The 55359-nt window shown below is 69.5% G+C and carries 61 protein-coding genes (1 of these 61 only partly in view); 26 read left to right on the forward strand and 35 right to left on the reverse strand.

Annotated elements, in window-relative coordinates:
- Window positions 1–194 precede the first annotated feature (194 nt).
- Window positions 195–878 carry a 3-keto-5-aminohexanoate cleavage protein gene (locus LX88_RS37265; RefSeq protein WP_258952463.1) on the reverse strand — a complete coding sequence of 228 codons (684 nt, stop codon included), beginning with the start codon at window positions 876–878 and terminating at the stop codon, window positions 195–197.
- 61 nt (window positions 879–939) lie between these two features.
- Between LX88_RS37265 and LX88_RS37270 the strand changes: the two genes are divergently transcribed.
- Together LX88_RS37270 and LX88_RS37275 are read left to right on the forward strand one after the other, a co-directional pair.
- Window positions 940–1065, forward strand: a complete 126-nt coding sequence (locus LX88_RS37270) for a hypothetical protein (protein ID WP_256239403.1) — start codon at window positions 940–942, stop codon at window positions 1063–1065.
- Between the two features lie 72 nt (window positions 1066–1137).
- The gene (locus LX88_RS37275) at window positions 1138–1362 is read left to right on the forward strand and encodes a hypothetical protein (protein WP_258952464.1); all 225 of its coding nucleotides are present in this window, start codon (window positions 1138–1140) and stop codon (window positions 1360–1362) included.
- Here the strand turns inward: LX88_RS37275 and LX88_RS37280 are convergent.
- A complete protein-coding gene (locus tag LX88_RS37280; RefSeq protein WP_258952465.1) occupies window positions 1359–1793 on the reverse strand; it encodes a GNAT family N-acetyltransferase in 435 nt (144 codons plus the stop codon). The two genes, LX88_RS37275 and LX88_RS37280, sit on opposite strands and share 4 nt — an antisense overlap.
- Before the next feature lie 38 nt (window positions 1794–1831).
- On the opposite strand from LX88_RS37280, the gene LX88_RS37285 reads away from it, so the two are divergent.
- Window positions 1832–2248 carry an SWIM zinc finger family protein gene (locus tag LX88_RS37285; protein WP_258952466.1) on the forward strand — a complete coding sequence of 139 codons (417 nt, stop codon included), beginning with the start codon at window positions 1832–1834 and terminating at the stop codon, window positions 2246–2248.
- On the opposite strand, the gene LX88_RS37290 is transcribed toward LX88_RS37285, so the two are convergent.
- Genes LX88_RS37290 through LX88_RS37315 form a run of 6 tightly spaced genes read right to left on the reverse strand, consistent with a single transcriptional unit; the run spans window position 2237 to window position 7207 of the window.
- Entirely contained in the window at window positions 2237–2764 is a 528-nt protein-coding gene (locus tag LX88_RS37290) for a hypothetical protein (protein WP_258952467.1), read from the reverse strand. The genes LX88_RS37285 and LX88_RS37290 overlap by 12 nt on opposite strands.
- A 58-nt stretch (window positions 2765–2822) precedes the next feature.
- On the reverse strand, window positions 2823–3323 hold the full coding sequence (locus tag LX88_RS37295) for a GNAT family N-acetyltransferase (RefSeq protein ID WP_258952468.1): 501 nt from the start codon (window positions 3321–3323) through the stop codon (window positions 2823–2825).
- Window positions 3316–5439: an NAD-dependent DNA ligase LigA gene (gene ligA, locus LX88_RS37300; protein WP_258952469.1), complete on the reverse strand. Its 2124-nt coding sequence runs from the start codon at window positions 5437–5439 to the stop codon at window positions 3316–3318. The genes LX88_RS37295 and ligA overlap by 8 nt, the downstream gene beginning before the upstream one ends.
- A gap of 33 nt (window positions 5440–5472) precedes the next feature.
- Entirely contained in the window at window positions 5473–6126 is a 654-nt protein-coding gene (locus tag LX88_RS37305) for a hypothetical protein (RefSeq protein ID WP_258952470.1), read from the reverse strand.
- A gap of 5 nt (window positions 6127–6131) precedes the next feature.
- Window positions 6132–6689, reverse strand: coding sequence for a YdeI/OmpD-associated family protein (locus tag LX88_RS37310; RefSeq protein WP_258952471.1), 558 nt, complete (start codon window positions 6687–6689; stop codon window positions 6132–6134).
- Window positions 6686–7207 carry an LppU/SCO3897 family protein gene (locus LX88_RS37315; RefSeq protein ID WP_258952472.1) on the reverse strand — a complete coding sequence of 174 codons (522 nt, stop codon included), beginning with the start codon at window positions 7205–7207 and terminating at the stop codon, window positions 6686–6688. Before LX88_RS37315 ends, LX88_RS37310 begins: the two co-directional genes overlap by 4 nt.
- A gap of 64 nt (window positions 7208–7271) precedes the next feature.
- Here LX88_RS37315 and LX88_RS37320 point away from each other — a divergent pair, with 64 nt between their 5' ends.
- On the forward strand, window positions 7272–7751 hold the full coding sequence (locus tag LX88_RS37320) for a GNAT family N-acetyltransferase (RefSeq protein ID WP_258952473.1): 480 nt from the start codon (window positions 7272–7274) through the stop codon (window positions 7749–7751).
- Here LX88_RS37320 and LX88_RS37325 read toward each other — a convergent pair.
- The 3 genes from LX88_RS37325 to LX88_RS37335 all read right to left on the reverse strand — a co-directional run bounded on the left by LX88_RS37325 (window position 7738) and on the right by LX88_RS37335 (window position 11920).
- Window positions 7738–8886, reverse strand: a complete 1149-nt coding sequence (locus LX88_RS37325) for a hypothetical protein (RefSeq protein WP_258952474.1) — start codon at window positions 8884–8886, stop codon at window positions 7738–7740. The genes LX88_RS37320 and LX88_RS37325 overlap by 14 nt on opposite strands.
- A gap of 38 nt (window positions 8887–8924) precedes the next feature.
- Window positions 8925–10778, reverse strand: a complete 1854-nt coding sequence (locus LX88_RS37330) for a glycoside hydrolase family 9 protein (RefSeq protein ID WP_258952475.1) — start codon at window positions 10776–10778, stop codon at window positions 8925–8927.
- A 92-nt stretch (window positions 10779–10870) separates the two neighbouring features.
- Window positions 10871–11920, reverse strand: coding sequence for a methionine synthase (locus tag LX88_RS37335; RefSeq protein WP_372511501.1), 1050 nt, complete (start codon window positions 11918–11920; stop codon window positions 10871–10873).
- A 396-nt stretch (window positions 11921–12316) separates the two neighbouring features.
- Between LX88_RS37335 and paaI the strand changes: the two genes are divergently transcribed.
- Window positions 12317–12703, forward strand: coding sequence for a hydroxyphenylacetyl-CoA thioesterase PaaI (gene paaI / locus LX88_RS37340; RefSeq protein ID WP_258952477.1), 387 nt, complete (start codon window positions 12317–12319; stop codon window positions 12701–12703).
- Here the strand turns inward: paaI and LX88_RS37345 are convergent.
- Window positions 12642–13040, reverse strand: a complete 399-nt coding sequence (locus LX88_RS37345; RefSeq protein ID WP_258952478.1) for a hypothetical protein — start codon at window positions 13038–13040, stop codon at window positions 12642–12644. The two genes, paaI and LX88_RS37345, sit on opposite strands and share 62 nt — an antisense overlap.
- 38 nt (window positions 13041–13078) lie before the next feature.
- Window positions 13079–14221: a hypothetical protein gene (locus LX88_RS37350; protein ID WP_258952479.1), complete on the reverse strand. Its 1143-nt coding sequence runs from the start codon at window positions 14219–14221 to the stop codon at window positions 13079–13081.
- A 36-nt stretch (window positions 14222–14257) separates the two neighbouring features.
- Between LX88_RS37350 and LX88_RS37355 the strand changes: the two genes are divergently transcribed.
- Complete coding sequence (locus LX88_RS37355) at window positions 14258–14761, forward strand: DUF6584 family protein (RefSeq protein WP_258952480.1); 504 nt, start codon at window positions 14258–14260, stop codon at window positions 14759–14761.
- Window positions 14758–15609, forward strand: a complete 852-nt coding sequence (locus LX88_RS37360) for a serine/threonine dehydratase (RefSeq protein WP_258952481.1) — start codon at window positions 14758–14760, stop codon at window positions 15607–15609. The genes LX88_RS37355 and LX88_RS37360 overlap by 4 nt, the downstream gene beginning before the upstream one ends.
- Before the next feature lie 213 nt (window positions 15610–15822).
- Here LX88_RS37360 and mnmA read toward each other — a convergent pair whose 3' ends face one another.
- The 8 genes from mnmA to LX88_RS37400 all read right to left on the reverse strand — a co-directional run bounded on the left by mnmA (window position 15823) and on the right by LX88_RS37400 (window position 23316).
- Window positions 15823–16905 (reverse strand): tRNA 2-thiouridine(34) synthase MnmA, encoded by a 1083-nt coding sequence (gene mnmA, locus LX88_RS37365; RefSeq protein ID WP_258952482.1) that lies wholly within the window; start codon window positions 16903–16905, stop codon window positions 15823–15825.
- On the reverse strand, window positions 16902–18071 hold the full coding sequence (locus LX88_RS37370) for a cysteine desulfurase family protein (RefSeq protein WP_258952483.1): 1170 nt from the start codon (window positions 18069–18071) through the stop codon (window positions 16902–16904). The genes mnmA and LX88_RS37370 overlap by 4 nt, the downstream gene beginning before the upstream one ends.
- Complete coding sequence (locus tag LX88_RS37375) at window positions 18071–19414, reverse strand: MFS transporter (RefSeq protein WP_258952484.1); 1344 nt, start codon at window positions 19412–19414, stop codon at window positions 18071–18073. The genes LX88_RS37370 and LX88_RS37375 overlap by 1 nt, the downstream gene beginning before the upstream one ends.
- Complete coding sequence (locus tag LX88_RS37380; protein WP_258952485.1) at window positions 19371–20243, reverse strand: lysophospholipid acyltransferase family protein; 873 nt, start codon at window positions 20241–20243, stop codon at window positions 19371–19373. Before LX88_RS37380 ends, LX88_RS37375 begins: the two co-directional genes overlap by 44 nt.
- Window positions 20240–21013 (reverse strand): GNAT family N-acetyltransferase, encoded by a 774-nt coding sequence (locus LX88_RS37385; RefSeq protein WP_258952486.1) that lies wholly within the window; start codon window positions 21011–21013, stop codon window positions 20240–20242. The genes LX88_RS37380 and LX88_RS37385 overlap by 4 nt, the downstream gene beginning before the upstream one ends.
- 191 nt (window positions 21014–21204) lie before the next feature.
- Window positions 21205–21492, reverse strand: coding sequence for a hypothetical protein (locus LX88_RS37390; RefSeq protein ID WP_258952487.1), 288 nt, complete (start codon window positions 21490–21492; stop codon window positions 21205–21207).
- Between the two features lie 75 nt (window positions 21493–21567).
- A complete protein-coding gene (locus tag LX88_RS37395) occupies window positions 21568–22521 on the reverse strand; it encodes an electron transfer flavoprotein subunit alpha/FixB family protein (RefSeq protein ID WP_258952488.1) in 954 nt (317 codons plus the stop codon).
- A 12-nt stretch (window positions 22522–22533) separates the two neighbouring features.
- Window positions 22534–23316 (reverse strand): electron transfer flavoprotein subunit beta/FixA family protein, encoded by a 783-nt coding sequence (locus LX88_RS37400; protein ID WP_258952489.1) that lies wholly within the window; start codon window positions 23314–23316, stop codon window positions 22534–22536.
- A 215-nt stretch (window positions 23317–23531) separates the two neighbouring features.
- On the opposite strand from LX88_RS37400, the gene LX88_RS37405 reads away from it, so the two are divergent.
- Both LX88_RS37405 and LX88_RS37410 read left to right on the forward strand, forming a co-directional pair.
- Window positions 23532–24374 carry a DegV family protein gene (locus LX88_RS37405; protein ID WP_258952490.1) on the forward strand — a complete coding sequence of 281 codons (843 nt, stop codon included), beginning with the start codon at window positions 23532–23534 and terminating at the stop codon, window positions 24372–24374.
- Window positions 24375–24438: 64 nt separating this feature from the next.
- Window positions 24439–24588, forward strand: a complete 150-nt coding sequence (locus LX88_RS37410) for a hypothetical protein (protein ID WP_258952491.1) — start codon at window positions 24439–24441, stop codon at window positions 24586–24588.
- Here LX88_RS37410 and LX88_RS37415 read toward each other — a convergent pair.
- From LX88_RS37415 to LX88_RS37430, 4 genes are all read right to left on the reverse strand, one after another.
- Window positions 24585–25391, reverse strand: a complete 807-nt coding sequence (locus tag LX88_RS37415) for an isocitrate lyase/PEP mutase family protein (RefSeq protein ID WP_258952492.1) — start codon at window positions 25389–25391, stop codon at window positions 24585–24587. The two genes, LX88_RS37410 and LX88_RS37415, sit on opposite strands and share 4 nt — an antisense overlap.
- Before the next feature lie 113 nt (window positions 25392–25504).
- A complete protein-coding gene (locus LX88_RS37420) occupies window positions 25505–26338 on the reverse strand; it encodes a ribonuclease E domain-containing protein (protein ID WP_258952493.1) in 834 nt (277 codons plus the stop codon).
- A 10-nt stretch (window positions 26339–26348) separates the two neighbouring features.
- Window positions 26349–26903 carry an OmpA family protein gene (locus LX88_RS37425; protein WP_258952494.1) on the reverse strand — a complete coding sequence of 185 codons (555 nt, stop codon included), beginning with the start codon at window positions 26901–26903 and terminating at the stop codon, window positions 26349–26351.
- The gene (locus tag LX88_RS37430) at window positions 26900–27850 is read right to left on the reverse strand and encodes a coiled-coil domain-containing protein (RefSeq protein WP_258952495.1); all 951 of its coding nucleotides are present in this window, start codon (window positions 27848–27850) and stop codon (window positions 26900–26902) included. Before LX88_RS37430 ends, LX88_RS37425 begins: the two co-directional genes overlap by 4 nt.
- A gap of 315 nt (window positions 27851–28165) precedes the next feature.
- On the opposite strand from LX88_RS37430, the gene LX88_RS37435 reads away from it, so the two are divergent.
- Window positions 28166–29008, forward strand: coding sequence for a DegV family protein (locus LX88_RS37435; RefSeq protein WP_258952496.1), 843 nt, complete (start codon window positions 28166–28168; stop codon window positions 29006–29008).
- Here LX88_RS37435 and LX88_RS37440 read toward each other — a convergent pair whose 3' ends face one another.
- The gene (locus LX88_RS37440) at window positions 29009–29659 is read right to left on the reverse strand and encodes a TetR/AcrR family transcriptional regulator (RefSeq protein WP_258952497.1); all 651 of its coding nucleotides are present in this window, start codon (window positions 29657–29659) and stop codon (window positions 29009–29011) included.
- A 120-nt stretch (window positions 29660–29779) separates the two neighbouring features.
- Between LX88_RS37440 and LX88_RS37445 the strand changes: the two genes are divergently transcribed.
- Genes LX88_RS37445 through LX88_RS37465 form a run of 5 tightly spaced genes read left to right on the forward strand, consistent with a single transcriptional unit; the run spans window position 29780 to window position 34409 of the window.
- Entirely contained in the window at window positions 29780–30133 is a 354-nt protein-coding gene (locus LX88_RS37445; protein WP_258952498.1) for a hypothetical protein, read from the forward strand.
- Between the two features lie 10 nt (window positions 30134–30143).
- The gene (locus tag LX88_RS37450; RefSeq protein ID WP_258952499.1) at window positions 30144–30872 is read left to right on the forward strand and encodes a class I SAM-dependent methyltransferase; all 729 of its coding nucleotides are present in this window, start codon (window positions 30144–30146) and stop codon (window positions 30870–30872) included.
- On the forward strand, window positions 30869–32332 hold the full coding sequence (locus LX88_RS37455; protein WP_258952500.1) for a 1,4-alpha-glucan branching protein domain-containing protein: 1464 nt from the start codon (window positions 30869–30871) through the stop codon (window positions 32330–32332). Before LX88_RS37450 ends, LX88_RS37455 begins: the two co-directional genes overlap by 4 nt.
- 4 nt (window positions 32333–32336) lie before the next feature.
- Entirely contained in the window at window positions 32337–33584 is a 1248-nt protein-coding gene (locus tag LX88_RS37460; RefSeq protein ID WP_258952501.1) for a glycosyltransferase family 4 protein, read from the forward strand.
- A 48-nt stretch (window positions 33585–33632) separates the two neighbouring features.
- Window positions 33633–34409, forward strand: a complete 777-nt coding sequence (locus LX88_RS37465; protein WP_258952502.1) for an SGNH/GDSL hydrolase family protein — start codon at window positions 33633–33635, stop codon at window positions 34407–34409.
- Here LX88_RS37465 and LX88_RS37470 read toward each other — a convergent pair.
- Together LX88_RS37470 and LX88_RS37475 are read right to left on the reverse strand one after the other, a co-directional pair.
- Complete coding sequence (locus LX88_RS37470) at window positions 34357–34857, reverse strand: GIY-YIG nuclease family protein (RefSeq protein WP_258952503.1); 501 nt, start codon at window positions 34855–34857, stop codon at window positions 34357–34359. The two genes, LX88_RS37465 and LX88_RS37470, sit on opposite strands and share 53 nt — an antisense overlap.
- Entirely contained in the window at window positions 34854–35603 is a 750-nt protein-coding gene (locus LX88_RS37475) for an acyltransferase (protein ID WP_258952504.1), read from the reverse strand. The genes LX88_RS37470 and LX88_RS37475 overlap by 4 nt, the downstream gene beginning before the upstream one ends.
- Before the next feature lie 78 nt (window positions 35604–35681).
- Here LX88_RS37475 and LX88_RS37480 point away from each other — a divergent pair, with 78 nt between their 5' ends.
- The 6 genes from LX88_RS37480 to LX88_RS37505 all read left to right on the forward strand — a co-directional run bounded on the left by LX88_RS37480 (window position 35682) and on the right by LX88_RS37505 (window position 43025).
- Entirely contained in the window at window positions 35682–35951 is a 270-nt protein-coding gene (locus LX88_RS37480) for a hypothetical protein (protein ID WP_258952505.1), read from the forward strand.
- A gap of 4 nt (window positions 35952–35955) precedes the next feature.
- On the forward strand, window positions 35956–36207 hold the full coding sequence (locus LX88_RS37485) for a hypothetical protein (protein WP_258952506.1): 252 nt from the start codon (window positions 35956–35958) through the stop codon (window positions 36205–36207).
- A gap of 12 nt (window positions 36208–36219) precedes the next feature.
- A complete protein-coding gene (locus tag LX88_RS37490) occupies window positions 36220–37074 on the forward strand; it encodes a nucleoside hydrolase (RefSeq protein ID WP_258952507.1) in 855 nt (284 codons plus the stop codon).
- A 58-nt stretch (window positions 37075–37132) separates the two neighbouring features.
- Window positions 37133–40390: a GH92 family glycosyl hydrolase gene (locus LX88_RS37495; RefSeq protein ID WP_258952508.1), complete on the forward strand. Its 3258-nt coding sequence runs from the start codon at window positions 37133–37135 to the stop codon at window positions 40388–40390.
- A 64-nt stretch (window positions 40391–40454) separates the two neighbouring features.
- Window positions 40455–42293, forward strand: a complete 1839-nt coding sequence (locus LX88_RS37500) for a hypothetical protein (RefSeq protein ID WP_258952509.1) — start codon at window positions 40455–40457, stop codon at window positions 42291–42293.
- Window positions 42294–42317: 24 nt separating this feature from the next.
- Complete coding sequence (locus LX88_RS37505) at window positions 42318–43025, forward strand: nucleotidyltransferase domain-containing protein (RefSeq protein ID WP_258952510.1); 708 nt, start codon at window positions 42318–42320, stop codon at window positions 43023–43025.
- Here LX88_RS37505 and LX88_RS37510 read toward each other — a convergent pair.
- Window positions 42979–43368 (reverse strand): DUF4267 domain-containing protein, encoded by a 390-nt coding sequence (locus tag LX88_RS37510; protein ID WP_258952511.1) that lies wholly within the window; start codon window positions 43366–43368, stop codon window positions 42979–42981. The genes LX88_RS37505 and LX88_RS37510 overlap by 47 nt on opposite strands.
- A gap of 90 nt (window positions 43369–43458) precedes the next feature.
- On the opposite strand from LX88_RS37510, the gene LX88_RS37515 reads away from it, so the two are divergent.
- Entirely contained in the window at window positions 43459–44046 is a 588-nt protein-coding gene (locus LX88_RS37515) for a TetR/AcrR family transcriptional regulator (RefSeq protein ID WP_258952512.1), read from the forward strand.
- Here LX88_RS37515 and LX88_RS37520 read toward each other — a convergent pair.
- The 4 genes from LX88_RS37520 to LX88_RS37535 form a co-directional block, all read right to left on the reverse strand.
- Window positions 44005–45165, reverse strand: a complete 1161-nt coding sequence (locus tag LX88_RS37520) for a THUMP-like domain-containing protein (protein ID WP_258952513.1) — start codon at window positions 45163–45165, stop codon at window positions 44005–44007. The genes LX88_RS37515 and LX88_RS37520 overlap by 42 nt on opposite strands.
- Window position 45166: 1 nt before the next feature.
- Complete coding sequence (locus LX88_RS37525) at window positions 45167–46123, reverse strand: methyltransferase domain-containing protein (RefSeq protein WP_258952514.1); 957 nt, start codon at window positions 46121–46123, stop codon at window positions 45167–45169.
- Entirely contained in the window at window positions 46113–46892 is a 780-nt protein-coding gene (locus tag LX88_RS37530; protein WP_093592942.1) for an enoyl-CoA hydratase/isomerase family protein, read from the reverse strand. Before LX88_RS37530 ends, LX88_RS37525 begins: the two co-directional genes overlap by 11 nt.
- Window positions 46893–47065: 173 nt before the next feature.
- On the reverse strand, window positions 47066–47908 hold the full coding sequence (locus LX88_RS37535) for an ABC transporter ATP-binding protein (protein WP_090066541.1): 843 nt from the start codon (window positions 47906–47908) through the stop codon (window positions 47066–47068).
- A gap of 89 nt (window positions 47909–47997) precedes the next feature.
- Here LX88_RS37535 and glgX point away from each other — a divergent pair, with 89 nt between their 5' ends.
- The 4 genes from glgX to LX88_RS37555 all read left to right on the forward strand — a co-directional run bounded on the left by glgX (window position 47998) and on the right by LX88_RS37555 (window position 52486).
- The gene (gene glgX, locus LX88_RS37540; RefSeq protein ID WP_258952515.1) at window positions 47998–50112 is read left to right on the forward strand and encodes a glycogen debranching protein GlgX; all 2115 of its coding nucleotides are present in this window, start codon (window positions 47998–48000) and stop codon (window positions 50110–50112) included.
- Between the two features lie 240 nt (window positions 50113–50352).
- Window positions 50353–50940 (forward strand): cysteine dioxygenase, encoded by a 588-nt coding sequence (locus tag LX88_RS37545; protein ID WP_258952516.1) that lies wholly within the window; start codon window positions 50353–50355, stop codon window positions 50938–50940.
- A complete protein-coding gene (locus LX88_RS37550) occupies window positions 50937–51326 on the forward strand; it encodes a rhodanese-like domain-containing protein (RefSeq protein WP_258952517.1) in 390 nt (129 codons plus the stop codon). Before LX88_RS37545 ends, LX88_RS37550 begins: the two co-directional genes overlap by 4 nt.
- Window positions 51327–51373: 47 nt before the next feature.
- Window positions 51374–52486, forward strand: coding sequence for a patatin-like phospholipase domain-containing protein (locus LX88_RS37555; protein WP_258952518.1), 1113 nt, complete (start codon window positions 51374–51376; stop codon window positions 52484–52486).
- Window positions 52487–52564: 78 nt separating this feature from the next.
- On the opposite strand, the gene LX88_RS37560 is transcribed toward LX88_RS37555, so the two are convergent.
- Together LX88_RS37560 and glgP are read right to left on the reverse strand one after the other, a co-directional pair.
- A complete protein-coding gene (locus LX88_RS37560) occupies window positions 52565–53101 on the reverse strand; it encodes a hypothetical protein (RefSeq protein ID WP_258952519.1) in 537 nt (178 codons plus the stop codon).
- A 302-nt stretch (window positions 53102–53403) separates the two neighbouring features.
- Window positions 53404–55359, reverse strand: the 3' portion of a protein-coding gene (gene glgP / locus LX88_RS37565) for an alpha-glucan family phosphorylase (RefSeq protein ID WP_258952520.1). The gene runs 633 nt beyond the window's last position; only the last 1956 of its 2589 coding nucleotides appear in the window; the start codon falls outside the window, past its right edge — the gene reads right to left on this strand; the stop codon is at window positions 53404–53406.

Genomic DNA, 55359 nt, shown 5'->3' on the forward strand with positions numbered 1-55359 from the left:
CACCCACGGCCGTTCCTGTGGACCAAGACCGCCGAAGAGATCCTCGAGTCACTCGCACGCTTTTGCAGGCGAATTTCCGGCGCAGGACACTAGTGCGGTGACCACCAACCTTCACGGGGTCTTCCGGTGCTCGGCAGGGCGCCTCGCGGCAGTCTGAACAGCGAAATACCCGGTAAAGGTTCGTGGCCACCGCACTAGCTGGGAGCCCTCGACCGCTGACGCCGACGGGCCAGCGCGACCAGTTCGGCGTTGTTCTTCGCCTGACGGCCGTCGGGCAGGTGCAGCGTGTCCTCCAGCCCCATGCGCACGTGGTGCTCGAGGAGCGCGGCGTAGTCGAGGACGGTCCAGGCGTCTGCGTCCCTGCCGTGCAGCAGGATCGGCAGGCCGAGCGGTTCCACCTCGGCGAGCAGGCTTTCCGCCGTCTCGCGCGTCGCGGTCACCGTGATCCGGCTGACGCCTTCCGGCAGCTCCGTCAGCAGGCCGGGCGACGCCACGACGAGCTCGACCCGGACGTTGACCCGGTGCAGGGCCTCCGCGAGGTCCCGCCAGCCGGGCCGGCCGACGTGCACGCAGGCGATGTCCGGCCGCCCCGACGCGAGCGGCGCCCAGCTGCCGATCAGCGTGCCCTGGTTGCCGGGAACGTCGGTGGACACGCTGATCTCGATGCCGGGCACGGCGGCGCGGACGGTCGCGATCGTCGTGGCCACCTCGGGCCCGACGAGCGTGAGCGCGCCGATGACGTCGCGCGGATGGATGTGCACCGACGTGACGCCGAGCGCGGCGACGTCAGCCGCGTCCTCGGCGAGGCGCTCTGGGGACAACGGCAGGGCCGGGTGCTCCTCGGCTGTGCGGGAGCCGTTCAGACAGGCTTGCAGCACACCTCATACGGTCCCACACAATCCTCGGCGCGGCGTTGCTCCAAGGGCTAGTTTGGTCTTCATGCGACTGGCCCTGGTGGTGGCACAGGAGAACGGCCTGGCGATCGGTGATCTGGCGCTGGGGGTGGGCGGCTTGCTCGCGGTGGCCGCGGTGGTCGTCGTCATGCTCAAGCGGCGCAAGCCATGACTCGTACTGCGGAATACCGGATCTGACTCCAGAATCTGCCGTGATCGCCCCACCTCTGGAGGTATGAAGATCATGGCCATCACCGTGAACCTCGACATGCTCCTCGACAAGGCCTACGAGAACCTCCCGCTCACCGAGATCCTGGACGCCCCGGTCGACGCGCTGCAGGGCGTGAGCGCCGGCGACGCGGAGAAGCTGAAGGCCGCGTTCAACATCAGGACCGTGCGGGACCTGGGCACCAACAAGTACTTCCGCGCGGCCGTGACGTTGCTGGACCTGGAGACGACGGCTCGCTAGAGCACGATTCGGTAGTGGACGAACGGGGTCTTCTCCGCGACCTGGTCGTAGAGCCCGCGGGCGGTCTCGTTCCACTCGCCGGTGTGCCAGTAGACGCGGCAGCAGGCCTGCTGCCGCGCCCATTCCGCCACCGCCTCGATGAGCGCGCGGCCGGCGCCTCGGCCGCGTGCCTCGGGGGCGGTGAAGAGGTCCTGCAGGTAGCAGACGTCCGGGCCGGACGTGCTGGGGTGCTTGAAGAAGTGCGTGATGCCGGCGAGGGTGCCGTCCACGCGGGCGCATAGGGCGTGGATGTTCTTGTTCGCCTGGAACGCTTCCCACTTCTCGTCGTAGGTCTCCGCGGGCAGTGTGCGTTCGTAGAAGGTGTTGTAGCCCTCGAAGAGCTCCTGCCACCTGGCTCGGTCCGCGGGTTCGAGTGGGCCGATCGCGATCATGTTGATCCTTTCTGCTGTCACCCGGTTGGATGACCCCCGTGTCGACGACCCTCAGCACCGAGCTGCTGCTGCACCGCGCGGGTACCAAGTCGTACTGGCGCGGCCTGACCTACCGCGAAGCCGTGCTGTCCCTGCGGGTGCACAGCCGGCACGTGGCGGCGCGGGTGCGGGGTGGTGACGAGGACGCGTACGCGGTGGAACTGTCGTGGTCGGGGACTCATCTGGTGGGTGCGTGCAGCTGTCCGCACGGGTCCGAGGGCTTCTTCTGCAAGCATTGCGTGGCTGTCGGGCTGGTGTTGCTCGACCGGGGCGAGACGGTGCCGCCGCCGGACGCCGAGGACGTCGAACTCAAGGACGTGCTGAGAACCCTGCCGCCCGAGGTGCTGCGCGAACTGCTGTACGAGCAGGCGGCGGGTGACCCCGAACTGCGGGCGCGGATCATGTCATCGCGCTGAGTGGATGCCGCAGAACTGCGTCTCCGGCGGAACCTTGCACACGGAGCCCGGTGGGCGCGTCGCGGCCGCCAACGTCCAGCCGGCGGGGGTGCGGTCGAAGATCAGGACGTGGCCCATGGCGAACGTGCTGTGCGTGACGCCGACGGGCTTGGCGAAGTGCAGTTCGGTCACCTCCCGGACGTGGACGACGGCGCTGCCGTCCTGAGCCACCACGACCCGCGTCAGCTCGGTACCGACCTTCGCGTGCGAGTAGCCGCCGGGGGTGGACGTGCCGTACCGCGCACGACGATCGGCCAGTCTGGTCTCGTCGATCCGCAACCGGGCCGCGAACGCCTCCGTCGTGGGCACGCCGAAGCCCGGTGCCTGCGGGCGGGTGGTGACCTTGTCCGCCCGGTGTTCGAAGTAGCGCTGGGTCAGGGCCCCCAGCTGCCGTCGGTCATCGGCCGGCAGGTGTGCCGGTGCCGCCGAGGCGGCCGCTGGCAGCACCGGTACGAGCAGCAGAACGACCCATCTCATTCGCGAACCCCCATCCGCGCAGTTGTCCTGTTGGACGCACGGCTGCGAACGGGGTTGCTCAGAGCGGCGTTCCGCACGCGTACGCCATCAGGTTCACGCCCGGCAGCGGCGCCCAGTCGCGCTCCGGCAGCCGCTTGAACCCCAGCCGCTCGTACAACCGGTGCGCCGCCAGCATCTTCTCCGACGACGACAGGACGACGTGGGTCGCGCCCGCCGCACGCGCCTTGTCGAACACCGCCCGCACCAGCGCCTCGCCGACGCCGCGGCCGCGCGCCGCCGCCGACACCGCCAGCATGCGGAACTCCAGCTCGCCGGGCCGTGAGATCTCCGCGTACGGCGTGCCGGGGCGCACCACCGTCACCGAGCCCAGGACCGCGCCCGACTCGTCCTGGGCGACGAGCAGTTCGGCGGCGCGGAAGCGGGACTCGGCGTCCGAGAGGACGCTCGCGTAGTCGTCGTGGGCACCCACGACGCCGTCGGTGACGTAGGCCTCGACCGTGAGGGAGCCGACCGCCGGCAGGTCGGCCTCCGTCGCCGGGCGGATGATCAGGTCAGCCATCTGCGCCTTCTTCCACTGAGCCTTCGTCGCCGGGAAGGGCCACCTCCCTCGCCGCGTCGGGACCCTGCTCCAGCAGGACGCGGAAGCCGGCCTCGTCGAGCACCGGCACCTTCAGCGAGATGGCCTTGTCGTACTTGGATCCTGGCGAGTCGCCGACCACCACGAAAGCGGTTTTCTTGGACACCGAGCCCGCCGCCTTGCCGCCGCGGGCGAGGATCGACTCCTTGGCCGAGTCGCGCGAGTACTCCGTCAGCGAGCCGGTGACCACGATGGACAGGCCTTCGAGGTTGCGCACGATGGACGCGTCGCGCTCGTCCTCCATCCGCACGCCCGCGGCCCGCCAGCGCTCGACGACGCCTTGGCGCCACTCCGTTTCGCGCCACTCGACCACGGCCGTCGCGATGGTCTGGCCGACACCCTCGGCGCCGGCGAGGGCCTCCTCCTCGGCCTCGAGGATCGCGTCCATCGAGCCGAACTGCTGGGCCAGCGCGCGGGCGGCCGTCGGGCCGACGTGGCGGATCGACAGCGCGACCAGCACCCTCCACAGAGGACGCTCCTTCGCCGCCTCCAGGTTGTCGATCAGCTTCAGCGCGTTCGCGGACAGCTCGCCGTTCTTCGTCGTGAAGCGCTCGACCTGCCGCAACGCCTCGGCGTCGAGGTCGAACAGGTCGGCCTCGTTGGTGTAGATCGTGGACTCGGTGATCGCCGCGGCCGCCTCGTAGCCGAGCACCTCGATGTCGAGCGCGGCGCGCGAGGCCAGGTACGCCAGGCGTTCGCGCAGCTGACCGGGGCACGTCTCCGCGTTGGGGCAGCGGATGTCGACGTCGCCCTCCTTCATCGGGCGCAGTCGAGAGTTGCACTCGGGACACCTCGTCGGCATCTCGAACTCGCGCGCGTCGGCCGGGCGCGCGGCCAGCACCGGGCCGAGCACCTCGGGGATCACGTCGCCCGCCTTGCGGATGACGATGCGGTCGCCGATCAGCACGCCCTTGCGCTTGACCTCCGACCCGTTGTGCAGCGTGGCCCGCGCGACCGTCGAGCCGGCCACCTTCACCGGCTCCATCACCGCGAACGGCGTCACCCGGCCGGTGCGGCCCACCTGGACCTGGATGTCGAGCAGGGTGGTGGTGGCCTCCTCCGGCGGGTACTTGTACGCGATGGCCCACCTCGGGGCGCGCGACGTCGTGCCGAGGCGCCGCTGCAGCGACACCTCGTCGACCTTGACCACGAGCCCGTCGATCTCGTGGACCGCGTCGTGCCGGTGCTCGCCCCAGTACTCGACCTTCCTGCGCACATCGGCCGGGTCGGTGAGCACCTCGGTGTGCGAGGAGACCGGCAGGCCCCACGACTTCAGCGCCTCGTAGGCGAGCGACTGGCGGGCGACCTCGAAGCCCTGGGTCTTGCCGATGCCGTGGCAGATCATCCGCAGCTTGCGCGAGGCCGTGACCTTGGGATCCTTCTGCCGCAACGACCCGGCGGCGGTGTTGCGCGGGTTCGCGAACGGCGGCTTGCCCTGCTCGACCAGCGAGGCGTTCAAAGCCAGGAAGTCGTCGACCGCGAAGAAGACCTCGCCGCGCACCTCGACCAGGTCGGGCACCGCGTACTCGGCGGACCCCTTCAGCACCACCGGGACGTCCGCGATCGTGCGGACGTTCAGCGTCACGTCCTCGCCGGTGCGGCCGTCGCCGCGGGTGAGCGCCCGCGTCAGCCGGCCCTTCTCGTAGAGCAGGTTGATCGCGAGGCCGTCGATCTTCAGCTCGCACAGGAAGTGCGTGCCGGAACCGATCTCCTTCCCGATGCGCTCGAACCAGCCCGTCAGCTCGTCCTGCGCGAAGACGTTGTCGAGGCTGAGCATGCGCTCCAGGTGGTCGACCGCCTTGAACTCGGTCGAGAACGTGCCGCCGACGAGCTGCGTCGGCGACTCGGGCGTGGCGAGGCCGGGATGCTCGGCCTCCAGCGCCTCCAGCTGCTTGAGCATCGCGTCGAACTCACCATCGGTGACGATCGGGTCGTCCAGCACGTAGTAGCGGAACTGGTGCGAGCGCACCTCTTCCGCGAGCACGGCATGCCGCTCGCGCACCTCTGCGGGGACGTCTTCAAGGCTCTCGCTGGTCACGTCCCACAGCTTAGTGACCAGGTCCGACAGTTCTCAGCGCTCCGCCTGCCCGGCGAGTTCGCGCACCAGGGAACGCAGCTCCAGCAGGCTGATCGTGCCCTGCGGCTCCAGTTCCGCGGTCTCCACGCGCCGCAGCCGCTCCCCCGCCAGCCGCTCGCCCAGAGTGACGTCCAGGGGCAGGAACGTCATCGTCTGCCGGTGCTGGTCGCTCAGGTCGGCCAGCGCCGGGTGGTAGACCGCGACGTCCACGACGTCACCGTCGACCTGGGCCACCACGCGGTAGTCGCCCAGCCGCATCCGCACCTGGCCGAGGTTCACGACCACCTCGGTCGGGTCCGGCACCGGCGGCACGGAGTCGTGGAACTCCCACACCATGTCCGACGGCGGCGCGGCGTTGATCCACGCGTCGGTGTACGGGCGCAGCCTCGGGTCTTCCTGGCCCGTGATCACCAGCGCGTACATGGCCAGGTGACCCTGCTCGAGGGAGAAGACCAGGTCTGGGTGCAGCCCGCTCACCAGGTCGTTGAGCTCGTCCTCGACGCGGTGCGGCTCGCCGTCGCCGAGCGCCGCGCTGACCACGGGTACCAGCTCGAACCACCGTTCCCAGAAGCGTTGTGCCGCTTCCTCGGCGTTCGGCAGGTGGGTCGGGACGACCTCTTCGGCTTTGCGGCGGCGGAACCACTTCATGATTCTCAAGAGTAGAGCTTGCGTCCGTCCGCCAGCATCTCAACGAACTGAGCGATGCGCTTCTGCCGTGTCTCCGGCCTCTTCGCGTCGTGGATGCGCAGCAGCACGGCGTACCTGTTCTGGCTGTTGAGCGTCTTGAAGAACTCGGCCGCCTTGGGGTTGGCCTTCAACGCCTCGGTGAGGTCGTCCGGCACCTCGATCGTCGCCGGTCCCGCGTAGGCCGCCTCCCAGCGTCCGTCCGCTTTGGCCTTCTCGATCTCGGCGAGCCCGGCGGGCAGCATCTTGCCCGCCGCGATCAGTTCCTCGACCTTGGCGCAGTTGCGCTTGGACCACTTGCTCCGCGCCGTACGCGGCGTCCAGCGCTGCGAGTAGTAGGCCTCGTCGATGGACCGTGTGAGTCCATCGATCCACCCGTGACACAAGGCGACGTCGAGCGCCTCGCCATAGGTGATCGTCTTGATCCCCGAGGCCTTCTTCGCGTACTTGAGCCACAGCTCGGTCTCGTTCGCGCCGTTCTCGTGCAGCCAGGCGTCGAACTCGGCGGGACCTTCGAAGACGATCAACGCACCCTCCTCAGGCAGAGCGTCATGTCCTCATAGGGAACACCGAGTTCGGCCTCTTCGGGGCAACTTTCCGCAGCTATGTCGACCACTTGCACGTTCACCCGCGGCGCAGAGCAGTCGAACTTGGACACGACGGACCTCTGCAGGTCGTCGGTGTCGAGCTCGAAGCAGTCACCGCGCTCGGCGTTGGGCAGCAGGCACAGCGCCGCGTTGTGCCTGGTGTCGCGCAACACCTTGTAGTCACCGCGCGGGCACTTGCCGCTCGTCTCGGTCAGCACGGTCCCGACCTTCAGCGCTGCGCGGTCGCCCCGGCAGTCGACGACCGTGAGGCCCTGGTCGTTCTCGCCGGGACCGCTGAACTTCACGCAACTGCCTTCGTCCGCCTTGGAGTAGTCGGTGAGGAACAGGGACCCCGGCGCCGACTGGGCGGGTTCGTCGGTTCCGCTGAACGCCCACCACACGCCGAGATAGGCCAGCACGGCAAGTACGCACACCATCAAGGTCTGTCTCACGACCACGCTGCGGATTATGGCGGCGGAAACCGGGTGGCGCGCGGCGACGGGTTTGGCCACAGTGCGCCTCATGCTGATCCGGCGGGAGACACCCGCAGACATCGACGCCATCCGCGCCGTCACGAACCTCGCGTTCAAGGACGGCCCGGAAGCTCCGCTGATCGACTGGTTGCGCGCGGACGAGGGCTGGATCCCGGAGTTGTCGCTGGTGGCGGACGGCGTGCTCGGGCACGTCGTGTGCACGCGCGGGTGCGTCGGCGAGGTGCCCGCTCTCGGGCTCGGGCCGATCGCCGTGCATCCCTCTCATCAGCGCGCCGGCATCGGGTCGGCGTTGATGCACGCGGTCCTCGGTGCCGCTGAGGCGCGCGGCGAGCGCGCGGTCATCCTGCTGGGTGACCCCGGCTACTACTCGCGGTTCGGCTTCCGGCTGGCCTCGGCGTTCGGGATCACGCCGCCCGATCCCGCGTGGGGACCGCACTTCCAGGCGCGGCTGTTCGGCGACGTGCCCGCGGGGGCGTTCCGGTACGCGGAGCCGTTCAACCGGCTTTGAGCACTGCGCCTTCGGCCGTGCGCGCGTAGACCGTGCCGTCGGGCTGGGCGGACACGGTGTCGATGAAACGTGCGTCGCCCAACGGTTCCCACGCGGTGGTGAGGCGGTGCGGGCGTCCGCCGATCAGGGTGTGGACGCCGACCGTCCCGTCTGGACGGAGAACCACCTCGGGTGAGGCTTCGAGGGACTGGGCTATTTCACGCCACGTTCCGACGGCACTGGCCATCAGCTTGTCGCCGGACCTGACGTACACGGCCACGGACCCGTCCGGGAAGGCGACGGCGGACGGCTTGCCCTCCGCGAAGCCTGCCGGGCTCAGCGCCTGCCAGCTCGGAATCGATCCGGACTGGCGGGCCCCCTGGGGGGATCCGCCCCCCATCCCAATCATCTCAGGCAGGTCCGACACTTTTGCGACGCTGCCGTCGGCCAGCACGGCGTACAGGTCCACCGCCCCGCCGGGACGAGCCACCGCCTCGGGGTCGCCGGCCACGCCCGTGGCCACGAGCCGCTCGGTGCCGCCCGCCAATGCCCTGACCTCGCCGCGAGCCGTCCGCGCGTACACGGTGCGCCCGGCCACCGAAGGCCGGCCGGCAAAGTCACCAGAGGTGCTCAGCTGCGTTCCATCGGCCCAGACGTCGCCGTCCTGCACCACGTGGACGACACCGCCGACGACCTCGGGACCGCCCTGCCACGCCTGCCTCAGCATCGACCCGGCGCGCGTTTCCGCCTGGTCGTACCGCTCCGGGCAGCAGGACCGCTGCACCGCGTCCGCGAGCAGCCCGGCGGAGAGCTCCGGCCGGTCCACGCGCACCGCGTACTCGAAGAACCGCCGCGCCGCGTAGGACACGTCCATGATCTGCTCGGGTGTCCCCCACCCCATCGACGGCCGCTGCTGGAACACGCCCAGCGAGTCGCGGTCACCGCACGACAGGTTGTTCATGCGCGACTCGACCCACCCGGCCTCGAACCCGGCGAGCATCACCTTGTCGCTCACGCGCAGAGAAAGACCAACGGCGTGCACGGCGCGGATGACGTCCGCGTCGTGCACGCCGGGAACTCGGCACCTCACGTCCAACGGCAACGCATGCGCGGTACCGGACATGAGCAACACGAATACCAGCGCGAGCCTGAGCACAAGTCCGAATTGGACACCCCGGCCCGCGCCGGCGCCACTCAGGAGTGGGCGATCAGCGAGAAGCCGAGCACACCCGTCGCCGTGAAGTCGATGGCCGGCTCGGAGCTCGGCCACGAGCGCAGGTCGTCGGCGAACACGGACTTCGCGGAGTTGAACTCGACCGTGTACGGCTTGGTGCAGCTGACGGAACCCGGCGGCATCTCACCGAGGTCGCCGAACAGCGTTGCGTCGTTCGGTCCGTTGATCACGGCGCCGACCAGCACCTTCGAGCCACCGTTCGTCGAACCGGAGAGGTTCGCGGCCTGGTGGTGCGGGCACTCGGGGAACTTCGTGCCGACGCCGACGATCAGCGAGGTGCCCCAGGCGTTGGTGCCGAGGGCGAAGCCGCGCTGCTGCGTGCCGAAGGTCGCGTACTCCTTCGAGCCGGTGAGCTTCTGGTACAGCGCGGCGGTGGTGATGTAGCCGAACGTGCGCGAGCCGACGTCCCAGGTCTCGACGTTGGCGGCGGTGCGGAACGGCGAAGTCTTGGCCGCGTCCGCGCCCTTCTGCAGCTGGCGCTGGATGTCACCGATGATCTGCTTCTCGGTCACCTCGGCGCCCGGGACGCCCTTCTTCAGCAGCTTCGCGAGGTCGGCGTGGCCGAGCGCGGAGATGTTGTAGACGTTGAGCGTGTCCGGGTCCTGCGTCGCGAGGAACTCCTTGGCCCAGTGCGCGGCCGCGCGGGCGAACTGGCCGTAACGCTTGTCGTGCAACGCCTTGGCGGCCAGCGCGAGCTGCGTCGCGCCGAACTCCATGTCGTCGGTCCACGACTCCTCGGGGTAGTAGGCGTGCGGGAACGCCGTCACGAGCTCGCCGACGTTCTCGGTCTTGGCCAGTGCGAACAGCTGCGCGGCCTTGTCCAGGTACGCACGCGCGGTGCGCGGGTTGCGGTCGGCCTCGATCTGGGCGGCCAGCGCGAACGAGCCGGCCACGCGGCCGACCAGGTTCGGGCTGATCTTCTCGCCGGCGACGTTCGCGCGGAAGACGGGGCGGTGCTTGATGAAGTACTCGCTGTCGCCCGGCTTGACGTTCAGCGCGTCGTCGGCCTCGGGCAGACGCCACACGTCGTGGTCGCCGACGAAGCCGAACTCCTCGGAGCCGGTGCCGATGCCGACCTGCGCGTAGAGCGTGCCGGTCTTCTCGTCGAACGCCTTGTCGAGCCACTTGAGGCCGAACTTGGCCTCGTTGTACAGCGCGGCGTCGTGCTTGTTGCGCAACGCCAGCAGCATCGACGCCGTCGAGTACGACGAGGCGTGCGTGAACTTCACGAAGTCACCGGCGTCGAACCAGCCGCCTTCGAGGTCGATCTTCACACCCGTGGGCTTCAACGGCGCCGCGATCTGGTCGCCGCCCTCGCCCGCGAACACCGGCGCCTCGTAGACGAGCGCCTCGCGGTCGGTGAGGTGCGCGGGCTTGCGGTTCAACCTGCCGGGAACGACGTCGGCGCCGTCGCGCTGCGCCTGGAAGAACTCGACGGTGTTGTGCGCGACCGGCGAGAACAGCTTCTTCAGCGAGTCGACCTTGAACACCGGTGATGTCGTCGTGCCGACCTTGATCCGGTAGGTCCCGGACCTCTTCAACGCGGAGAAGTCGATCGGGTGCACCGCGGGGAACGTGTCGCTCCACGAGCCCGTCGAGGCGCCCGTCCTGCCGGTCAGCACGGTCCGGCCGCGGCTGTCCACCACGGAGAACCTGGTGCCGGCGGCACCTCCGAGCACGTAGGCGTGCTTCTGCTCGGAGGTGCCGAACCCGACCTGATCCAGCCGGATCTGGCCGGTGGGAGCGGCCTGTGCAGGTGCCACGACCACACCTGTGAGCACTGCGGCGACGAGGGCCGCAAGTCTGATGCGCATGCTGGGAACTCCCGGTCCAGGCCTCGGCGTTCGGCCTTCGGTTAAGAAAGTTTCCTAATAGTTCGCAGCAGACTAGCCGCACGTACCGGACATCACCAGCCCTCTGGCGGCTCCGAAAACGCCGAGGACAGGTCACGCGTCAACGAGAGTGCGCGTTTGACCCAAGTGGACGATGCACCCGCCAGCCCGCAGGTCGGAGTCGGCAGCGCCTGCTCGGCGAGGATCGACCGCGGGAAGCCGAGACGGTCCACCAGGGTGAACGCCCGCTGCCCGACGTCCTTGAGCGCGACCGGCACACCGGGGTCGGTGCTCGGCACCAGCCCGAGCGCCAGCGTCGTGCCCGCCTGCCACGTCTCGCCGATCTCGTCGAGCGCCTCCGCACCCTTGATCAACGTCGCGTCGAACGCGATCGCCGTAGCGCCCGCCTCGCGGAGCAACGTCAACGGCGGGTGCGGCGCACAGCAGTGCACCACGACCTCGTGGTCCTTCAACGCATCGATGACGGTGGCCAGCACGTTGCGCGCGTCCGGCCCCGGCACGGCGGCCACGGTCCCGAGCTGGGACGGCGTCGGCAGCAGCCCCTGCAGCACGGCGGGCAGACCCGGTTCGTCGAGCTGCACGACGACCTTCGCCTTGGTACGCCTGGCGACCTCGGCCGCGTGCTGCTTGAGACCTTCGGCGAGCGACGCGGCGAACTCCTTCACCGCACCTGGGTCCGTGAGCACGCGATGGCCGCGCATCAGTTCGATGTTCGACATCAACGTCCACGGCCCGACGGCCTGCACCTTGACCGTCTCCGGCTGCGCCCCCGCACGTTCCAACGCCTCGTCGAACGCGTCCAGGTCACCGCGCAGCAGGTCGACGGCCCGGCGGTGGTCACGGCCGGCGCGCGGGGTCACGCGGTAGCCGGAGGTGACGACCTCGATGGCGAGGTCGACCAGCAGGCCGGCGGTGCGGCCGATCATGTCCGCGCCGACTCCCCGGCCAGGCAGCTCCGGGACGTGCGGCAGCTCAGGCAGCTCTCCGACGACTACGCGCGCCGCCTCGTCGATGTCGGTTCCGGGCAGCGATCCGATTCCAGTTGCTCCACGCACCCCCCGGATTGTTCCACTGTCCGGCAGACAGAAGAGGTCTAGACCCATTGACGCTATGGTCTAGGCCACTTACCGTGATCGAGCAGGCGCTGAACGTGTGGGCGCCTCCCTGCACGTGGTGCAGGACCGCGACGCGCCCCGTGGTCCTGCACCACTCCCACCAGAGGCCGTCGTGACCGTGGCGCCGAAGAGGCTGCAGGTACCCGGGAATTGACCCCCTGCGAGAAAAAAGCCGTTGCGGGAACTTCCGTTCCCGCAACGGCCTTCACACATCCGAAGCAGTTAGCAAGAGCTGCAGCATCCGCAGCCCGGACCCGTGCACCCGCCACAGCAAGAACAACCACCCACGATGACCACCTCCGATGTTGAACGATCACGCATCCGGACAGTAAGTCGATTCGAACACCGCGTGACACCACCGCGAGAGTGATTACGCTGCCACGAATGAATGGTCCTGCCGAGATGCTCGCCGCCGACAAGGCGTCCACCGCCCTGGGCATCGAGCCCGTCGAACTGCGCGACGGGTACGCGTTGCTGCGAATGACGGTCGCGGAGAACATGATCAACGGTCACGGCATCGCGCACGGTGGTTACGTGTTCCTGCTGGCGGACAGCGCGTTCGCCTGCGCCTGCAACAGGGCCGGGTCCGTCACCGTCGCCGCCACGGCCGAGATCGACTTCATCCTGCCCGTGCACGAGGGCGACGAGCTGGTGGCGGAGGCGGTGGAACGGACCCGGTTCGGCCGCAGCGGGATCTACGACATCACTGTCAGGCGTGGGACCGAGGTCGTGGCTGAGTTCCGCGGCCGGTCGCGGACCCTTCGCGCCTGAGGCCGATGAACTGCAGCACCGCGAAGCCGAGCACCGCGAGGCCCTGGGCCAGCACTAGCACCACGCCGATTCCCGTGAGCGGGAACCACGCCAGTTCCGCGGTCAGAATGCTGTCGGCGGCCCAGACCAGGTTGCCGATGATGACCAGCAGCACGAATCGGCGGTCAGGGGTGGCGCGGGTTCCCAAGAAGAACACGCCCGCGCCGTAGACCACGCAGAAAGAACCGAGTCCGATCTGCCAGCCCACCGGCATTCCGATTTCCGGGCGGATCAGGAGGGTCAGCAGACCCAGTGCGAACGAAGCGACACCGTCGAGTTTCAAGGCGAATTTCAACATGGCCCGACGATCGCCCGGTCAACGCTGCCAAAGCCACGTCAAGTGCTGCCAACTCCTGCCATCAGGTCGGCCGCGACCAGGCGTGCGGCGGCGTTCTGCCAGTTGTGCAGCGTTCGTTCCGGCACCTGTGTCACGAACCACTGCAGGGCGCGGCGATCCTCGGCGTCGAGGTCCTCGCGCTTGGTCCGGACCGAATAGGGCCGGATTCCCTTGACGTAATAGAAGTACACGGCGTTGTAGTAACGCCATTCGTCGCTCGTGCCGAAATCGCCGTCCACGGGCTTGAGTCGTTGAATGCTCGCGAGCAGCATTCTTTTCAGCTGCGCGGCCCGGTCGAGTGGTGGGCCGTCGTCGGTCAGTGCGATCAACGGGCTGGCGACGAGCTTTCCGAGATCGCCGTAGTGGCTGAGCGCCTTGCGGGTGAGGCGGGCGAATTCCGCGTCGTCCTCGGTCACCAGCGGGCGGCGTCTGGGCAACGCCTCAGCGGCGTCGCGGAGTTCGGCGCGTTCCGCTGCGACGGCCGGTACGGCGAGGCGGTCGACCGCGGACGCGAGCGGGTTCGCGAGCACCTGGACCGCGATCGCGGCCGCCACGGTGGTGAAGACGAGCAGGTCCGGTCCGCCGAAGAAGATCACCTGTGATCCGAACAGCACCGCGGTGAAGGCCGAGATGACCAGTGATCGCAGCATGTCCGCGCGGATCGCCTCGCCCTCCTCGACCGCGTCCGTGACGGCGACGAGAACTCCGAAGACGACGACGTCGAAGCCGAGCGACGGCAGCGTGATCGCGTCTGGGAGCAGTCCCAGGAGGAACGCACCTGCCGAAAGGCCGAACATCACCCCAACGAGTGAAAAGTAAGCACGTTTTCTTATGGCTAGAACCGTGGCTGCGGCCAGCGGAAGCAATACGAGCCACGGTACGAAGAAGGACGCGGCGAAGAACGGCAGCAGCGCGAGGAGCCACCACCTGATCAACTCGGGCCGCGCGAGCAACAGGACCGCACCCGTCCAGGCCAGCGCCGGCACCGCGAGGAGCACCGGATTCGGCGCTACGACGGCCGCCGAATAGCCGATCATCCCGGCGCCCGCCCACCACAACAGCGGCTTGCGGGGGTCGCGAGCGAGCAGGTAAAGACCCAGCCACCAGGCGAGGCCGGAGACCAGCAGCGATAGGCCGAACACGGGTCAAAGCTAGCCCCACCTGCAAAACTAATCTTCATGCCGGTAGAGCGGACGCTCCACAAAGCGGCCGAGGAGTTGCAGAGAGGCGACCTCGCCAGCGTGCTTCGCGCACGTCAGCGCGTCGCCGGGCTGGTGGGCACCTTCCCGCAGCGGCTGGACCTGCGAGAACGGCTCGCCGAGGTCTACCGCGTGCTCGGCCAGCCGGCCCAGGCGGGTCGCTGGACCTACCTCTCCGACGAACGGGATCCCGGCGAACTGCTGGCCTTCGAACGCGCCTACCGCCGCGCGGACTCGCGTCTGGTCGCGCTCTCATGGCAGGGGCGCGTCGACGAGGCCCCGACCGAGATGGCCCGGACCCGCCTCGCGTCGCTGTACCAGGAGGCGCGGGTGGAGCTCCAGCACGACCTGGACGCCACCCCGAGCGAGGAGACGTCCTGGGGCGCCTGCCTGATCGTCATGGCCGGCGGCACGTTCGTCCTGGTGTGCTTCCTGCTGGGCATCGTGACTCTCGTGCAGTTCTTGTGGAAGCTGGTCTCATGAGAACGTTGTCGCAGTACGTCCGCCGCACCCCGATCATGCGCGTGTCCGCCGACGGCCGGCCGCTCGTGTTCAAACTGGAGCACCTGCAGCTCACCGGCTCCTTCAAGCTCCGCGGCGCGGTCAACACCCTGCTGTCGCTGAACGTCTCCGAGGTCGTCACCGCGTCGGGCGGCAATCACGGCATCGCCGTCGCCCAGGCCGCGCAGCTGCTCGGCGCGCACGCCACCGTGTTCGTCCCGGTGACCGCGCCCGAGACCAAGACGAGGCGCATCGAGGCGTTGGGCGCCAAGCTGATCCGCCACGGCAACAGCTACGCCGAAGCCGCCGCGGCCGCCCGCGAGCTCGATCTTCCCTACATCGAGGCGTACAACGACGCCACGGTGATCGAGGGCCAGTCCACGGTCACCCAGGAGATCGTCGAGGACGCCCCGGACGTCGACACGATCTTCGTCGCGGTCGGCGGCGGCGGACTCGTCGCGGGCGCCGCGCTGGCCTCAGGTGGGCGCCACATCGTCGCCGTCGAGCCCGAGAACTGCTGCGCCATGCACAACGCGCTGGCCGCCGGCGAGCCGGTGGACTCGGTGGTGAACTCCATCGCCGCGGACGCGCTCGGCGCCACGCGCGCAGGCTCGCTGTCGCTGGAAATCCTGCGGCAGCACCACGTTTCCTCGGCCCTGGTCACCGACGAGGAGATCCTCTCGGCGCGGGACCGGCTGTGGGAGGAGTTCCGGATCGCGGTCGAACCGGCGGGCGCGGCGGCGTTCGCCGCGTTCCTCAGGGGCGACGTGTCGAGTGAGCTGCCCTGCGTGCTCCTGTGCGGAGCGAACTCGGAGTGGCGTCCCAGCTAGCCCGGCGGAACCGGCGCGCTCCCAGCCGGCGTAACGGCGACACGACCCACACCGGCATGTCGTCGCGACGGGCCTGAACGCTCAGCTTCCGCCGGTCCGCAGGACTGACGAAGCACCGGAACGCGCTCCGAGCCCGCGCGGCGAGGTCGAACTCCGTGTCAATGAACGTCACGCAGCGAACGCTAGAGCCGCTTTCCCGGCCCTACAAGCGAATTAGCTGGTCGCGTCGATGGTGGCGCTGGCCAGGACGATGTCGCCCGCCGCGTCCTCGCGGTAGATCGCCACGGCCTGGCCGGGCGCCACGCCCTTCAGCGGTTCGCGCAGCTGCACCCGCAGCACGCCGTCGACCAGTTCGGCGACGGCCGGGGCCGTGCCGCCGTGCGCACGCACCTGCGCGACGCACTCGACAGGTCCGTCGAGCTCGACGTGCGCGACCGGTGCGGATGCCGAAATCCCCGTCACCGCGAGCTTTTCGACCGCGCCGACCCGCACGTTCCCGGACACCGGCTCCAGCGCCAGCACGTACCGCGGACGGCCGTCGGCGGCGGGACCGTCGATCCCGAGCCCCTTGCGCTGTCCCACGGTGAACTCGTGCACGCCCGCGTGCCGGCCCAGCACCGCGCCGGTCGCGTCGTCGATCAGCAGGCCCGGCTTGGTCTCCATGCGGCCCGCCAGGAACTTCTGCGTGTCGCCGTCCGGGATGAAGCAGATGTCGTGGCTGTCCGGCTTCTTCGCGACCGACAGCCCGCGTGACGCCGCCTCGACGCGCACGTCGTCCTTCGTCGTGTCGCCCAGCGGGAACATCGCGTGTGCGAGCTGGTCCGCGGTCAGCGACGCCAGCACGTACGACTGGTCCTTGCCCAGGTCGGCGGAACGGCGCAGCTCGGGACGCCCGTCGACCATCTCCAGGCGCGCGTAGTGGCCGGTGCAGACGGCGTCGAAGCCGAGGGCGATCGCCTTGTCCAGCAACGCCTCGAACTTGATCCGCTCGTTGCAGCGCAGGCACGGGTTCGGCGTGCGGCCGGCCGCGTACTCCGCGACGAAGTCCTCGACGACCTCTTCGGTGAAGCGCTCGGCGAAGTCCCAGACGTAGAACGGGATGCCCATCAGGTCGGCCGCGCGACGGGCGTCATGCGCGTCTTCGATGGTGCAGCAGCCGCGTGCGCCGGTGCGCAGGGTGCCGGGCTTCGCCGACAACGCCAGGTGCACGCCCGTCACGTCGTGTCCCGCTTCGACGGCGCGCGCCGCCGCCACCGCGGAATCGACACCACCGCTCATCGCCGCGAGGACCTTCACTGCTTGACCACCTTCCGGGACCGCCTCATGCCTGCCAGGCCCGCCGTGCGGGCCCTCTCCACCACCGGTCCGATGACCGACACCAGCTTCTCAACGTCCGCGTGCGTCGACGTATGCCCGAGGGAGAACCTCAGGGAGCCGCGCGCCAACGCCGGTTCGACGCCCATCGCGAGCAGCACGTGGCTCGGTTGCGCGACGCCGGCGGTGCACGCGGAACCCGTCGAGCACTCGACACCGCGTGCGTCGAGCAGCATCAGCAGGCTGTCGCCCTCGCAGCCGGGGAACGTCAGGTGCGCGTTGCCGGGCAGGCGGTCCACCGGGTCGCCGTTCACGATCACGTCCGGCACCACCGCGCGCACCGACTTGATCAGCTCGTCCCGCAGCGCCGCCAGTTCGAGCGCCTGGGAAGCCTGTTCCTCCACCGAGATCCGCACCGCGCGCGCCAGGCCGACGATCGAGGGCACGTCGAGGGTGCCGGACCGCACGTCGCGTTCCTGACCGCCGCCGTGCATCAACGGCGTGCACTTCACGTCTCGCGCCAGCAGCAGCACGCCCACGCCGTAGGGGCCGCCGACCTTGTGGCCGGTCATGGTCAGCGCGGAGGCGCCGGACGCGGCGAAATCGACCGGGACCGCGCCCACGGCCTGCACCGCGTCCGTGTGGAACGGCACGCCGCGTGCGGCGCACACGGCAGCGATCTCATGCACGGGGTTGATGGTGCCGACCTCGTTGTTCGCCCACATCGTGGTGACGAGCGCGACGTCGTCGTCGAGTGCGTCGGCCACCGACTCGGCGGACACCCGGCCGAAGTGGTCGGTGGGCAGCCAGGTGACCTCGGCGCCCTGCCGTTCCAGCCACTCGACGGCGTCCAGCACGGCGTGGTGCTCCACGGCCGAGGCCAGCACGCGACGGCGGCCACTCGCCCAGTAGATGCCCTTGACCGCGAGGTTGTCGCTCTCCGTGCCGCCGCCGGTGAACAGCACCTCGGACGGCCGGGCGCCCAGGGCGTCGGCGATGTTCTCGCGGGCCTCCTCGATCGCCCGCCGCGCCCGCCTGCCGGAGGTGTGCAGCGACGAGGCGTTGCCCGTGGTGGACAACGCCTCGGTCATGGCCGCGACCGCCTGCGGGTGCATGGGGGTCGTGGCCGCGTGGTCGAGATAAGCCATCAGGTCTTCAGGGTAGCCCGCATGCGGGGCCCGGTCAGAATCGCTCCCACCACCGCCAACACCGCCATCGACAGGTTGAGCACCACCACGCCCGCGGTCGGCGCCGTCGCCAGGACGAGCACACCGCCGAGTCCGATCATGGTCGCGGAGAAGAGCATGTCCGAGATCTGCAGCGCCGCGGAGTTGAAACCCCGGTCGGCCTCGGGTGATGCGGCCATCATCAGCACGCCGACGCTGGACGTCGCCATGCCCATGCCCGCGCCCGCCACCGCCCACAGGACCGGCGTGAGGAACGCCGGGCCCCACGTGGGTGCGATGAGCGTCACGGCCGCGAGACCGGTCGCGACGAACAGGAACCCGGTGCGGACGAGCGTGTGGCGCTCGATCTCGGGGTGCCTCGACGCCCACATCGACGCGCCGGCCCAGCCGAGCGCGCTCAGCGTCAGCGGAATCCCCGCCTCCAGCGGCGAGTAGCCGTGCACGACGGACAACGTGAGCGGGATGAAACCCTCGACCGCGAAGAACGTGCCCGCGAGCAGGCCGCGCGCCAGGATCGTGACGGGAAGACCGCGGCGAGCGAGGAGCGTGCCCTTGGGCAGCAGGACGCGCAGCGCGGGCGCCAGCAGCAGCAACGCCGCGGCGATCAGCCACCACGTGCGGTGCTGCAATCCCCAGCTCAGGCCCACCACGCCAAGTCCGACGGCGACAGCGGCGAGCGGCAGGTACTTGCGCGTCGGCGGAGCCTCGGTGTGCGGCGGCAGGCCTCGCAGCACCGGTACGAGCAGCACGCTGCCGAGCAGCACCAACGGGATGATCGCGAGGAACACCCACCGCCAGCTCAGGTGCTCGGTCGCCCAGCCGGCGACCGCCGGCCCCACCAGCGACGGGATCACCCAGGCCGCGGACAGCGCGCCGAAGACGGCGGGCCGGGCGTCCTCCGGGTAGGCGACCGCGATCAACACGTAGATCGCGACGATCAGAAAGCCCACGCCGAAACCCTGCAGCACCCGGCCGGCGAGCAGCACCGCCATGTTCTCGGCGATGCCCGCGACCACGAGCCCGGCGAGGAACAGGACCACGCCGATCAGGATCGAGGGCTTGGGTCCTCTGCGATCAGAGAGCCGTCCGGAGAACACCGTCGCCATGACGCTGGCCGCGAGGTTCGCGAGGAACGGCCACGCGTACAGCGCCTCGCCCTTCAGCTCGCTGACCATGGTGGGCATCGCCGTGCCGACGCCCATCGCCTCGAAGGCGAACAGCGTGACCAGCAGAAGGATGCCCGTCGTCGGCCAACGATGTTCAGGCGACCAGAGGCGAGACGGGACGGGCGCGGTGAGAGTCACCTGTAGATAGTGCAATCTCCAGTTGAGTCGAGGTCAAGCGGATTGATTGCTCTTCGGCAAGTTTCGCCAGTTCGCGTCGAGTTCCGGCGCGTCCGGGAGCGATCTCGTCCAGCACGTGGACCTCGACGACCAGATCGCGGGCCCTGAGCACCCGGCGGATCGAGTCGACCAGGGTGTCGCTGCCGACGAACGCGGGCTGCGTCGTCAGGTGGTCGCCGATCCGGTAGCGCAGCACGATCGGCCGCACCGGGACACCGGCGTCGAGCGCGGCCTGGAACAGCGCCGGCTTGTAGTGCCCGGACGCCAGCCCGCACCACGTCGTGCCCTCGGCGTGGATGGCGACCGCACTGCCGTTGCGCAACGTCGTGGCCAGCTCGTTCACGGTCTGCGGCAACTCGCGCAGCTTCTCCCGGTCGAGGTAGACCGTGCCCACCGCCGTGATGATCGGACCGAGCACGGGCCAGCTCTTGATGTCCTTCTTCGCGACGATCCTGACGGGCTGCACCGAGTCGATCGCGAGCTCGTCGAGCCACGACACGTGGTTGCTCGCGACGAGCACGCCGCGCTTCGGGATCTCCTGGAACTTCCGGGCGCCGTGCACTTCCAGCCGCACGCCGAACGCCCGCAGGATGGCGTGGAACCACAGACGGACAACGCTTTCACGCTGCTTGCCCGGCAGCAGCAGCGCCAGCGCGATCCACGCGCCGCACAGGATCGCGGTGACCGCCATGACCGCGCGCCAGGTCTGCCGGAGCCTGCCGACCTCACCGGGCGTGCTGCCGACGCACCCGTCCCCGCACGGCGACGCGGGCATCCAGGCGTGGCTCATGACGTCTCCCCCAGGAAGAACTTCAGGTAGCGCTGATCCATCTGGTCCATGCCGAGCAGGATGAAGAGGTCGGCGACGCCGAAGTCCGCGTCGAGCGCGGGCCGTCCGCAGATCTTGGCGCCGAGCCGCAGGTAGCCCTTGAGCAGCGGCGGCAGCACGGTCTTGTCCGGCCGCACGATCGCGTCGACGTCCCACGGGTTGTGCGGCGTGACCCGGTACTCCTCGGGCGCGTAGTGCTTGGCGTGCACCGCGTCCCAGACACCGGCCGCGAGGCCACCGCCGTCCTGCAGCGGGATCGATGCGCACCCGACGAGCCACTTGTGACCGCTGAGCAGCATGTACCGCGCGATACCGGCCCACACGAGGCTGACGACGGCACCGTTGCGGTGGTCGGGGTGCACGCACGAGCGACCGGTCTCGACCGTGGAGCCGCGGATGCCGTCGAGGTTGGACAGGTCGAACTCGCCGTCGCCGTAGAGCCGCCCGGCCTCCCTGGCACGCTCCGGCGGCAGCATCCGGTACCCGCCGACGATCTCGCCGGTGCGGTCGTCGCGCACCACGAGGTGGTCGCAGAACTCGTCGAACTCGTCGACGTCGTGGCCGGGCACGCCGGTGTGCAGCGTCGCCCCCATCTCACCGGCGAACACCTCGTAGCGCAGTTTCTGCGCGGCGACGACCTCGTCGCTGTCACGAGCGACGAGGAGGGAGTAGCGGGGTGCGTTCCCGTTCTGCTGGACGGGGGTGCTGACAAGCAGTTCCGGCTGCGTCATGCGAACCAGGGTGAAGCCGGGTTGGCTAATCGCAGCAGGTCAGAACGATGACCGGTCAGTGGCAGTCGGGTTAACCCGAGGTAGTGCCGCACTCCGCTGGGGTGATGTGCGGCGGTTCCGGTTGCGAGACGGTCACGACGGCCGCGTTCCGGCCTGTTCCGGCACATCATGCGCCGCAGCTGGCCACGCGGTCACGGTGCCGGGCTCAGCAATGACATGAGCGTCACCCGCCGATCTTCGTCGACGAGGTGGAACACAGCCTCCCCAGGCACTCCTGCGGCCACGAACTCCTCCGCCAGGGTTCTGAGCAACGCGGGGAAGTCGACCTCTCCCCAGATCCCGATGTCGAGATTGCCGCCGGTCCGACCGATGCCTGACCCGGTCACCTCGCCGGCGTCGCCGACCTCGCGTTCGACGATCTCCTCCAGGTCGTCCAGGGCGAAGTCGGCCTCGGGGAAGTACAGGAACACGTCCCTCACAGCTCAAGCCTCCAGAAATGGCGAACGGCCGCCCCACCGAGAAGGTGGGACGGCCATTCTGCCGGACCGAAGTGCTCAGCCCTTGCGCTTCTTGACGTCCTCGGTCAGCTGCGGCGCGACGTTGAACAGGTCGCCCACGACACCGAAGTCGGCGATCTCGAAGATCGGCGCCTCGGGGTCCTTGTTGACCGCGACGATCGTCTTCGAGGTCTGCATGCCCGCGCGGTGCTGGATGGCACCGGAGATGCCCAGCGCCACGTACAGCTGCGGCGAGACCGTCTTACCGGTCTGGCCCACCTGGAACTGGTGCGGGTAGTAGCCCGAGTCGACGGCGGCGCGCGAGGCACCGACGGCGGCACCGAGCGAGTCGGCGAGCTCCTCGACGACGGAGAACTTCTCGGCCGAGCCGACACCGCGACCACCGGAGACGACGACCGAGGCCTCGGTCAGCTCCGGGCGGTCGCCGCCGACGACGGCTTCACGCGAGGTGATGCGGGCGGACTTGGCGGTGTCCACCGAGATGGAGACCGACTCGTCCAGCACGGCGTCCGCGGCGGACTCCTCGGACTCCACGCCGCCGGGGCGGACGGTGATGACCGGGGTGCCCTTGCTGACCTTCGCCTTGACGACGAACGCGCCACCGAAGATGGACTGCACGCCGGTGCCGTCGGCCTCGACGTCCACGACGTCGACGAGCCAGCCGGAGTCGATGCGCGCGGCGAGACGGCCCGCGACCTCCTTGCCCTCGATCGTCGCGGAGACGAGCACCGCGGACGCGTTCGGGACGAGTGCGGCCAGCGCGTCGACCTTCGGGGTCGTGAGGAAGCCGGCGGCGTCGTCGGACTCGACGGCGTAGACCTTCGCGGCGCCGTACTTGCCCAGCGACTCGCGGATCTTCGCCGCGGTGCCGGGAGCGCCCACGACCACTGCGGCCGGGGTGCCCAGGCGGCGCGCGGCCGTCAGCAGCTCGTAGCTGACCTTCTTGACCTCGCCGTCGACGTGGTCGACCAGAACCAGAACTTCAGACATGACTTCCCTCCCTCAGATGAGCTTCTGGCCGACGAGGAACTCGGCGATCTTGGACCCGCCGTCGCCACCGTCCTCGACGCGCTGACCCGCGCTGCGCGGCGGCTTCGGGGAAGCCTCCTGCACCTGGGTGTACGCGCCGGACAGGCCGACCTCGGACGCGTCGATGCCCAGGTCCGCCACGGTGAGCGTGGAGACGGGCTTCTTCTTCGCGGCCATGATGCCCTTGAAGGACGGGTAACGCGGCTCGTTGATCTTCTCGGTCACGGAGACCACGGCCGGGAGCGACGCCTCGAGGAACGACACGCCCTCGTCGGTCTCGCGCTCACCCTTGATCGTGGTGCCCTCGACGGTGACCTTGCGCAACTGCGTGACCTGCGGCAGGCCGAGCAACTCGGCGAGGATCGCCGGCACGGCGCCGGCGCGGCCGTCGGTGGCCTCGTTGCCCGCGATGACCAGGTCGAAGCTCTCGACCGTGCCGATCGCCTTCGCGAGGACCTTCGCCGTCGCCAGCACGTCCGAGCCGTGCAGCGCCTCGTCGCTCACGTGGATCGCCTTGTCCGCACCCATCGACAGCGCCTTGCGAATGGCGTCGGTGGCGCGGTCGGGACCCATCGCGATCACGGTGACCTCGCCGCCGTGGGCTTCCTTCAGCAGAAGAGCCTCTTCGACGGCGCGCTCGTTGATCTCGTCGAGCACGGCATCCGCGGATTCGCGGTCAAGGGTGTGGTCGGCGTCGGTGAGCTTGCGCTCGGACCAGGTGTCAGGCACCTGCTTGACCAGGACAACAATGTTCATAGGTCCTCTTCGACCTCCTGCGGACGGGCGGCGACGCTTGCGCAGAAGACTCCAGAACTGCGCCGCCGGGTGTTCACGACCCTGCCATCACCCGGATGTTACCCGCCAGTAGCACCCCTGCAAACAGCAGCAAGCACCCCGCTAGCGTGACAGTTGTCACCCGTTGACGCCACCAATTGAGACCTACCCCATTCAGGCGACTACGCTGCGCGGACATGTACCGGCGAGTAGCGATCGTGACAGACTCCACCGCTTGTCTCCCGGCGCAGCTGACTGATCAACTCGGCATCGAAGTGGTGCAGATCCAGGTGCGCATCGGCGACCACACCGACGACGAGTCCCGCATCCCGGTTCCCGACCTGGTCTCGGCCATGCGTTCGAACGTGTCCGTCACGACGATTCCGCCGGATCCCGACGCGTTCTTCTGGACGTACAACGAACTGGCCGCGCAGGGCGTTCGCTCGATCGTGTCGGTGCACGTGTCGAGCCGCCAGTCCGCCACCGTGGAGGCCGCCCGGGAGGCCGCCGGCAAGGTCCGCGTGCCCGTGCACGTCGTGGACACGCACACCTGCGGGATGAGCATCGGCTACGCCGTCCAGGCCGCCGCGAAAGTCGCCGAGGCGGGCGGCGGCGTGGAGAAGGTGCTCGCGACCGCGCAGCGCCGGTTCGACAGGTCCACCGAGCTGATCTACGTCGACACCCTCGAGTACCTGCGCCGCGGAGGCCGCATCGGTGCCGCCGCCGCGCTGGTCGGCGGCGTGCTGTCGATGAAGCCGCTGCTGACCATGGCCGACGGCCAGATCACGCCGCTGGACAAGGTGATCGGCGCCGACCGCGCGCTCAACCGGATGCTGGACATCGCGATCAAGCGCGCGGGCACCGACACCGTGGACGTCGCCGTGGAGCACTTCGACGCCGAGGAGAAGGCATCTCGGCTGCTGCGCAAGCTCCGGCGGAGCGTGCCGAACGTCCGCCAGTTCATGTTGACGCAGGTCAGCTCGGCCATCGGCGCCCACGTGGGCCCCGGTGCGCTGGGGATCACCGTTTCGCCGGTGTGACCATCGGGAACTCCGGGAGTGGTTTCGTCCGTTGAAATGGACGTAACGGACACCTGGAGGACTGATGGCCGGCTTCATGGACAAGATCACCAGGTTCCTGCGCAGCCCGCAGGGCCACAAGCTGCAGTCGAAGGCACGTCAGATGGCGCAGGACCCGCGCAAGCGCGCGCAGGCCGAACAGCTGCTGCGCAAGTTCCGCGGCAAGAAGCACTAACTCTTGAAGAGCGCGTTGAGGTCGCCATAAGCGATGCCGTTCTCAACGCTGCTGTACGTGCCCTTGGTCAGCATCTCCTCCGCTGCCCGCCTGGCGACGGCGTAGGCGGCCCCGGCCACCGCAGAGCCGAGGCTGACCCGCGCCACGCCCGCCTTCGCGAACTCGGCGACGGCGGGCGCGCCGGGCCCCACGAGAACGTTGAGCGGCGCGGCGATGCCCTTGACCAGCTCCGCGACGGTCTCCAGATCGGTCACACCCGGCACGAAGATGCCGCTCGCCCCGGCTTCGACGAACCTCGCGGCGCGCTCCAGCGTCCGCTCGAGCCTCGTGGCCGGGTCACCAACGCCACGCAGGAACGTGTCGATGCGCGCGTTGACGTACAACTCCGGCGCGGCCTCGTGCGCCGCCGCGAACCGCTCGGCCTGCTCCGCGACATCGCGCTGACCGGCACCGAGCCCGTCCTCGATGTTCACCCCGGACGCCCCCGCCTCAGCGATCGCCCGCACCGTGTCAGCCACCTCGCCGGCCGTGGCACCGAACCCGGTCTCGATGTCCGCGCTCACCGGAATCCTCACGGCGGCAACGATCCTGGCCACTAGATCGACTGCCCGGTCCTGCGCGATGTGGTCGCCGTCGGCAGCGCCGAGGCTCCACGCCACACCCGCACTCGTGGTGGCGACGGCTTTCGCGCCGGCGGCCTCGACGACGAGGGCGGACGCGACGTCCCAGGCGTTGGGGAGGGCGAGCGGGCCCGGCTTGTGCAGCGCGTGGAAGAGCTTCGTTCGATCAGAGGCGGAAGTCATGATCGATTGATATCAGCAGGTGCCGGTGGAAGTCCGGCGAGATTCGGACAGGTACCGACGAGTTTCCGACATTCCCGCCGGTTGGTGCGGTGGTTGCCGCGCCGGTTCCCGGCTCAGTTACTGCCCGCCTTGCGGCGGACCTCTTCGAACGTGCGCAGGTAGCGCTGGCGGAAGTCCTCCCGCTCGACCCACGTGGTGTGCTCGGCGGGCTGGGGTGAGGCGGGTGGGGGTAGCGCGGTCTGCACGACGGGCTGCGCGACGGACTGCGGGGCCGGCTCGGGCTCGGTTTCCTCGGCGGGCGGCTCAGCGGTCGCCTCGGCGAGTGCCTCGGTTTCCGGCCCTGCGGGTTCGGCGGGCGCGGGTTCGGCAGGCTTCGCGGATTCGGTGAGTTTCGTGAGTTCGACGGGCTTCGCGACGGGCTCAGGACTGTCGGTGCTCGGCGCTACGGTTGATTCGGGGGCTTCGAAATCCCCCATGGGGGGAGCGAGGTCCCCATCCCGATCATATCGAGCAGCACCGACAGTTTCGGGCGCTGCGAGCTGTTCGGGCTCCACCACGGGCTCGGCCTTCATGCCCGGCGCGGACTTCGTGACCTGCCCGGCCATCGGAACCGGCTCGAACTCGACCACCGGCGTCAGCTCGATCACCTGCTCGGGTTTGACCACCGACGCCAGCTCCACCACCGGCTCGGCCAGCGACGCCAGCGCCGGTTCCATCTGCGGCAGCCCCATCACGGGGTTGCGGTGGATCGGCCGAGAGTCGTACTCGTCGTCCACCGGCACGACCGCGACTGGCTTCTCCACCCACGTCCGCTCGTCCGGCGCCGCGGGGGCGGGGTCGCGGGAGTCTGCGTCCTCGCGGCGCCGCACCAGCACGTACATGAGGGCCGCCCCCAGCGTGAAGGACAGCACGCACAGTCCGAAGACGATCCCGACTGCCCCTGCCATGCGAAGGCTCCTAGCTGACGAGGACGTCGATCTGAGGACCGAAATCCGTGGGCGGGCCCCACACGGGGTCCACGATCACGCGGGTGGCGACGACCTTGTCCACGCCCTGCTCGGCCAGGTACTGCCGCAGCAGGTCTGCTCTTTCCATCGCGAGCACGTCGCAGCGGTGCGAGGCCGTCTCGCCGTTCCACGCGTGCGCCACCAGCGTCACCGAGCCGGTCGCGTTGCGCAGAACGCCGGCCAGCGACCGCCGCACGTCCTCGCCACGGCCTGCCAGCGAGGCGGTGCCCGGCGCGAACGTGATGCCCTTGACGGCGTGCGCCGAGAACAGGTCGCGCACCGCCTGCTGCGCCACCGCGGCGGACAGCAGGACCGGTGCGGGAGGCTCCATCCGCAGTGGTGCCACGAAGTCGGAGACCGGCACCGGCCCCGCGAGGACGGCGGGCACCGCGGGCGACGACGACAGCGCGGTCTCCAGCTCGTCGCCGTACACGGAGAACCCGAACGCCGTCACCGACGCGGGCACCATCAGCGCACCGACCAAGAGCGGGAGCCAGCGCTTCACGACGCGGCGACCTGTTCGGGTATGTGGACCGGGGCGACCCGGTCGGCGGCCACGGACAGGGCGGCGCGGGCCGCGGACAGTTGCGAGTGGACGACGCGCTTGAGCTCGTGCAGTTCGGCGGTGCGGTCGGCGACCTCGGCCAGCCGGCGTTGCGCCTCGCGGGACGCCATCTTCACCACGAACTCCGAGCGCGCCCTGGCCAGCGCCTCCTGCTCCTGCAGGTGTTGCGCGGCCTCGTTGCGGCGCCGGGTCATCGTGAGTTCGAAGAACTGCTGGGCCTTCTCGCGCTTGCGTTCGGAGTCGGCCTCCAGCGAGTTGCACTGGAGCGCGGTCTCCCGCAGCAGCATGTCCGCGTCGGCCTGGGCCTCGGCGACCGCCTCCGTGCACTCGCGCTCGACCTCGTCGGCGCGCTGGCGGTGCTGGGCTTCGAGGTCGGCGCAACGGCGTTCCATCTCCAGTTCGCGCCGTTCCATGGTGGCGGCGCGGGTGGCGCAGTCCTGGCGTGAGGCGTAGAGCTCGGACTCGGCCTCGGCACGCATGGCGGCGGACTCGCGCTCGGCCTCGGCGCGCAGCGCGGCCACTTCGACGTCGGTGCGCGCACGAAGGTCGGTGCACTCGCGTTCGGCCTGCAGGTGCATCTCGGCCGTCTCCTCCTCGGCGAGGCGGAGCATGCGGTGCATCCGTTCGGTGGCGCTCGCGTGCGTGCCCGAGGTGGACTCGAGGCGTTCGATCCTGGCGCGCGCGTCCTCCAGGTCCTGGCGCGTCATTTCCAGCAGCTTGCGCAAATCGGCTGCCTGCGCCAGCGCCTCGGACCTGTCGAGGCTCGTGAAGCGCAGCTGCTCGTCGAGATTCTCGATGTGCTCGATGACCTGACGTCGGTGAAAACCTCGGTAGACAACGTCAAAACCGGCGTGCAGCGGAACTAGTTCCTGCTCTTTTGCACCCATGGTCACCTACTCACTCAACCGGGCTGAAGATTGGGCGAGCTTACCCACGGCAGAGGGGGCCAACCAGCGTCGAAAGTGGACGGACGACCATGATCTAAGACTGGGAACAATGGCTCTCCGCTGGGAAAACAGGTCGCCCCTAGATCAACACCAAACACCGGCCAGTCACCCGATTGTGTCAAGTAGGACGCCTTTCCGGGGTGTTCACTCCGTGCGTTCGCCGCACACGGAAAGCGACCACCCAGGCCCACATCACACGAATTGCCTTCGATCGGTCGTGGCTACTTCGATCACGCTTCGTTAACCTCCTCGTTCGTGTCCTCACGAGTAGCCGTCGTCACCGACTCGACCGCGTCACTCCCGGCCCGTCTGGCGGATCGGTTCAACATCATCACCGTCCCGATGCAGCTCAAGATCGGGTCGGAACTGATCGACGAGGCATACGTGCCGACCGACAGGCTGCTGCGGGCGATGGAGGCCCAGATCCCGATCACGACGCAGCCGCCGGCGCCGGACGCGTTCTTCTGGGCCTACCAGGACGCGTGGGCGAAGGGCGCGGAGACGATCATCTCCGTGCACGTGACGCCGAAGCTCTCCCCCGCGACGGACGCGGCGAAGGCGGCCGCGGCCAAGTCGCGAGTGCCGGTGTTCATCGTGGACTCGCACTCGTCGGGCATGACGCTCGGGTTCGCGGCGCTCGCGGCCGCGCGGATCGTGCAGAGCGGCGGCAACGTCCAGAACGCGCGCGGCGTCGCCGAGCAGCGCGGCCGGGACGCGAGCGTGCTGATCTACGTCGACACCCTGCACTACCTGCGCCAGGCCGGCCGGGTCAGCGCGGCGGCGAAGCTCTTCGGCGACGCGCTCTCGGTGAAGCCGCTGCTCACGGTCGTGAACGGCGAGGTGGAGCCGTTCGACAAGGTCGTCGGCCGCGACCGGGCGCTGGCGAAGCTCGTGGACAAGGCCGTGGCACTGGCCTACGGGCGCAACGCGGACCTCGCGGTCGAGCACTTCGCGGCCGAGAAGGAGGGCCACGAACTGCTCCAGATGCTGCAGAAGCGGATCCCGCACGCCCGCGACATCGTCCTGACGCAGGTCAGTGCGGCGATCGGCGCGAACGTGGGGCCGGGGGCGCTGGCCGTCACGGTCTCGCCGTACTGATCAGAGGTCCGCGACTTCCTCCGCGAGGAGCAGCCCCGGGTCGAACCCCAGGGGCGTGAGGTGCCCGGCGAGCTCGAGCGAGAGCACGCCCTGCAGGCGGGTCCAGAAGGACAGGGCGCGGTGCACCGTCGGCGACGACGCGGGCAGGGCGCCCGCCCACCCGTGGTTCAAGCCCAGAACGGCGTCGAACGGGGACCGCGGCTGCTCGTCCGGCGAGCCGCCGCAGACCTCCAGCAGCACCGCCAGGATCTCGTTCGAGATGGCGGTGATGTCGTCGGGCGCCTGGTAGCCGGGCACGGGCGTGCCGTAGATGAGCAGGTACCGGTGCGGGTCGCTCAGCGCCCACTCCCTGATGACCGCGGCGAGCCCCACGACGGTCGTGCCCGCCGCGTGCGCGGCGCGGACGGTGTCGGCGAGGCTGCGGTAGGCGTCCCGGATGAGCGCGGTGATCAGCTCGTCGCGACCCGCGAAGTACCGGTAGAGCGCGGGCCCGCTCATGCCCATCTCCTTGGCGATGGCGTTGAGTGACAACGCTGTCACCCCGGCCGAGGCGATCTGCTCCCACGCGTGCCGTTTGACCTCTTCGCGCACCTGAGCGCGGTAGCGCTCGCGAGGGTTCCGCCCCGTGTCCGCCTCTGACTCCGTCACCATGGTTAGACCCTCTCACATTCGTTATTGACAGTCACACCGCCTTCAGCTTAGCTTCTGCATGTCGCAACAGTTAGAGCATCTAACCAACGTGACTTATGCTAACGACCGAAGGAGACCGTCATGACGACCACCTCGAACACCACCGGCACCGCTCACCCGTCGAAGTCGGTCCTGGTCGCGGCCTGGGCAGCCCCGGTCATGGTCGTCGGCCAGTTCGGCCTGCTCTCCGGGATTCCGATCGCCGTCGTGCTCGTCGCGAGCCTGCGCGACCGCCGTTCGCGGGTGCTCCGCTGGTGGACGGGAGCGCTCACGCTCGCCTACGCCATCCCGTTGACGACGTGGCTAGCCGGTCCGAGCGAGGCGCCCAGCCTGTCGAAGTACATGAGTCCCGCGACGACCGCGGCGCTCGCCGCGACCGGTGTCGCCGTGGCCATCGCGCACCACGTAGTTCGCAGGCGCTCTACTGGCAAGTAACCTGGCCGGCGTGACCCTCCCCCTGACCGGCGAACGCACCGTGCCCGGTATCGCGGAAGAGAATTACTGGTTCAGGCGCCATGAGGCGGCGTATCTGCACCTCATCGGCCACTGCGCGGACGGCGTCGTGCTGGAGGCGGGCTGCGGCGAGGGCTACGGCGCGCAGCTGATCCGCACGGTCGCGCGCCGCGTGATCGCCCTCGACTACGACGAGCTGACCTCGCGGCACGTGTCGCGGGCGTACCCGCAGCTGGACGTGCTGCGCGGCAACCTGGCGACCCTGCCGTTGCGCGACGGCAGCGTCGACGTCGTGGCGAACCTGCAGGTCATCGAGCACCTGTGGGACCAGGAGGGGTTCCTGGCGGAGTGCTGGCGGGTGCTGCGCCCAGGTGGCAAGCTCATCGTGACGACCCCGAACAGGCTGACGTTCTCACCCGGTCAGGACACGCCGCTGAACCCGTTCCACACCAGGGAACTCGCACCGTCCGAACTGGACGAGATGCTGCGCGACGCAGGTTTTCGCGTTGACGAACTGACGGGACTGCGTCACGGACGAAGGCTTGACACGCTCCTGAACGGACAGATCATCAACGCACAGGTCGAAGTCGCGCTGTCCGGCGCGCCGTGGCCGGCCGAGCTCAAGGAGGCTGTGGAGTCGGTGACGGTGCGGGACTTCGACATCACCCCTGACGACATGGACGGCTGCCTCGACCTCGTGGCCGTGGCGGTGCGCGCGTGACGGCGAAAGCTTCCGAAGGCACGTTCTGCCTCGTCCTGCACAGCCACCTGCCCTGGCTAGCGCACCACGGCGCGTGGCCGGTCGGCGAGGAGTGGCTCTACCAGGCGTGGGCGCACTCGTACCTGCCCGTCGTGGACATGCTGCGGCGGTTCGCCGACGAGGGCCGTTCCGACGTGCTGACGCTCGGCATCACCCCGGTCCTGGCCGCGCAGCTGGACGACCCGTACTGCTTGCGGGGCATGCACGACTGGCTCGGCAACTGGCACCTGCGCTCGCACCTCGCCGGGGAACGGCTGCCCGAGCTGTCCGCGTACGAGCACCGCGCGTCCTCCTGGGCACTCGACCGGTTCGAAAGCCGGTGGCGGCACGGGTTCTCGCCCGTCCTGAGGTCCCTTGTGGACTCCTCGACGATCGAGCTGCTCGGCGGACCGGCCACGCACCCCTTCCAGCCGTTGCTGGACCCGCGGGTGCGGGCATTCGCGCTGCGGACCGGCCTGGACGACACCGCGCTGCGCGTCGGCCGCGCGCCGGAGGGCATCTGGGCGCCGGAGTGCGGTTACTCGCCCGGCATGGAGGCGGGTTACGCGGCGGCGGGCGTGCGGCGGTTCATGGTCGACGGACCCGCGCTGCGCGGCGACACCTCGTCCGCGCACCCCGTCGGCTCGTCGGACGTGCTGGCGTTCGGACGCGATCTGGAGGTCTCGTACCGCGTCTGGTCGCCGAAGGTCGGCTATCCGGGCGATGCCGCGTACCGGGATTTTCACACCTACGACCACCCGACGGGCCTCAAGCCGTCGCGCGTGACCGGCAAGAACGTGGCGCCGGAGGACAAGCGGCCGTATGACCCGTCGCTGGCCCGCGAAGCCCTCGACCGGCACGTGGCCGATTTCGTGGAAACGGTCGTGCGGCGGCTGCGGGCGATCGACGGCGGGCTCGTCGTGGCTGCCTACGACACCGAGCTGTTCGGGCATTGGTGGCACGAAGGTCCGTTGTGGCTGGAGGCCGTGCTGCGGGCGTTGCCGGAGGCGGGCGTGCGCGTGACGACGTTGCGTGGCGCCGTCGAGGCCGGGCACGTGGGTGCGCCGGTCGAGCTGCCGGCGTCGTCGTGGGGCAGCGGCAAGGACTGGCGCGTGTGGGACGGCGCGCAGGTGTCGGACATCGTGTCGCTGAACGAGTCGGTGCAGAAGGAACTGCTGGGGCTGGACTTCTCCGCCGGTGTGCGGAACCCGGTGCTGGACCAGGCGGTGCGCGAGGCGCTGCTGGCGTTGTCGAGCGACTGGGCTTTCATGGTCACGAAGGACTCGGCCGCCGACTACGCCCGCTACCGCGCGAAGATTCACAGCGACCGCTTCAGCGAGCTCGCGTCGCTGGCGCGAAGCGGTCGCGGACTGGGCAGAGCAACGGAGCTCCGCGCGGCGGACGGCCCGTTCGGGCATCTGGACGCGCGAGGAATGGGGTAACGGGATGCGCGTGCTGATGTTGTCGTGGGAGTACCCGCCGGTGGTCGTCGGCGGGCTGGGCAGGCACGTCCACGCGCTCGCGACACAGCTGGCCGCGCAGGGGCACGACGTCGTCGTGCTGTGCCGTCAACCGTCCGGCACCGACGCGATCACCCACCCCACCGTGGACGTGGTGAGCGAGGGCGTGCGGCTGATCCGGGTCGCCGAGGACCCCGCGCACTTCGTGTTCGAGAAGGACCTGCTGGCCTGGACGCTCGCGATGGGGCACGCGATGACGCGGGCGGGGCTGGCGTTGGGCTCGTGGCGCCCGGACGTCGTGCACGCGCACGACTGGCTCGTGACGCATCCTGCCGTCGCACTGGCGGAGGCCTTCGGGGTACCGCTGGTCGCGACGATCCACGCGACCGAGGCGGGCCGGCACTCGGGCTGGCTGTCGCACCCGCTGAACCAGCAGGTGCACTCGGTGGAGTGGTGGCTGGCGAACCGCGCCGACTCGCTGATCACCTGCTCGTCGGCGATGCGCGGCGAGGTCGCGCATCTGTTCGAAGTGGACACCGCCGAGGTCTCCGTGCTGCACAACGGCATCGAGCCGGGCGGCTGGAAGGTGCGCGCGAAGGACGTCGGTGCCGCCCGCCGCACGTACTCGCCGCACGGTGATCCGCTGCTGCTCTTCTTCGGCCGGATCGAGTGGGAGAAGGGCATCCAGGACCTGATCGCCGCGCTCCCCCGGATCCGGCGCTTCCACCGCGGCACGCGCGTGGTCGTGGCCGGCGGCGGGTCGCAGACCGAGTGGTTGCAGGACCAGGCGCGCAAACACCGCGTGCTGCGGGCCGTGGAGTTCGTCGGCCACCTCTCCGACAGGTCCCTGGCGGCGTTGCTCACCGCGGCCGACGCCGTCGTGCTCCCCTCCCGCTACGAGCCTTTCGGCATCGTGGCCCTGGAGGCGGCGGCCGCCGGAACGCCCCTGGTCGCGTCGACCGCCGGCGGGCTCGGCGAGGTCGTGCTGGACGGGGTCACCGGACTGTCGTTCGCCCCCGGTGACGTGGACGGACTCACGCGCGCCGTGCGTGACGTGCTGTCCGACCCGGCCTCGGCCGCCACTCGTGCGCGCGCCGCCAAGGCTCGTCTGGTCTCCGACTTCAACTGGGCCAAGATCGCCGCAGGCACGGCGTCGGTCTACGAGTCCGCCGTCGTGCGCGAGCCGCGTGTCCTCGGCCGTCCCAAGATCGCGACGGGAAATCTGTTCACCTAGGTCCGCTACAGTCGCCGGTCCCGTTAACAGAAGGTGACCGAGGACTGAATGAACTACCAACGCTTCGTGGCGCTCGGGGACAGCTGCGCCGAGGGCCTGGACGACCTGCTCCCCGACGGCCAGTACCGCGGCTGGGCGGACCGGGTCGCGTCCGCACTGGACGCGCCGGGCTTCCGCTACGCCAACCTCGCCGTGCGCGGCCGTCGCCTCGACCAGATGCTGGTGGAGCAGGTCCCGTCCGCCGCGGCGTTGGAGCCCGACCTGGTGGTGCTGTTCGGCGGCGGCAACGACGTGATGTCCAACGCGACCCAGGAGCAGATCGCGCAACGGGCAGACGCGATGGTGCGCGCCGTGACGTCGTTCGCGCCGACCGTCGCCGTGTTCACGTTGAGCGACATCTCGCACCGCATGCCGTTCGGCCGGCGCATGCGTCCACGCATCGAGACCCTGAACACCGCCATGCGCACCGCGGCTTCCCGCTACGGCGCGATCCTGGTCGACGTGGAGGCCGACGAGTGCGTGCACGACTCACGCTACTTCGGCCCGGACCGCCTGCACCTGTCGTCGTTGGGGCACAGGCGGTTGGCCGGCCACGTGCTGTCGACGCTCGGCATCCCGTTCGACGAGTCCTGGCTCGCCCCGCTGGAGGGCAAGGCCGCGTCCGCGTCTGTGCTGGACCACTGGCGGTGGCTGCGCGACCAGGTGCTGCCGGTCGCGTACTCGCGGACGCGCAACAAACTCATCGGACGGCAGCCGGGCGACGGTTTCGTGCCTAAGCGCCCGCAGCTCGCGCCGCTGACCTGGCCGCAGCGCGTCTCTCGCTGACCTTCTTCGCGTACGGGTGCGGGTTGTCCTTGATGTTCAACGGGAACCGGCCGGACAGGAGCAGCGCGTCCTCGCGCCGTTCAGGATCCGGATCGGCGACGCAGGCGACGCGGCCGTGTGCCGCCAGCCACTCGCTCACGACCGGTTCCTGGTCGCCGAACGTCAGTCGCGACCCCACCTGGCGCAACGGCAGGCCGAGGTGGCACCCGAGGGTGAGGCGCAGCGTCGAGCCGGACGCGTTGCCGCGGAAGTGGTTGCGCAGCCTGGACCTCAGCGTCCGCTTCACCGTCGCGATGCCGACGTAGAGCGCGGTGCCGTGCTCGGTGACGTGACAACCCTCGGTGGGCACGCCGTCCGGGATCTCATCGAAGAACCACACGTAGACGCCGGGCTCTTTCGGCGCCGTCGCGTAGTCGGCTGCGGTGTAGATGCGGTCGAAGTCGATCACGCGGGGCTGTCCATCGACCTGTCCAGCGCCTCCTTGGCCTTGCGGGCCATGTCCGCGATGTCCGCCCGCCGCTGCGCGTCGGCCTCGTAGTCGGCCCGCCGATCCCGCACCACCCGAGCCGGCATCCCGACCGCGATCTTGAAGTCCGGCACGTCCCCGCGCACCACGGCGTGCGCGCCCAGCACGCACCCGCGCCCGACGCGAGTGCCGCGCAGCACCGTCACCTTGGCGCCGAGCCAGCAGTCCGGCCCGATCCGCACCGGCGACTTCACGATCCCCTGGTCCTTGATCGGCAGGGTGATGTCCTCGACCTTGTGGTCGAAGTCGCAGATGTAGACCCAGTCCGCGACGAGCGACGACGCGCCGATCTCGATGTCGAGGTAGCAGTTGACCGCGTTGTCCTTGCCGAACACGACCTTGTCGCCGATGCGCAGCGACCCCTCGTGGCAGCGGATGGCGTTGCCGTCGCCGATGTGCACCCAGCGGCCGATCTCCAGGCGGCCGAAGCCCGGGCGGGCCATGACCTCGACGCGCTTGCCGAAGAACACCATGCCGCGCAGGACGACGTGCGGGTTGAGCAGGCGGAACTTCAGCAGCCGCCAGTACCGCACCAGGTACCAGGGGGTGTAGGCGCGGTGGCGCAGGACCCAGCGCAGGGATGCCAGCGTGAGGAAACGCGCCTGCATCGGGTCTCGGCGCGACCTGCGCCAGCGAGTCCAGACCGGGGCGCCCCACATCGAAGTCATGGACGAAGACTCTAACTTCGGGCCGCTGGCCGCCGGGCAACGGTTCTACAGTGGCCTCGACGAGGACGGGGTGCGGACATGTGGGCGGTCATCGGAGTCTGGGACATCGACCCCGGAGCGCTCGACGCGTTGCGGGCTCAGGTGCCGCTGATGGCGTCGAGCAAGGTCGGGTTGCCCGGGTTCGTGCACGGCACGTGGACGCTCGACGGCCACATGATCCAGGTGTACGACAACGAGGCGGACGCGCGGCGCTACCACCAGGACATGCTGGACCAGGGTGCTACCGAGCCGCCCGGTGTGCGCTGCGTCGTGTGGGACGTGGCCGAAGTCGGCGCTGAGGCACCCTAGGCACGTGCGAGAAGTGTTCTGCCGCGTCTGCGGGTGGTCGGACGGGGGCGTGCGCTGGGAGAACGGCGTCGGCTCGTTCGACATCTGCGACTGCTGCGGGTGCGAGGCCGGCTATGAGGACGTGACGCCGGAAGGGGCCAGGGGCCACCGCGAGCGATGGCTCGCGGAGGGCACGCCGTGGTTCGACCGCAGGGCTCGCCCGGACGGCTGGGAGTGGCGTGACCAGCTCGACAGGGTGCCGGACGCCTTCCGCTGACAAGCTGGACGCATGGCGATTCCTCTCATCATCGACACCGACCCCGGCGTCGACGACGCGTTCGCGCTCGCGCTCGCGGCCCGCAGTCCCGAGGTCGACCTCCGGGGGCTGACCACGGTCTTCGGCAACGTCGGACTCGACCTCACGACGGCCAACGCGTTGCGGTTGCTCGCTCATCTCGGCCGCACCGACGTACCGGTGGTGCGGGGGTTCGAGGGGCCTGGCGGTGCGGCGGACGTGCACGGGGAGGACGGGCTCGGCGGGCAGGCGCTCACGTTGCCGGAGAACCCGAAGGGGGTGCACGGGGAAGATCCTGTGCGGTTCTTCGCCGACAACCTCACGCCGGACACGGTGGTCGCCGCGATCGGGCCGCTGACGAACATCGCCGCCGCTCTCGAGGCCGGCATCGAGTTCCCGCGGCTGATCGTCATGGGTGGCGGGCTCGGCATCGGCAACATGACGGTGCGTGCCGAGTTCAACTTCTGGGCCGACGCCGCGGCGGCGCGGACGGTGATCCGCCTGGGCAACCCGATCGTGGTGCCGCTCAACCTGACGCAGCGGTGCATCGCGGACACCGAGTTCCTCGCGAACGTCGACCCGGTGCTCAGCAACCTCACCGGCACCTACCGGGAGTACCTCGCGAGGCACTCCGAGCAGAACATGTCGGGACGCGAGGAGGGCATCCTCGTCCACGACGCCGTCGCGGTGGCCGAGGCGATCGTGCCCGGAACGCTGAGCCTCCGGACGCACGGACTCGACATCGACGACGAGGGTGCGCTCGTCGAGGGAAAGCACCAGGTAGAGGTCGCGGAGGACTGCGATTGGCCCGCGCTGAGGGCCTTCATGGAGCAGCGCTTGTCCGTTTGACGACAACTTCGTGTCGCTCTCTGGGGTTGTGCGGGCACGGTAAGTAGGGTCCGCGACCATGCAGCGAAGAGTCCTCACGACAGCTGCGGTGGCGGTGGCCATGACGTTCGGAGTGGTCCCTGCCTCCGCTCAGCCCCAGATTCAGGTGGTGCCGGATCCGGCGGCACACGTGAACCCGTTCATCGGCACGACCAACCTCGGAAACACCTTCCCCGGCGCGGTCGTGCCGTTCGGCATGTTCTCCTTCAGCCCGGAAGCCAGCCGCGGCAACACCCTGCGCGCCGCGGCTCCCGGCGGATACCGGTACGACGCCACGAAGATCCGCGGCTTCAGCCTCACCCACATGTCGGGCACGGGCTGCGCGGGCGGCAGCGGTGACATCCCGATCTTCCCGCACGTCGGGGCCGTCACGACCTCGCCGACCACGGACGCGACCGACGCGGTCTACGCCAGCGAGTTCGCGCACGCGGACGAGGTGGCCAAGCCCGGCCGCTACGACGTGACGCTCAAGTCCGGCGCCAAGGCCGAGCTGTCCGCCACCGAACGCACCGGTGCCGCGCGGTTCAGCTTCCCCGCCGACAAGCCGGCGACGGTGCTGATCAACACGTCCAAGTCGCAGGTCGGCAGCAGTGACGCGCAGACCGTGGTCGACAAGGACAAGCGGGCCATCACCGGCTCCGTGACCAGCGGGAACTTCTGCGGCTACATCAACCAGGTAGGCCGCCGCAGCTACTACACGCTGCACTTCGTGGCGGAGTTCGACCAGGAGTTCACCGAGGTCGGCACGTACCAGGACAACGTTGTCACGCCCGGAAGCACGTCCTCCAAGGGCGGCACGACGTACGGGACGAACGGCTGGCCGGTGCTGGGCAAGGGTTCCGGCGCGTACCTCGGATTCGCACCCGGCAGCCAGGTGGGCGTCAAGGTCGGCATCTCCTACGTCAGCCTGGACAACGCGCGGGAGAACCTGAAGGCCGAGAACAAAGGCCAGTCCATCGAGGACATGAGGGACAACGCGTACATCGCGTGGCAGAAGCAGCTCAAGCGCATCGAGGTCGGCGGCGGCTCCGATGACGAGCGGACCAAGTTCTACACGGCGCTGTACCACTCGCTGTTGCACCCCAACCTGTTCAGCGACGTCAACGGCGAGTACGCCGGGTTCGACGGCAGGACGCACAAGATCGACAAGAGACGGCAGAAAGCCCAGTACGGCACGTTCTCCGGCTGGGACATCTACCGCTCGCAGTTGCAGCTGCTCACCCTGCTCGAACCGCAGATCGGCTCGGACATCGCGCAGTCGCTGCTCAACCAGGCCGAGCAGAACAACGGCGTGTGGGACCGCTGGACGCACAACGGCGGCGGCACCCACGTCATGAACGGTGACCCGGCGCCGATCGCGTTGGCAGCCATCTCGGCTTTCGGCGGCGACAAGTACGACCTCAAGACGTCTTTGAAGTCGTTGGTCAAAGCCGCGACCGTGCCCACGGCGCTGGATCTGAGCAAGGACGGCTGGGCCGTCATGTCGGTCGGGCAGCGGCCGTCGCTCGACAAGTACCTGCGGAACAATTACATGCCGGCCGTGTCGAACGCCTGGGGTGGCGCGGCGGAGACCCTGGAGATCTCCGCGGCGGACTTCGCGATCAGCCAACTGGCCGAGCGCACGGGCGACAGGAAGACCGCGAAGACGTTCGCCGAACGCGCGCAGTGGTGGCAGAACAACTTCGACCCGGTCGCCGACAGGACGGGCGGCTACATCCGCAACCGCAACGCCGACGGCACGTGGGTCAAGGACTTCACGCCCGACACCGGCAACGGGTTCGTCGAGGGCAGCAGCGCCCAGTACACGTGGATGGTCACCCACAACGTCGCCGGGCTCGTCGACTCGCTCGGCGGCCGTGAGCGCGCCGGCAAGCGGCTGGACGACTTCTTCCACAACGCCGACGGCACGTGGGCGTTGACCGGCCGCGGTGGCGCGAAGTCCGAACTGGACAACGAGCCGTCGGTGAACGTGCCGTGGCTCTACAACTACACCGGCCAGCCCGCCAAGGCGCAGGAGACGCTGCGCGAGACCATCACCACGCTGTGGAAGAACGCGCCCGGCGGCATTCCCGGCAACGACGACCTCGGCGCCATGTCGTCGTGGTTCGTGTTCACCTCGATGGGCATCTACCCGCAGGTGCCTTCGCGTGCCGAACTGGTGCTGAGCAGCCCGCTGTTCACGTCGGTGAAGATCAACCGCGGTGGCGGCAAGGACATCACGATCACCGCACCCGCCGCGAACACCGCCACGAAGTACGTGCAGTCGCTGAAGGTCAACGGTCGCGCGACGTCGAAGACCTGGCTGCCGGAGTCGTTCGTGGAACGCGGCGGCAAGCTGGACTTCGTGCTGGGCAAGGCCCCTTCCGCGTGGGGCACGGGTGCCTCGGACGCCCCGCCGTCGTTCCGCGACGGCGAGAAGCCGATCAAGCACGACCAGCCGTACTTCCTCACGGTCGAACCGCGGCAGCTCGTGGTGGAGCCGGGCAAGTCGGTCACGGCGAAGGTCGACTCCGTCAAGCTCTACGACGGTGACCCGAAGGCGACCTACACGATCACCGGCTCGGACTCGCTCACGTTCACGCCGACCACCGGCTCCGTGCCTTCGGAGTTCACGGTCACGGCCAAACCCGATACGCCGCAGGGCTTCTACGACATCGCCGTGACGGTGAACGTCGAGGGTGCCGCCAAGCCGGTCGTGCTCCCCCAGACGATCAAGGTGGCTCCGGCGGGCAGCATGCTCGCCGCGGTGAACAACGTCGGTGCTTCGGCCGATGCCGACGGCGAGGGCGACTTCGACGGCGGCGGCTACAGCTATTCGCGCGAGGCATTGGCCACGGCCGGTCTCACGCCGGGTGGCACGAGCACCGTCGACGGCCTCACGTTCACCTGGCCGTCGTCACCTCCTGGCCGGCCCGACAACGCGACGGCGGCGAAGCAAACGCTTGCCCTGTCCGGAACCCGGCTCGCCTTCGTCGGTTCCGCGACCAACGGAGCGCGGACGAAACCGGCCACGGTGACGTTCACGGACGGCACCACGGCGTCGGTGGACATCGGCTTCAGCGACTGGACGCTGGGCGGTGGCGGGGCGGCGCCGAGCTTCGGCAACGTGATCCTCGCGAACACTCCGTACCGCAACACGCTGGGCGGCGGCAACGAGAAGGTCGCCACGCACATCTTCGCGACGAAGACGTACGTGGCTCCCGAAGGGAAGACGCTCGCGTCCGTCGTGCTGCCGGACGACGTGAACATGCACGTCTTCGCCGTGGCACTGGGTTAGTCCGAACCGGTGGGGCGGCTCGGTTCACCGGCCGGGCCGCCCCTGCCGAGCGGATGATCCTGCGGTGACCGACATCGAGCAGCGGCTCGTCAAGGCGGCCCGCGACGGCGAGTGGCTGGAGTGCACGGAGCCGGACGACGTGGTGCGCGCAAGCCTGATCAGGGAGTTGCTGCTCGGCCAGCACGGCGAACTCGACCCGCGTGGGGTGAGGCTGAGCGGCGCGCGGATCGAGGGCATCCTCGACCTCACCCGCGTCAAAGCCTCAGCCGGCCTCACGTTCAACCACTGCACGATCGACGAGCCGATCACGGCCCTGTACGCGAGCCTGCCCAACCTGATCTTCAACGGCGGGCGCTGTGCGGGAATCCGCGCGGACAGCCTCCAGGTGGACAGCGTCCTGTTCCTGCGCAACGGCATCCGGATCACCAGTGACAGCCCGCTAGGCGCGGTCAGACTCGTCGGTGCCCACGTCGGAGCGGACCTCGACCTGGCCGGCGCGGAGATCACCAGCACCGCCGGTGCCGCGATCGAGGCAGGGGGCATCGCGGTCGACGGGCAGGTCTCGTTCCGGGAAGGGGTCCGGATCAGCGCGCACGGTCGCCGCGGCGCGATCAACCTCACCGGCGCTCACCTCTCGTCGGACTTCGACGTGGTGGAGACCGAGATCGCCAACGACACCGGGCCTGCGTTGGTCCTCGACAGCGCCGTCATCGGCGGCAGCCTCCTGCTCCGCGACAGGAACCGGATCAGCGCGCACGGCGAAGGACTCGACCTCCGAGGCGCTCACATCTCAGGACAGTTCGGCCTGGGCAACACGGAGATCACCAGCGCGACAGCGGCCGCGATCGCCGCGAACAGCGTCCAGGTCAACGGAAACCTCGTCCTGAGGGACGACCTCCGCATCAGCGGTCACGACGAGGTCGGCGCCGTGAACCTGGTCGGCGGGCGCATCGGAGGGGTCCTCGCGCTGACCGACACGACGATCACCAACGTCATCGGTCCCGCGATCGCCGCCGACCGCGTCCGCGTGGACAGCACCGTGGCCCTCGCCGGCCGGACCCGGCTCTGCGCAGGTGGTGAAGCCTCGGCACTCAAAGTGGTCGGCGCCCACATCGGCGGTGGGTTCGGCTGCGGCGAGACGGTCGAACTGGAGACGAAGCCGGAGTCGGCTCCGGTGCTCGACCTCCGGGACACGACGGTGGGCGCCATGGTGGCCCTGCCGCACTCCGGCCTGTGTCCCGATCGCGGCCGCGGCACGACGTGCGGGCACAAGAGACTCGTGCGCCTCGAACACTTCGGCTACACGTCGCTCGCGTCCGGCTGGGACTGGGAGGAGTGGCTGCACGTCGTTCGCTGCCACACGCCCGCCTACCACGCTTCGGCCTACCAACGGCTCGCCGCCGTCGAGCGGGCGGCCGGGCACGACGGGCTGGTGCGGCAGATCCTCATGGCGCAGCAGACCGATCTGCGCCGCCGCAGTCCCCAGTCCCTCGGCAGCACGCTGACGCGGTGGTTCCACTGGCTGTGGGGAGTGCTGGCCGGGTACGGCTACCGCGCTCGACGCACGGCTGCCGCGCTCCTGCTGGTCCTCGTCGTCGCCGGGGCGATCGGCTGGTGGGCGGGACAGGTGCCGACCCGGCCCGGCCACCTCGCCGCCGAACGGGTGACGACCGCGACGACCGGGGCCGGAACCCCCTGTTCCGCGGTCGAGCTGATCGGGCTCGGGCTGGACCGCGGGTTGCCGCTGGCGATGACCGGGATGCGGGCGCGGTGCGACCTCGACAGCGCGTCGAAGAAGGGGCAGGCGTTCACGGCGGCGATCTGGCTGGTGCAGTTCACGGTGTGGGGGCTGGCGACGCTGGCGCTGGCCGGGTACACGAACCTGGTGCGCAAGCCGGGCTGAAGTCGCGACCAATAGGGTTGGAGCGTGTTCTCGGTTTCCGAACGCGACCAGTTGCGTCGTGATCTCGTCAACGCCGCCGACGTCGACCCGCGGGTGGTCGGGGCGGCGCTGACCGGGTCCGCGGCCGTGGGCCGGGAAGATCGCTGGTCGGACATCGACTTCGCCTTGTCGGTCGAACGCGACGTCGACGCGGTGGTGGCCGACTGGACCGCGTTGATGTACGCGTGCGGGGCTGTCGGCCATCTCGACGTGCGGAGCGGGAAGACGTTGTTCCGCGTGTTCCTGATGCGGTCCACGTTGCAGGTGGACATCGCGTTCTGGCCGTCGGACGGGTTCGGGGCGACCGGGCCGACGTTCAAGCTGCTGTTCGGCGAGGCGGACACGCTGCCGCAGGCCGGGCAGCCCGACCGGGACGAGCTGATCGGCCTCGCCTGGCTGTACGCCCTGCACGCGCGGTCGTCCATCGCGCGCGGACGCGGGTGGCAGGCGCTCTACATGATCAACGGCATGCGGGACCACGTGATGTCGTTGTGGTGCCTGCGCGAAGGCGTGAACGCGGTGCAGGGGCGAGGGCTGGACGACCTGCGGGACGCCGACGCGTTCGCCGGGACGGTGGTGCTGTCCACCCACCCCGACGAGTTGCGGCGGGCATTTCAGGTGCTGACCGGGCTGTTGCTCGGGGAGATCACTGAGCCGGAACTGCGTGAGGCCGTGCGGGCGCTGTCTCCCTGAGCAGCAACGCCGCCGTGAGCAGGACGAGCACGGCCGCCGATCCATGCACCGCGAGTGCGAAGCCCACTGAGCCGCCGTGCGTCATCACGGCCAGGCAGTCGCCGATCGGAATGATCGAGTCCGCGAGGACCACCCAGCCCAGGGCCCGGCGCTGGCCCATCAGCAGCAGGATCAAAGCCGTCAGCGCGTAGGCGATGTCGCGCACGCCCTTCACGACGTAGTAGCCGGCCGGGTCCGTGATGCCGAAGCCCGCGGCCGCTCCATCGCCGTTGAGCAGGTAGTTCAGGCCGAAGTAGAAGCCCGCCAGCACGACGAGCCAACCCAGGATCGTGGTCGAACGCATTGCATCCTCCGAATATCTAGCACTGCTAGCAACAAGAGCGACGCTAACACTAGAAGCGCTCGAATGTCTAGCAGTGCTAGATTTAGCGGCGTGACCATCCAGAACCGGCGAGAGCGCGAGCGTGCCGAACGCCATCAGCTGATCATCGACGCCGCCCGGGACCTGGCCGAGGCGGAGGGCTGGGACGCGGTCACCACGCGCCGGCTCGCGGAGAAGGTCGAGTACAGCCAGCCGGTGCTCTACAGCCACTTCAAGGGCAAGGACGCGATCACGCGCGCGGTCGCGATCCAGGGGTGCGGTGAGCTGGCCCGGCTGCTGCGGAAAGCCCGTCCGTCGCGCGGGGAGTCACGGCTGCGGGCCGCGGCGGAGGCGTACCTGGAGTTCGCGCGGCGAAGGCCCGCGCTCTACGACGCGATGTTCGTCCAGCAGTCCGACATCCCGTGGGGCACGGACGAGGTGCCGCAGGAACTGCTCGACGCGTTCGGAGAACTGGTCGCCGCGGTCGAGCCCGTCCGAGGCGAACGAGACCTGGAGGCGTTGACCGAGGTCTTCTGGAGCTCGCTGCACGGCATCGCGACGCTCATGCAGGGCGGGAGACTGCGGCCTGAGTACGACGAGACCCGTCTCGACCTGCTGCTAGGTGCGCTCAGCCTCGCACAGCACGAAGACGGGCTTTGAGCCGATCCGGGTCAGCACGACCGTCGCCGACGCGGAACCGGAGAGCTTCAGGCGTTTGCGCATCGTGTTCGGGTCGACGTCCAGGCCTCGCACCAGGATCTCCAGCCGGCCGACCGCCCGCGTCTTCAGCAACGACTTGAGCGATTTCTCCGTGTAGTGCCCGTGTTCGAGCACGCGGAACGCCCGGATGCCAGGAGGCGGCTTGGACCCGCTCAGGTAGGCGATGCGCTCGTCGAGCTGCCACAACCCGTGCCGGGCCGCGTAATGACGCACCAGCCCGGCGCGCACGACCGCGCCGTCCGGATCGATGATCCACTCGCCGGGCGGGGCGACCGGGCAGTCGTCCGGCTCGGCGTCCGTCAGGGTCCACGAGTCGGAGCCGTGCAGAACGGTGGCACGGCGCGTGACCCCCGGCGTGGCAAGGCCCCGGGTCCACAGACAGGCTTCGCGGACCGCGCCGTCGAGGGACACGACCTCGATCTCGGCGGCCCACGGCGCGACCGCGAAGTCGATGCCGGGAGCGCACTTCACAGCGAGATCGACACCCGAGTACACCTCGGACAGCTCGTCCAGCGGCGGCACGAAGTCCGAGGGGTTCCACTTGCGGCGGCCGGACGAGTCACGGCGAGCGGGGTCCGCGGTGACGGCCGAAGCCCGCGACACCGGGCGCAGGGCATCGGCGACGACGACGAGCCGGCCCGGAACGTTGTTGCGCGCCATGGCGAGCCGCACCGGGTCGAGGTCCGAGCCGACGCAGACGGAGGCCACCTCGTTGAGCGCGAAGAGGTCCGCGCCGACCGAACATGTGACGTCGTGCACCGAACGACCGGCGAACCGCAGCGCACGATGCCGGGCGACCGCGGAAGCCGTGGCCTGTTGCAAAGCGTCGTCGGTGAAGAGCCACGACGCAGCGGAGTCCAGTTTGGACACCGCACGGCGCCGCAGCAGCACAGTTTCCACGACCGGGGCGAAAGAAGACCCGAGGAGCTTGCGGGCCGTCTCGACGTCGCGCAACCGGGAAGCGTCGGTGAACGGCAACGCGTCCACCTCGGCCAGCGCGGCGGTTCCGGCGGCAGAGCGCAGGAACGCCACGTCGGCAGTGGTGAACGCGTAGCCCAACTCAGGAAGTCTTCTTGCCGGTGATCGACACGTTGTAGAACACCTCGCGCGGCAGCACCTTCGAGAAGACGTTCTGGTCGACCCACGTGAGGTTCTGCCAGGTGCGGTAGGCGAACATCGCCCACCCGAAGCCCAGCTTCTCGCGCGGCACGGCGGCCTCGAACGTGCGCACCGGCCAGCCGAACAGAGCGGCGGACAGCTCGTCGGTCACCGCGCGGACGCCGACGGCACCGGCGCGACGAGCCGTGGCCTCCAGCTGGTCAGGGTCGAACGTGTGCAGGTCGACCACGGCCTCCAGCGCGGCGGCGCGGGAGGACTCGTCGAGCTCCTCCTGCGGACGGCGCCACTCCCCCAGCACCGGCACGGCCTTGGTGATGTTGGTGGTCAGCCACCACGTCGCCTGGCCGAGCTTGCGGGCGTAGAAGTTGCCGATGTTCGTCGGGTCGCCCGCGAACACGAACTTGCCGCCGGGCTTGAGCACCCGCAACACCTCGCGCATCGCCGCCTCCACATCGGGGATGTGGTGCAGCACCGCGTGACCGACGACGAGGTCGAACGTGTTGTCGTCGTAGGGGATGCGCTCGGCGTCGGCGACGCGGCCATCGACGTCCAGGCCGAGGTGCTCGGCGTTGCGCAGCGCGACCTCGACCATGCCGGGCGACAGGTCGGTGACCGAGCCCTTCTTGATCACTTCGCCCTGCATCAGGTTCAGCAGGAAGAAGCCCGTGCCGCAGCCCAGTTCCAGCGCGTGCTCGTACGGGCCGACGTCACCCGCGGCGGCGCGGAACCGGTCCGTCGCGTAGGTGATGCAACGGTCGTCGTACGAGATCGACCACTTCTCGTCGTACGTGCCCGCTTCCCAGTCGTGGTAGAGCACCTGCGCGAGCTTGGTGTCCTTGTAGGCCGCCTCGACCTGTTCCGCTGTCGCGTGCGGGTTCGGTGCCGGATCAGTTGCCACTGAACTTCGCCTTTCCGGGACCGTTCGCGATGAACGACTCCACGCCGTTCTTCTTGTCCTCCGTCGCGAACAACGCCGCGAAGAGGTGGCTTTCGAGCTTGAGGCCCGACTCCAGGTCGGTGTCGAGGCCACCGTCGACGGCGGCCTTCGTCGCGGCCAGCGCGAGCACGGGCCCGTTGACGAACTGCTTGGCCCACCGCACGGCGGCGGCGTACACGTCGTCGGGCGCGACGACCTCGTCGACCATGCCGATCTCGAGCGCCTCCTGGGCGCCGACGAACCGGCCGGTGTAGAGCAGGTCCTTGGTCTTCGACGGACCGATCAACCGGGCGAGGCGCTGCGTGCCGCCACCGCCGGGGATCAGGCCGAGCAGGATCTCGGGCTGGCCGACCTTCGCGTTGTCACCGGCGATGCGGCGGTCGCAGCCGAGAGCGACCTCGAAGCCGCCGCCCAGCGCGTACCCGGTGATCGCGGCGACCGTCGGCTTCGGCACCGAGGCCAGCGCGCCGAGCGCGTCCGACAGGCCCTTGGCCCGCAGCGTCATCTCGGCGTGGGAGATCTGCGCGAACTCCTTGACGTCCGCGCCGGCCGCGAAGACCTTCTCGCCGCCGTACACGATGACCGCGTAGACGTCCGAACGCTCCGAGGCCTCCTTCGCGGCGGCCTGGAGCTCGGTCTGCACCTGCCGGTTCAGGGCGTTCATCGGCGGCCGCTCCAGGCGGATCGTGCCGATCCCGTCCTCGACTTCCAGCCTAACGAACTCAGCCACTGTGCTCCTTTGCCGCTGCTCCGCAGACGGCGGCGAGTTCGCCGGGAAGTCGGTCGTCCGGCCGCCGATTCGGGCCAAATCGCCTGCGGCGGTTGACCTGAATCGGCGGCCGGACGACCGACGCGAACTCGCGATTCCGTCCGATTGCCGTCACGTTACCTAGCGGTAGCTTGTCAGACCTTGCGCCGGGCGAAGAACCGCTCCCCGGACTTCTGCAGCTCCAGGTCCTGCCCGAACGTCTTGGAGAGGTTCTCCTCGGTCAGCACGTCGTCGAGCAACCCCTGAGCCACGATCGACCCCTCGCGCAGCAGCAAAGCGTGCGTGAAGCCCGGCGGGATCTCCTCGACGTGGTGCGTGACCAGCACCATCGCGGGAGCGTCCGGGTCCATCGCCAGCTCCGAGAGCTTCGCGACCAGGTCCTCGCGGCCGCCCAGGTCGAGGCCCGCGGCGGGCTCGTCGAGCAGCAGCATCTCGGGGTCCGTCATCAACGCGCGGGCGATCAGCGTGCGCTTGCGCTCGCCCTCGCTCAGCGTGCCGTAGAGGCGGTCGGCGAGGTGCGCCATGCCGAGGGTGCCGAGCAGCTCGCGGGCGCGGTCCGTGTCCTGCTTGCCGTACTCCTCGCGCCAGCGGCCGAGCACCGCGTACCCGGCGGAGACGACCAGGTCGACGACCGTCTCGTCGGGCGGGATGCGGCCGCCCAGGGCCGCGGAGCACAGGCCGATCCGGGGCTTGAGCTCCTGGACGTCCGTCTTGCCCAGACGTTCACCCAGGAGGTGGACCTTGCCCTTGGTCGGGTGCAGGTCGGCGCTGGAGAGCCTGAGCAGGGTGGTCTTGCCGGCGCCGTTCGGGCCCAGCACCACCCAGCGCTCGTCCAGTTCCACGCTCCAGTCGATGTTTCCGACCAGCGTGTTCTTGCCTCGGCGGACCGACACGCCCGCCATGTGCACGACCAGATCTGTCACGTCGACGTCCGCCACACCCCCATTCTTCCGAACGGCCTCGCACCGACCACTCATCGGGGTGTCCCTCGCGCGGGGTGACCCCGCTGCGCCGCCTGTGTGAACTCTCAAGTTTTTTGTCGGTAGCGGATGCCAAGATCAGAGGTATGGCTACGCGACCCGAGTCCGAGGTGCTGGCAGGCCGACCGTTCCCACTGGGGGCACACGCCGAAGCAGGCGGTGTCCGGTTCGCGGTGACGTCCCACGTCGCCGACGCGGTCGAAGTCTGTCTCGTCGACGACGACGGCACCGAGAAACGGGTCGAGCTGACCGAACGGACGTTCGGCGTCTGGCACGGTCTCGTGCCCGGCGTCACGCCCGGCCAGCGGTACGGGTTCCGGGTGCACGGGCCGTACGACGCGGGGCGCGGCCTGCGCTGCAACCCGGCGAAGCTGCTGGTCGACCCGTACGCACGGCAGATCGAGGGCGGGATCACGAACCTGGAGGCCTCCCTCGGCTACGTCGGCGACCCGATGCACGGGCCGCCGTCCGCCGTCGACTCGCTCGGCAGCGTGCCCCTGTCCGTCGTCAGCTCACCGGGCGGCGCGGACACGGGCGTGAAGCCCGACGTGCCGTTCGAAGAGGCGGTCATCTACGAGATGCACGTCAAGGGCTTCACGAAGAACCACCCGGAGATCCCGGAGAAGCTGCGCGGCACGTACCTCGGGCTCGCGCACCCGGCGGCGATCGAGCACCTCACGCGCCTGGGCGTCACGACTGTCGAGCTGCTGCCGGTCCAGGCGTTCCAGGACGAGCCGTCGCTGCTCAGCCGCGGCGCGAGCAACTACTGGGGCTACTCGCCGCTGGGCTACTGCGCGCCGCACGCCGCGTACGCGAGCGAGCCGGGCAACGAGGTCCAGGAGTTCCGCACGATGGTCGCGGCGATGCACGCGGCGAACATCGAGGTGCTGATCGACGTCGTCTACAACCACACCTGCGAGGGCGGTCCGGACGGGCCGACCATCTGCTTCCGCGGCTACGACGCGCCGGGGTACTACCTGCACGCCGGCGGCGGCAGCACGGTCGACATCACCGGCTGCGGCAACACGCTGGACGCCGGGTCGCCGCAGGTCGTGCGGCTGGTCACCGACTCGTTGCGCTACTGGGCGGCCGAGATGGGCGTCGACGGGTTCCGGTTCGACCTCGCCTCGACGATGGGCAGGCCGGGCGGCGGGTTCTTCGACCGCGACTCGGCCCTGCTCACAGCCATCACGACGGACCCGGTGCTGTGCCGGTCCAAGCTGATCGCCGAGCCGTGGGACGCGACGGGCGACGGGTACCGGGTCGGCGACTTCGGCATGCAGTGGGCCGAGTGGAACGGCCGGTACCGCGACACGGTCAGGGATTTCTGGCGCGGCCACACGTCCGTGCGCGATCTCGCATACCGGCTCTCCGGCTCGAGCGACCTGTACGCGGACGACCTGCGCCGGCCGTGGCAGTCGATCAACTTCATCACCGCGCACGACGGGTTCACGCTGCGGGACCTGGTGTCGTACAACGACAAGCACAACGAGGAGAACGGCGAGGAGAACCGCGACGGCACGAACGACAACCGTTCGTGGAACTGCGGCGCCGAGGGCGAGACGTCCGATCCCGCGGTCCTCACCCTGCGCGCGCAGCAGGCGCGGAACCTGCTCTCGACGCTGCTGCTGTCGACCGGCACGCCGATGATGACGGCGGGCGACGAGATGTGGCGCACCCAGGGCGGCAACAACAACGCGTACTGCCTGGACAACGACGTGTCGTGGGTCGACTGGACGACGAGCGACGCGAGCGAGGCGCTGCTGGGGTTCACGCAGCGGCTGATCGACCTGCGCGCGTCGTCGCCGGCGTTGCGGCAGCCCGAGTTCTTCGAGGGCCGCACGACGCCCAGCGGCAACCCGGACCTCGTGTGGTTTAGGCCGGACGGGCGGGAGATGGCGGAGACGGACTGGTTCGACGAGGGCCGTCGCACGCTCGGCATGTTCATCGACGGCTCGAACTGCCTCTCCCGCACACGGGACGGTGAGCTCGTGTCGGACGACTCGTGGCTGATGCTGATGCACGCCGGTGCGGAGGCCATCAGCGTGACGCTGCCGCACGAGCGCTATGGGCCGTCGTACGAGCCGTTCCTCGACACGACGACGGCGGACGGCTCGCCGGCGAATCCCGGTTCTCTCGCGCCGCGCGAGAAGCTCACCGTGCCCGCGCGCTCGTTGCTGCTGCTCCGCATACCGCGCTGAACTCCTTGCGGCCACTTGACTCTGTGTCCGAGGTTCTTCCGGCAACTGGACGCTCTAGCCACACTCTGAGCACGTCTGGCACCATCACGCCCGTGGTCGTCTACTGCTGGACGGACCGCACGATCGACCTCGTACTCGTGGCGTCGTGCGGGTGTAGCTCGACGCGACGCACGCGCTGACAGCGCCCTGCGTCGCGTCTTGATCGCTACCCGTACCGACGCGGCCTTCAGGAGCGAGTGCGTGACCTCGACGTATGCAGACCAAGATCATTTCGACCTCCACCCGGTGCTGGACAGCCAGTTGCTGCGGGACGTGATCCACCCGTCCCGCGACCTGTGGACGCCACGCGAGCTGCGCGACCTCACCTCGTTCGTGGCGAGCGAGCTGACCACCGGGCTGCTCCAGATCCTCGACTACTCGCCCGAACGCCGCTGGTGGGCACGGCTGGGGCTGACCGAGGGCGTCGAGCTGTGGCTGCTGTCGTGGCTGCCGGGCCAGGGCACCGAGCCGCACGACCACGGCGGTTCAGCCGGGTCGTTCACCGTGCTGACCGGCAAGCTGCGGGAGGACTACCGCTACCCCGCCGGGCCGATCCGGTCCGCGGTGCGCGACACCGGCGACGCGCTGGGCTTCGGGTCCGGGCGCGCGCACCAGGTGCTGAACCCGTTCGAGGCACCGGCCGCGACCGTGCACGCCTACTCGCCGCCGCTCGTGCCGACCCGCGAGTACGCGTCGCTGCACGACATCCCCGACTCGATCCCGCCGCTGCCCGCGCAACGCCTGCCGCTGGCCGAACTGCGCCGGCTGGCCGACCTGGAGGGCCCGTGAGCAACCTCGACACCATCCTCGAAGACGCCCGGTCACATCTCGAGCGGCTCGAACCGCACGAGGTGCTCGCGCTGGAGGACGTGCTCGTCGTCGACATCCGGCCGGCCCACAACCGGCTGGCCGAGGGCGAGATCGAGAACTCCGTCGTGGTCGAGCGGATCGTGCTGGAGTGGCGGCTCGACCCGGAGGGCGAGTGGCGGCTGCCGGGGTTCGACGCCGGCACGACGGTGGTCGTCGTGTGCAACGAGGGCTGGTCGTCGTCGCTCGCGGCCAGGGACCTGCAACGGGTCGGGCTGCCCAACGCGACGGACCTCGTCGGCGGGTACCGGGCCTGGCGCGCCGCCGGACTGCCGATCCGCGAGGGCGGCACACAGCCCGTGGTCTGACCGTGGAACCGCTACCGCGCCGGTAACGTCTGCTGACCGTGACACGCATGCGCTGGGTCGTGACGGCACTGGTCGTGGCCGCAACGATCGCCTGGACCCTCCCGGAGTTCCACCTCGGCCTGGCCGGAGCACTGGCCGGCCTGATGGTGGAGCTGACCGCGGCCCAGGCCGGCCTGGCGCTCGGCGCCGCCCTGTTCGGACTCCGGATCACGCACGTGATCATCGGCATCGGCGGTGAGCTCAAGTCGTGGACCTGGACGCACCAGCGGCTCGTCCTGCGCCAGATCCCCGTGCTCGCGACCATCGGGATCACCGGGCTCAAGCCGGGGGTGCGCCGGCGGACCGTCCTCACCGGAGCGTTCGCGATCGCCTTCTGCGCGGTGGTCGCGGCGGTGACGTGGCTCGCCGCCGGCAGCGCGTTCGGCAAGGGCATGGCGCTCGCCGCCACCACCTGCCTCCTCTGGCAACTCGTGCCGGTCCAGCAGCCGGGCAACACGAGCCTGGGCTGGTTCGTGTTCTCGCTGCCGAAGCTCTCCGGACGGCCGCTCGGCGAACTGGAGGCAGGGCCCGGCGTGCTCGCCGGCATGGACGCCTACCAGCGCGGTGACCTCGACGAGGCCGAGCGCATCTACACCGAGCTGGTGCGCGAGCACCCCGGCCTGCTCACCGTCGCCGGGCTCAAGGTCGTGACGTCGTGCGCCCGCGAGCGGTACCTCGAAGCGCTGCGGACGGTGATGGGGCTGACCGGTCGCGAGGACCTGAGCACGCGCGACCTGGCGTTCGTGATGGCCACCACCGCGGGTGTCTCGGTGCTGGCGGTCGAGGCGGGGCAGTTCCCCGCGGACGTGGGTCTGGAGACCGCGCGCAGCATGTTCGGCAACGCCTACGAGGCCGGATATCCGAAGCAACGCGCGAACGGGACGCTGGCGATCATGGCGTTGATCGAGGGCGACACCACGAAGGCCAGGCAGCTCGCGGGCTGCTCCGCCGAGTCGAGCGAGAACGCGCAGGGCCGTGCCGACGACCTGATCACCATCGCACGGGCGTGGATGGTGGACGGCGACAACGCGAAGGCCCGCGAACTCGTGGCCGAGGTACACGAGCTCGCGGGCTGGAGCCCGCGGGTGGCGGCGACCCGCGCCCGCCTGCAGATCAGCTGACCTCCGAACGGGACAGCACGCACGGCGAAGGGCCCGTCACCGGGAACGGTGACGGGCCCTTCGCACCCCGCGGACAGATCAGCTGTTCTGGACCGGCAGGCCGGGCAGCGCGGGCAGGCCACCGGGAGGCGCCGGCAGACCGCACTTGCCCAGCAGGTCTTTGGCGGTGTCGAGCACCAAGGTCAGCATCGCGGTGATCTTGCCGACGTCGGGCGGCCCACCCGCGGCGCCGAGGACCGTGCCGCCCAGCCCGGCGATGGCCGAGATCAGGTTCAACACGACGGGCAGGCACTGGTCGGCCGGACCTGTGTACTCGGCGGCCCGCGCCGGCAGGGGTACGCCCGGCGCACTGACAGGCGGTGTCGGTAGACAGCCGGCGTTCTGCATCGCTGTCACGAGGCCGAGGAGGTCACCGATCAACGGTTTCACGGCTTCCACGTTGGGCACGGGCACGAGACTGCCGACGGCTTTCTTGAGTTTTGCCGCGAAGTCCGTGACGAGACCGGCGCAGGCGGCGGGGAGTTCTGGCGCGGCGGGCAACGCACTGGCAGCCGGGATGGTCGAGGCGGTGAACAATGCTGCGACGAGCGAGAGTGCGGTAATCGTCTTCTTCACGGCTACCTTCTTCCTCAATGCGCAATTCATTTGGAGCCGCTCCGAGAAAACCTTTCTACGAATTCTCGTGCGGTTCATTCCATGCCGATGAGCGTAAGCCTGCACCCAGGCTCCTACCAGCGGAGATCACGAATTCACCCACTCGAAAAAGTGGTCATTCGTTTGAGCTAAGGGGTATGAGGGGTACACGCCTGACCCAGGTCACCAGCAGTGACCAGGCAACGAAGAAGACGAACACATCAGGGCATCCAGCCCGCCTTTTTCAGGCGGGCCGGATGCCCTGTGTCGATCTCGCGAAGCGATCAACCGGCCAGAACGACCCTGCCGAGTTCCGCAGAAGTCGCCAGCAGGCCGTGACGTGGCAGCACGCGCACGGTGTAGCCGAGAGCTCCGGCGTGCGGCAGCGGCACCTCGGCCTCGTAGTTGCCGTTGCCCGCGTAGTTCATGGGCGCGGACACGATGTCCTTGAGCTCGTCGGAGTCGTGCGACACCTTGCCCAGCACGACCTGGACGTCCACTTCGGACGGCTCCAGCCCGGCCAGTTCGACGCGCGCCCGCACGATGACCGGCGCTCCGAGCACCGGCACGGAGGAGCCGCTGATCACCAGGTCGCTGTCGAGCACCCGCACCCGCGTCCACGACGCGCGCAGCCGGTGGCGGTACGCGGAGAGCTCCTTGGCGCCCCGGTAGCCCTCACCGACGACGTTCTGCGCGGACGCGGCGGCCGGCGCGTAGTAGGTCTCCACGTACTCGCGGACCATGCGCGATGCCTGCACCACCGGGCCGAGCGACGCCAGCGTGTGCCGGACCATCGACATCCAGCGGGTCGGCACGCCGTCCTCGCCGCGGTCGTAGAACAGCGGTGCGACCTGCGAACCGAGCAGGTCGTACAGCGCGTTGGCCTCCAGGTCGTCCCGGCGGACCGGGTCGTTGACGCCGTCCGCGGTCGGGATGGCCCAGCCGTTCGAGCCGTCGTACAGCTCATCCCACCAACCGTCGCGGATGGACAGGTTGAGGCCGCCGTTCAACGCCGCCTTCATGCCGGACGTACCGCACGCTTCGAGGGGGCGCATCGGGTTGTTCAGCCACACGTCGCAGCCCCAGTACAGGTACCGCGCCATGGACATGTCGTAGTCCGGCAGGAACACGATCCGGTGCCGCACGCCCGCCTCGTCGGCGTAGCGCACGATCTGCTGGATCAGGGCCTTGCCGCCGTCGTCTGCCGGGTGCGACTTGCCCGCCACGACGAGCTGCACGGGACGTTCGGGGTGCAGCAGCAGCGAACGCAGCCGCTCCGGGTCGCGCAGCATCAGCGTGAGGCGCTTGTACGTCGGCACGCGCCGTGCGAAGCCCACGGTCAGCACGTTCGGGTCGAACACCGAGTCGGTCCAGCCCAGCTCCAGCGCCGACGCGCCACGCTGCAGCCACGACTCGCGCACGCGGCGGCGCACCTCGTCGACCAGCCGGCCGCGCAACGTCGACCGCAGCTCCCACAGCCCGGCGTCGGTGACCGGCTCGAACGTGCCGATGCCGAACCCGGAGCTGGTCTGGGTGTCTGCTTCGGACGCTCCGAGCAGCTTGCTCATCTCGGCCGCCGCCCACGTCGGGCCGTGCACCCCGTTGGTGACCGAGCCGATCGGCACCTCGGTGCCGTCGAAGTTCGGCCAGAGGGCGCGGAACATGTCCCGGCTGACCTCACCGTGCAGTTTGGACACACCGTTCGCGCGCTGGGCGAGCCGCAGGCCCATGTGGGCCATGTTGAACATGCCGGGGTTCTCCTCGGCGCCCAGCGCGAGGATGCGCTGGGTGTTCACGCCGGGAACCAGGTTCTCGGCGCCGAAGTAGTGCTGGACCAGGTCGACCGGGAAGCGGTCGATGCCGGCGGGCACCGGCGTGTGCGTCGTGAACACCGCGCCCGCGCGCGACGCCGTCAACGCCTGGTCGAAGTCGAGACCGTCGTTGGTGATGTACTCGCGGATCCGCTCGAGGCCGAGGAACCCGGCGTGGCCCTCGTTGGTGTGGAAGACCTCGGGCTGCGCGTGGCCGGTGAGCTCGCAGAACGTGCGCACTGCGCGCACGCCGCCGATGCCGGCGAGGATCTCCTGGCGGATCCGGTGGTTCTGGTCGCCGCCGTAGAGCCGGTCGGTGACGCCGCGCAGGTCCTCGTCGTTCTGCTCCACGTCCGAGTCGAGCAGCAGCAGCGGGATGCGCCCGACCTGCGCCTTCCAGATCTTCGCGCGCAGCGTCCGGTCGCCCGG

It is taken from the genome of Lentzea californiensis (assembly GCF_024648825.1).
Lineage (GTDB): Bacteria > Actinomycetota > Actinomycetes > Mycobacteriales > Pseudonocardiaceae > Lentzea > Lentzea californiensis.

Excerpts from the sequence above, each read along its gene's own strand:
- LX88_RS37270 (WP_256239403.1), top strand. The coding sequence starts at position 940 with ATGCGACTGGCCCTGGTGGTGGCACAGGAGAACGGCCTGGCGATCGGT.
- LX88_RS37480 (WP_258952505.1), top strand. The coding sequence starts at position 35,682 with ATGTGGGCGGTCATCGGAGTCTGGGACATCGACCCCGGAGCGCTCGAC.
- LX88_RS37430 (WP_258952495.1), bottom strand. The coding sequence starts at position 27,850 with ATGGGTGCAAAAGAGCAGGAACTAGTTCCGCTGCACGCCGGTTTTGAC.
- paaI (WP_258952477.1), top strand. The coding sequence starts at position 12,317 with ATGAATGGTCCTGCCGAGATGCTCGCCGCCGACAAGGCGTCCACCGCC.
- LX88_RS37495 (WP_258952508.1), top strand. The coding sequence starts at position 37,133 with ATGCAGCGAAGAGTCCTCACGACAGCTGCGGTGGCGGTGGCCATGACG.
- glgX (WP_258952515.1), top strand. The coding sequence starts at position 47,998 with ATGGCTACGCGACCCGAGTCCGAGGTGCTGGCAGGCCGACCGTTCCCA.
- LX88_RS37295 (WP_258952468.1), bottom strand. The coding sequence starts at position 3,323 with ATGGCTGACCTGATCATCCGCCCGGCGACGGAGGCCGACCTGCCGGCG.
- LX88_RS37510 (WP_258952511.1), bottom strand. The coding sequence starts at position 43,368 with ATGCGTTCGACCACGATCCTGGGTTGGCTCGTCGTGCTGGCGGGCTTC.
- LX88_RS37405 (WP_258952490.1), top strand. The coding sequence starts at position 23,532 with ATGTACCGGCGAGTAGCGATCGTGACAGACTCCACCGCTTGTCTCCCG.
- LX88_RS37395 (WP_258952488.1), bottom strand. The coding sequence starts at position 22,521 with ATGTCTGAAGTTCTGGTTCTGGTCGACCACGTCGACGGCGAGGTCAAG.
- LX88_RS37475 (WP_258952504.1), bottom strand. The coding sequence starts at position 35,603 with ATGACTTCGATGTGGGGCGCCCCGGTCTGGACTCGCTGGCGCAGGTCG.
- LX88_RS37305 (WP_258952470.1), bottom strand. The coding sequence starts at position 6,126 with ATGAAGTGGTTCCGCCGCCGCAAAGCCGAAGAGGTCGTCCCGACCCAC.
- LX88_RS37280 (WP_258952465.1), bottom strand. The coding sequence starts at position 1,793 with ATGATCGCGATCGGCCCACTCGAACCCGCGGACCGAGCCAGGTGGCAG.
- LX88_RS37370 (WP_258952483.1), bottom strand. The coding sequence starts at position 18,071 with ATGGCTTATCTCGACCACGCGGCCACGACCCCCATGCACCCGCAGGCG.
- LX88_RS37355 (WP_258952480.1), top strand. The coding sequence starts at position 14,258 with ATGCCGGTAGAGCGGACGCTCCACAAAGCGGCCGAGGAGTTGCAGAGA.
- LX88_RS37345 (WP_258952478.1), bottom strand. The coding sequence starts at position 13,040 with ATGTTGAAATTCGCCTTGAAACTCGACGGTGTCGCTTCGTTCGCACTG.
- LX88_RS37445 (WP_258952498.1), top strand. The coding sequence starts at position 29,780 with ATGACGACCACCTCGAACACCACCGGCACCGCTCACCCGTCGAAGTCG.
- LX88_RS37380 (WP_258952485.1), bottom strand. The coding sequence starts at position 20,243 with ATGAGCCACGCCTGGATGCCCGCGTCGCCGTGCGGGGACGGGTGCGTC.
- LX88_RS37420 (WP_258952493.1), bottom strand. The coding sequence starts at position 26,338 with ATGGCAGGGGCAGTCGGGATCGTCTTCGGACTGTGCGTGCTGTCCTTC.
- LX88_RS37440 (WP_258952497.1), bottom strand. The coding sequence starts at position 29,659 with ATGGTGACGGAGTCAGAGGCGGACACGGGGCGGAACCCTCGCGAGCGC.
- LX88_RS37465 (WP_258952502.1), top strand. The coding sequence starts at position 33,633 with ATGAACTACCAACGCTTCGTGGCGCTCGGGGACAGCTGCGCCGAGGGC.
- LX88_RS37555 (WP_258952518.1), top strand. The coding sequence starts at position 51,374 with ATGCGCTGGGTCGTGACGGCACTGGTCGTGGCCGCAACGATCGCCTGG.
- LX88_RS37330 (WP_258952475.1), bottom strand. The coding sequence starts at position 10,778 with ATGCGCATCAGACTTGCGGCCCTCGTCGCCGCAGTGCTCACAGGTGTG.
- LX88_RS37385 (WP_258952486.1), bottom strand. The coding sequence starts at position 21,013 with ATGACGCAGCCGGAACTGCTTGTCAGCACCCCCGTCCAGCAGAACGGG.
- LX88_RS37460 (WP_258952501.1), top strand. The coding sequence starts at position 32,337 with ATGCGCGTGCTGATGTTGTCGTGGGAGTACCCGCCGGTGGTCGTCGGC.
- LX88_RS37360 (WP_258952481.1), top strand. The coding sequence starts at position 14,758 with ATGAGAACGTTGTCGCAGTACGTCCGCCGCACCCCGATCATGCGCGTG.
- LX88_RS37400 (WP_258952489.1), bottom strand. The coding sequence starts at position 23,316 with ATGAACATTGTTGTCCTGGTCAAGCAGGTGCCTGACACCTGGTCCGAG.
- LX88_RS37335 (WP_372511501.1), bottom strand. The coding sequence starts at position 11,920 with ATGGGTCTAGACCTCTTCTGTCTGCCGGACAGTGGAACAATCCGGGGG.
- LX88_RS37410 (WP_258952491.1), top strand. The coding sequence starts at position 24,439 with ATGGCCGGCTTCATGGACAAGATCACCAGGTTCCTGCGCAGCCCGCAG.
- LX88_RS37415 (WP_258952492.1), bottom strand. The coding sequence starts at position 25,391 with ATGACTTCCGCCTCTGATCGAACGAAGCTCTTCCACGCGCTGCACAAG.
- LX88_RS37290 (WP_258952467.1), bottom strand. The coding sequence starts at position 2,764 with ATGAGATGGGTCGTTCTGCTGCTCGTACCGGTGCTGCCAGCGGCCGCC.
- LX88_RS37535 (WP_090066541.1), bottom strand. The coding sequence starts at position 47,908 with ATGAGTGGTCGGTGCGAGGCCGTTCGGAAGAATGGGGGTGTGGCGGAC.
- LX88_RS37490 (WP_258952507.1), top strand. The coding sequence starts at position 36,220 with ATGGCGATTCCTCTCATCATCGACACCGACCCCGGCGTCGACGACGCG.
- LX88_RS37275 (WP_258952464.1), top strand. The coding sequence starts at position 1,138 with ATGGCCATCACCGTGAACCTCGACATGCTCCTCGACAAGGCCTACGAG.
- LX88_RS37320 (WP_258952473.1), top strand. The coding sequence starts at position 7,272 with ATGCTGATCCGGCGGGAGACACCCGCAGACATCGACGCCATCCGCGCC.